The 57,671-nt window shown below is 44.7% G+C and carries 46 protein-coding genes (2 of these 46 running past the window's edge); 20 read left to right on the top strand and 26 right to left on the bottom strand.

Going from position 1 to position 57,671, the window contains the following annotated elements:
* Positions 1-1,028: the 5' portion of an ABC transporter substrate-binding protein gene (locus VEA_RS11235; protein WP_012841936.1), read on the bottom strand. The gene continues 133 nt to the left of window position 1, outside the view; only the first 1,028 of its 1,161 coding nucleotides appear in the window; the start codon lies at positions 1,026-1,028; the stop codon falls past the left edge of the window.
* 466 nt (positions 1,029-1,494) lie between these two features.
* On the bottom strand, positions 1,495-1,941 hold the full coding sequence (locus VEA_RS11230; protein ID WP_005393252.1) for an META domain-containing protein: 447 nt from the start codon (positions 1,939-1,941) through the stop codon (positions 1,495-1,497).
* 210 nt (positions 1,942-2,151) lie between these two features.
* Between VEA_RS11230 and VEA_RS11225 the strand changes: the two genes are divergently transcribed.
* Positions 2,152-2,400: a DUF1289 domain-containing protein gene (locus VEA_RS11225; RefSeq protein WP_012841935.1), complete on the top strand. Its 249-nt coding sequence runs from the start codon at positions 2,152-2,154 to the stop codon at positions 2,398-2,400.
* 98 nt (positions 2,401-2,498) lie between these two features.
* Here VEA_RS11225 and VEA_RS11220 read toward each other — a convergent pair whose 3' ends face one another.
* Together VEA_RS11220 and ushA are read right to left on the bottom strand one after the other, a co-directional pair.
* Positions 2,499-2,720 (bottom strand): hypothetical protein, encoded by a 222-nt coding sequence (locus VEA_RS11220; RefSeq protein WP_005393249.1) that lies wholly within the window; start codon positions 2,718-2,720, stop codon positions 2,499-2,501.
* Positions 2,721-3,133: 413 nt separating this feature from the next.
* Positions 3,134-4,822, bottom strand: a complete 1,689-nt coding sequence (ushA, locus tag VEA_RS11215; protein ID WP_041852973.1) for a bifunctional UDP-sugar hydrolase/5'-nucleotidase UshA — start codon at positions 4,820-4,822, stop codon at positions 3,134-3,136.
* A gap of 748 nt (positions 4,823-5,570) precedes the next feature.
* Between ushA and VEA_RS11210 the strand changes: the two genes are divergently transcribed.
* Positions 5,571-6,086: a GNAT family N-acetyltransferase gene (locus VEA_RS11210; protein WP_041852972.1), complete on the top strand. Its 516-nt coding sequence runs from the start codon at positions 5,571-5,573 to the stop codon at positions 6,084-6,086.
* A gap of 147 nt (positions 6,087-6,233) precedes the next feature.
* Here the strand turns inward: VEA_RS11210 and rplY are convergent, their stop codons facing one another.
* From rplY to radD, 5 genes are all read right to left on the bottom strand, one after another.
* On the bottom strand, positions 6,234-6,512 hold the full coding sequence (rplY, locus tag VEA_RS11205) for a 50S ribosomal protein L25 (protein ID WP_005393245.1): 279 nt from the start codon (positions 6,510-6,512) through the stop codon (positions 6,234-6,236).
* A 284-nt stretch (positions 6,513-6,796) separates the two neighbouring features.
* Entirely contained in the window at positions 6,797-8,146 is a 1,350-nt protein-coding gene (locus VEA_RS11200) for an ATP-binding protein (protein ID WP_041852971.1), read from the bottom strand.
* Positions 8,136-8,795, bottom strand: coding sequence for a response regulator transcription factor (locus VEA_RS11195; RefSeq protein WP_005378073.1), 660 nt, complete (start codon positions 8,793-8,795; stop codon positions 8,136-8,138). Before VEA_RS11195 ends, VEA_RS11200 begins: the two co-directional genes overlap by 11 nt.
* Positions 8,796-8,871: 76 nt before the next feature.
* The gene (locus VEA_RS11190) at positions 8,872-9,297 is read right to left on the bottom strand and encodes a PepSY domain-containing protein (protein WP_012841930.1); all 426 of its coding nucleotides are present in this window, start codon (positions 9,295-9,297) and stop codon (positions 8,872-8,874) included.
* 95 nt (positions 9,298-9,392) lie between these two features.
* On the bottom strand, positions 9,393-11,144 hold the full coding sequence (radD, locus tag VEA_RS11185) for a DNA repair helicase RadD (RefSeq protein WP_012841929.1): 1,752 nt from the start codon (positions 11,142-11,144) through the stop codon (positions 9,393-9,395).
* A gap of 121 nt (positions 11,145-11,265) precedes the next feature.
* Here radD and rsuA point away from each other — a divergent pair, with 121 nt between their 5' ends.
* From rsuA to VEA_RS11170, 3 genes are all read left to right on the top strand, one after another.
* Positions 11,266-11,967, top strand: a complete 702-nt coding sequence (rsuA, locus tag VEA_RS11180; protein ID WP_005393241.1) for a 16S rRNA pseudouridine(516) synthase RsuA — start codon at positions 11,266-11,268, stop codon at positions 11,965-11,967.
* A 426-nt stretch (positions 11,968-12,393) separates the two neighbouring features.
* Positions 12,394-13,596: a Bcr/CflA family multidrug efflux MFS transporter gene (locus tag VEA_RS11175; protein ID WP_005393240.1), complete on the top strand. Its 1,203-nt coding sequence runs from the start codon at positions 12,394-12,396 to the stop codon at positions 13,594-13,596.
* Complete coding sequence (locus VEA_RS11170) at positions 13,596-14,255, top strand: DUF2913 family protein (protein ID WP_006742634.1); 660 nt, start codon at positions 13,596-13,598, stop codon at positions 14,253-14,255. The genes VEA_RS11175 and VEA_RS11170 overlap by 1 nt, the downstream gene beginning before the upstream one ends.
* A gap of 86 nt (positions 14,256-14,341) precedes the next feature.
* Here VEA_RS11170 and VEA_RS11165 read toward each other — a convergent pair whose 3' ends face one another.
* From VEA_RS11165 to VEA_RS11155, 3 genes are read right to left on the bottom strand one after another with little or no spacing between them, the layout of a single operon-like run.
* Positions 14,342-16,324, bottom strand: coding sequence for an MtrB/PioB family decaheme-associated outer membrane protein (locus VEA_RS11165; RefSeq protein WP_006742633.1), 1,983 nt, complete (start codon positions 16,322-16,324; stop codon positions 14,342-14,344).
* Between the two features lie 9 nt (positions 16,325-16,333).
* Positions 16,334-17,314, bottom strand: a complete 981-nt coding sequence (locus tag VEA_RS11160; protein ID WP_006742632.1) for a DmsE family decaheme c-type cytochrome — start codon at positions 17,312-17,314, stop codon at positions 16,334-16,336.
* A gap of 53 nt (positions 17,315-17,367) precedes the next feature.
* Positions 17,368-19,632, bottom strand: a complete 2,265-nt coding sequence (locus VEA_RS11155) for an OmcA/MtrC family decaheme c-type cytochrome (protein WP_006742631.1) — start codon at positions 19,630-19,632, stop codon at positions 17,368-17,370.
* Between the two features lie 452 nt (positions 19,633-20,084).
* On the opposite strand from VEA_RS11155, the gene VEA_RS11150 reads away from it, so the two are divergent.
* Together VEA_RS11150 and VEA_RS11145 are read left to right on the top strand one after the other, a co-directional pair.
* On the top strand, positions 20,085-20,708 hold the full coding sequence (locus tag VEA_RS11150) for a c-type cytochrome (protein ID WP_006742630.1): 624 nt from the start codon (positions 20,085-20,087) through the stop codon (positions 20,706-20,708).
* A gap of 22 nt (positions 20,709-20,730) precedes the next feature.
* Positions 20,731-21,315 (top strand): NapC/NirT family cytochrome c, encoded by a 585-nt coding sequence (locus VEA_RS11145; RefSeq protein WP_012841927.1) that lies wholly within the window; start codon positions 20,731-20,733, stop codon positions 21,313-21,315.
* Here VEA_RS11145 and VEA_RS11140 read toward each other — a convergent pair.
* A complete protein-coding gene (locus tag VEA_RS11140; RefSeq protein WP_012841926.1) occupies positions 21,272-22,750 on the bottom strand; it encodes a DUF2867 domain-containing protein in 1,479 nt (492 codons plus the stop codon). The two genes, VEA_RS11145 and VEA_RS11140, sit on opposite strands and share 44 nt — an antisense overlap.
* 95 nt (positions 22,751-22,845) lie before the next feature.
* On the opposite strand from VEA_RS11140, the gene VEA_RS11135 reads away from it, so the two are divergent.
* From VEA_RS11135 to fabV, 8 genes are all read left to right on the top strand, one after another.
* The gene (locus VEA_RS11135) at positions 22,846-24,222 is read left to right on the top strand and encodes an MATE family efflux transporter (RefSeq protein ID WP_012841925.1); all 1,377 of its coding nucleotides are present in this window, start codon (positions 22,846-22,848) and stop codon (positions 24,220-24,222) included.
* Between the two features lie 187 nt (positions 24,223-24,409).
* Positions 24,410-25,081, top strand: a complete 672-nt coding sequence (locus tag VEA_RS11130; RefSeq protein ID WP_005393230.1) for an ABC transporter ATP-binding protein — start codon at positions 24,410-24,412, stop codon at positions 25,079-25,081.
* On the top strand, positions 25,062-27,515 hold the full coding sequence (locus VEA_RS11125) for an ABC transporter permease (protein WP_005393229.1): 2,454 nt from the start codon (positions 25,062-25,064) through the stop codon (positions 27,513-27,515). The genes VEA_RS11130 and VEA_RS11125 overlap by 20 nt, the downstream gene beginning before the upstream one ends.
* A complete protein-coding gene (locus VEA_RS11120; RefSeq protein ID WP_006742627.1) occupies positions 27,515-28,639 on the top strand; it encodes a lipocalin-like domain-containing protein in 1,125 nt (374 codons plus the stop codon). Before VEA_RS11125 ends, VEA_RS11120 begins: the two co-directional genes overlap by 1 nt.
* 329 nt (positions 28,640-28,968) lie before the next feature.
* Entirely contained in the window at positions 28,969-30,120 is a 1,152-nt protein-coding gene (nhaA, locus tag VEA_RS11115; RefSeq protein WP_006742626.1) for a Na+/H+ antiporter NhaA, read from the top strand.
* Between the two features lie 722 nt (positions 30,121-30,842).
* On the top strand, positions 30,843-31,487 hold the full coding sequence (gene psrA, locus VEA_RS11105; protein WP_005393225.1) for a TetR family transcriptional repressor PsrA: 645 nt from the start codon (positions 30,843-30,845) through the stop codon (positions 31,485-31,487).
* A 62-nt stretch (positions 31,488-31,549) separates the two neighbouring features.
* On the top strand, positions 31,550-33,832 hold the full coding sequence (locus VEA_RS11100) for an acyl-CoA dehydrogenase (protein WP_006742625.1): 2,283 nt from the start codon (positions 31,550-31,552) through the stop codon (positions 33,830-33,832).
* A gap of 174 nt (positions 33,833-34,006) precedes the next feature.
* Entirely contained in the window at positions 34,007-35,209 is a 1,203-nt protein-coding gene (gene fabV / locus VEA_RS11095) for an enoyl-ACP reductase FabV (RefSeq protein ID WP_006742624.1), read from the top strand.
* A 76-nt stretch (positions 35,210-35,285) separates the two neighbouring features.
* Here fabV and VEA_RS11090 read toward each other — a convergent pair whose 3' ends face one another.
* Together VEA_RS11090 and VEA_RS11085 are read right to left on the bottom strand one after the other, a co-directional pair.
* Positions 35,286-36,968, bottom strand: coding sequence for an aspartate:alanine antiporter (locus VEA_RS11090; protein ID WP_006742623.1), 1,683 nt, complete (start codon positions 36,966-36,968; stop codon positions 35,286-35,288).
* 174 nt (positions 36,969-37,142) lie between these two features.
* Positions 37,143-37,409 (bottom strand): GrxA family glutaredoxin, encoded by a 267-nt coding sequence (locus VEA_RS11085; RefSeq protein WP_005378026.1) that lies wholly within the window; start codon positions 37,407-37,409, stop codon positions 37,143-37,145.
* 377 nt (positions 37,410-37,786) lie between these two features.
* On the opposite strand from VEA_RS11085, the gene VEA_RS11080 reads away from it, so the two are divergent.
* Complete coding sequence (locus VEA_RS11080) at positions 37,787-39,031, top strand: iron-containing alcohol dehydrogenase (protein ID WP_012841923.1); 1,245 nt, start codon at positions 37,787-37,789, stop codon at positions 39,029-39,031.
* Positions 39,032-39,108: 77 nt separating this feature from the next.
* Here the strand turns inward: VEA_RS11080 and VEA_RS11075 are convergent, their stop codons facing one another.
* The 5 genes from VEA_RS11075 to VEA_RS11055 form a co-directional block, all read right to left on the bottom strand.
* Entirely contained in the window at positions 39,109-39,963 is an 855-nt protein-coding gene (locus VEA_RS11075; RefSeq protein WP_005378021.1) for a MurR/RpiR family transcriptional regulator, read from the bottom strand.
* 311 nt (positions 39,964-40,274) lie between these two features.
* Positions 40,275-41,921, bottom strand: a complete 1,647-nt coding sequence (gene panP, locus VEA_RS11070) for a pyridoxal-dependent aspartate 1-decarboxylase PanP (protein ID WP_006742621.1) — start codon at positions 41,919-41,921, stop codon at positions 40,275-40,277.
* Positions 41,922-42,121: 200 nt separating this feature from the next.
* Positions 42,122-42,634 (bottom strand): hypothetical protein, encoded by a 513-nt coding sequence (locus VEA_RS11065; RefSeq protein WP_012841922.1) that lies wholly within the window; start codon positions 42,632-42,634, stop codon positions 42,122-42,124.
* Positions 42,635-42,840: 206 nt separating this feature from the next.
* Positions 42,841-43,746 carry a LysO family transporter gene (locus tag VEA_RS11060; protein ID WP_006742620.1) on the bottom strand — a complete coding sequence of 302 codons (906 nt, stop codon included), beginning with the start codon at positions 43,744-43,746 and terminating at the stop codon, positions 42,841-42,843.
* A gap of 152 nt (positions 43,747-43,898) precedes the next feature.
* On the bottom strand, positions 43,899-44,819 hold the full coding sequence (locus tag VEA_RS11055; protein ID WP_005393212.1) for an HDOD domain-containing protein: 921 nt from the start codon (positions 44,817-44,819) through the stop codon (positions 43,899-43,901).
* Positions 44,820-45,188: 369 nt separating this feature from the next.
* Here VEA_RS11055 and VEA_RS11050 point away from each other — a divergent pair, with 369 nt between their 5' ends.
* Positions 45,189-45,776, top strand: coding sequence for a TfoX/Sxy family DNA transformation protein (locus VEA_RS11050; protein WP_005393210.1), 588 nt, complete (start codon positions 45,189-45,191; stop codon positions 45,774-45,776).
* Positions 45,777-45,966: 190 nt separating this feature from the next.
* Here VEA_RS11050 and VEA_RS11045 read toward each other — a convergent pair whose 3' ends face one another.
* The 3 genes from VEA_RS11045 to VEA_RS11035 form a co-directional block, all read right to left on the bottom strand.
* Complete coding sequence (locus VEA_RS11045; protein ID WP_005393208.1) at positions 45,967-46,515, bottom strand: hypothetical protein; 549 nt, start codon at positions 46,513-46,515, stop codon at positions 45,967-45,969.
* A gap of 289 nt (positions 46,516-46,804) precedes the next feature.
* On the bottom strand, positions 46,805-47,302 hold the full coding sequence (locus VEA_RS11040) for a response regulator (protein WP_012841921.1): 498 nt from the start codon (positions 47,300-47,302) through the stop codon (positions 46,805-46,807).
* Complete coding sequence (locus VEA_RS11035; protein WP_006742619.1) at positions 47,299-49,239, bottom strand: ATP-binding protein; 1,941 nt, start codon at positions 49,237-49,239, stop codon at positions 47,299-47,301. Before VEA_RS11035 ends, VEA_RS11040 begins: the two co-directional genes overlap by 4 nt.
* Before the next feature lie 186 nt (positions 49,240-49,425).
* On the opposite strand from VEA_RS11035, the gene VEA_RS11030 reads away from it, so the two are divergent.
* The 3 genes from VEA_RS11030 to VEA_RS11020 all read left to right on the top strand — a co-directional run bounded on the left by VEA_RS11030 (position 49,426) and on the right by VEA_RS11020 (position 53,342).
* Positions 49,426-50,694, top strand: a complete 1,269-nt coding sequence (locus VEA_RS11030) for a DUF945 family protein (protein WP_006742618.1) — start codon at positions 49,426-49,428, stop codon at positions 50,692-50,694.
* A 138-nt stretch (positions 50,695-50,832) separates the two neighbouring features.
* On the top strand, positions 50,833-51,927 hold the full coding sequence (gene serC, locus VEA_RS11025; RefSeq protein ID WP_012841920.1) for a 3-phosphoserine/phosphohydroxythreonine transaminase: 1,095 nt from the start codon (positions 50,833-50,835) through the stop codon (positions 51,925-51,927).
* 83 nt (positions 51,928-52,010) lie between these two features.
* On the top strand, positions 52,011-53,342 hold the full coding sequence (locus tag VEA_RS11020) for a D-serine ammonia-lyase (RefSeq protein WP_012841919.1): 1,332 nt from the start codon (positions 52,011-52,013) through the stop codon (positions 53,340-53,342).
* Positions 53,343-53,438: 96 nt separating this feature from the next.
* Here VEA_RS11020 and cydC read toward each other — a convergent pair whose 3' ends face one another.
* The 3 genes from cydC to trxB all read right to left on the bottom strand — a co-directional run.
* The gene (gene cydC, locus VEA_RS11015; RefSeq protein ID WP_006742615.1) at positions 53,439-55,160 is read right to left on the bottom strand and encodes a heme ABC transporter ATP-binding protein/permease CydC; all 1,722 of its coding nucleotides are present in this window, start codon (positions 55,158-55,160) and stop codon (positions 53,439-53,441) included.
* A complete protein-coding gene (cydD, locus tag VEA_RS11010; protein WP_006742614.1) occupies positions 55,153-56,940 on the bottom strand; it encodes a heme ABC transporter permease/ATP-binding protein CydD in 1,788 nt (595 codons plus the stop codon). Before cydD ends, cydC begins: the two co-directional genes overlap by 8 nt.
* 103 nt (positions 56,941-57,043) lie before the next feature.
* Positions 57,044-57,671, bottom strand: partial view of a thioredoxin-disulfide reductase gene (gene trxB, locus VEA_RS11005; RefSeq protein ID WP_006742613.1) — the 3' portion only. It continues 332 nt past the right edge of the window; only the last 628 of its 960 coding nucleotides appear in the window; its start codon lies off the right edge, out of view; the stop codon is at positions 57,044-57,046.

Raw genomic sequence — 57,671 nt, 5'->3', positions numbered from 1 at the left:
TCGCCCCAGATGTTTAGGTTACCTTTGCGAGACTGTGCTTCAGGGTTCAATAAAAAGTTTATCGCAACTTGCGCACCGGCACTGGCATTTGCGTTCCAAGGAATCGCTAAGAAGTGAATGTTTGAGAGTGCACCTGCGTCCATCGCATACGCTTTGGTGCTGTCTGCAAGATTACCACTTGATTGTGCAGAGAAAACCGCGTTTGGGTTAAAGGTAATCGCAAGATCAATCTGACCATCATCCAGTAATTGAAGCGTTTCAGCCGTCCCTCCTGGGAATTGCTTACCGCCACGCCAAGCAACTTTATGGAACTCATCTAGGTAAGCCCACAGCGGTTGAGTGATTTGCTCAAATGTTTCACCAGTGACTGGTTTTTGCAAAGCGGGATCGTTGTTGGTCAACTCAATCAACAGTGCTTTAATAAAGCTTGTCCCATGAAACTCTGGTGGGCGAGGGTAAGTTAGGCGATTTGGAAACGCTTTTGCGTAACTCAGCATTTCAGCAAAAGATCGAGGAGGGTTATGCAGGGTTTGCTCATCATGAATAAACACTAATTGCCCCACACCCCAAGGTGCTTCCAGACCTTCAGTTGGCTCTGAAAAATCCACATCAATTGGCAATGATTTATCAACGTACTGCCAGCTTGGCAAGCCTTCAACAAAAGGACCAAACAGCAATTGGTTATCCTTCATTGATTTGAAGTTTTCGCCATTGATCCAAACCATATCAACACTGCCACCGCTGTTTTTGCCCGCGGCTTTTTCTGCGATTAGGCGAGTTGTGGTTTCAGAAATATCAGTGACTTTCACGTGATTTAGCGTCACGTTGTAGCGAGATTTAAGCTCTTTGCCTGCCCATTGGATATAGCGGTTGATCTCTTGGCTACCACCCCAAGCATGAAAATAGACGGATTGTCCGTCGGCTTGTTGTTCGATTTTTTGCCATTCACTAGCAACCGATGAGTTGGCAAAAGAAGATGTCGCGAAAGTGGTGGCTAAAATGCCAACGGTACTGAGTAGCTTTTTCATATCTATTCCGTGTTATGTCTTTTTATTCTCGTTTCCGGCGTTATTGACGTCTAAACAAGTCGCTCCGCTTTGTTACAAGGATAGTAATTCATCTCTCTCTATTATCAATGGCAATCCCAAACGGAATCACTCATTGATTCAAAGAATTATTCTCAATGTGAAGCAAAACGAAGAAAGGACAATTCTGGTGTCGTTTTAGGTATACAAGAGCGGACCGCTTGTTTGACGATATTCTTTCAAGTAATTGAAAATTATTGTCCTCAAGCAACTTCGATATGTTGATTTGGAAGACTGAACCCGCGTCGTAGACGTGGCGTTGAGGGCGTAACGAGGGAAAGAGTTTGTCGTTTTAAACGATTTTGCTAACCGAAACGTGCGAAACAGACATCCTGCCTGCTTTGATATGGATTAGGAGGCATAAAAAAAGCAGCCATTTTATGGCTGCTCTTAGAATATGAAATGGGACTTAGTTTACCCAATCACGCAACTGAAACGTTAGTTCGTGATCGTCATTTTTAAGCATTAGCCCTTCTTTGGTTAGCGTTATATCACTCCATTCAGTAAGAGTTTCAGACATCGCTTGCTCAATTTTCATTTGGTCATCCATACACATCTTCATGGTCATTCCCATTTTTTCGATGCGTAGTTGATTGTTTTTTAGTTCAGCTTGACCAAAGAAGTTGTTACACCCCGCGTTACCATTTGCAGTCAGATTTTCTCCGATTTCTAAGCGAGGCGCTTGCTGACGTTCTTTTAATTCGATGTTTTTACCATCAATCTGAACCAGCTCCCAATTATGGTGCTGTAAATCTTGAGCCGTAATTTCTTTCACATTGTCACCGTTGCTAGCACATGCAGTCATAAGAACAGGAAGAGAGATTGCTGTAACTAACGTTTTTAGGCTAAGCTTCATTTTATAGACTCCGTTTTTAGAAAACGTGGTAAGTATAGGTAATAAAACACTGTTTTTGTCAGCATAAGGTAATAGTTTCGTATTACTGTGACAGAGTCCAGTTTATATACTCAAACGGCTTCAAGGTGCAAGATGTATAGCACTGTTGGGAGCGTATCTTGAAGTCGTTATAATATCATTACAGCACAGCGAGCAAAAAACGGTTAGAGCATGGAGCAACTAGAGTTTTTTACCGTCCCAAACCCTTGCGTTGGTATTTGTAGTGTGGACGAGAAAGGGTATTGCAAAGGATGTATGCGTAAAAGAGAAGAGCGATTTAACTGGCTCACTTATACGCCTGCTCAACAGTTGCATGTGATTAAACTATGCCGTCAGCGCTATAGAAGAAAGGTATTGGCAGGGAAGGGAAAGGCAGAAGAGTCTCAAGAAGAATTATCACCACAGCAAGATCTCTTTTAAATTTCGAATTATCCCGGCTCGGCAATAATCAATGATGAGCCGGGACTGTATTAGCTCTTACTATGCGGTGCGTGTAAGGCAAACTCGTTAAATTAGCGCTACTTCATTGACCAACGGTCACTGACCCATCCCCCAGCATGTTCGTCAAAGTGGCTTCCTGAAAATCGATGATTGAATTCAACATCTAATTTACTAGTAGGGCGTTCATCCATCAGTTGATGAATGTATCTTGCCATAGGGTCCGTGCAAGCTTCGCGCTCTCTACGGGTAACCACTTCTTTGATCATTTGAAGTCTGTAGCTATTGCTGGCTCGTTTCATTTTTGACCTCCTGAACTCGATGGCAGCAGTTTGAACATATTGACGTCCAGATCGCTGCTCATTGGTGAACGCTTGGCGGCGAATCACCTTCGTTTTAGGTCAAAAAGACAAATTGTTTGAGAGCAGTGTTTGTAACGCCATTCACATCTTTCCTAGAATCATCCACTAAGCTACGAAACTTCATAGCGAAAAGTTAGTTGATGAATCTGTATTTTCGAAAGACCTTATCAAACATAGAAGCCCAGCACATGGGCGTCAACAACACAAATGAATAATTTTTGAACACTTTATGAAGGGCGATAATTTTCAGCACTTTAACGAAAATAAAAAACCGAAGCGTCACGCTTCGGTTTTTAGGGAGGCTCTGACGGAACAACTTCTAAAAGCGCTTCACGTCAGAGTGTAAGGTGTTTTTAGCTATTAGTTGCTGGGCAACCTTTCACAGCTTGACCGTTACTGAAATACTTGATGTTTTCTAAGTTCTTGTTGTAGCTATCCGCAGAGATCTGTGGGTTATTTACGAAGAACTCACGTAAAACGTATGCATCGGTTAGCTGGGTAGATTGAACATCGATGATTGGATAGTTATCGCCACCAGCAGCACTGAAGCTGATTACAGAGAATGTGTACGTTGCGTCTAGATCGAAGCCTTTATTGTTAATGTCGGTAATGGTTACTGAGCCAGCATCACAATTTACATCTAAAGTGATGTTATCTAGTTGAGCGTAAGCACCAGAGCCTGCAGATTTCGTCGCAACCACATCTAGGTATTCTTTAACTTCTTTACCTGTCATAGTTGCTTTAGTCACGAAGTTACCAAATGGCTGAACGGTTAGTACATCACGGTAAGTGATATCACCATCTTGGATTGAATCACGCACACCGCCAGAGTTCATCACACCAAAGTCAGCACCTACCGTTTTGTAAGTACGGTATGCTTCGCCCAGTAGATGACCTAGGTTAGTTTGTTGAGAGCGAACTACGTTACGATCACCTTCTAACTTACCCGTCGTATTAGAAATCTTCTCATCTAATAACTCTTGACCTTGCTGTTGGTATGGCAGTAGTAACGCTTTTACCGTCGCATCTTGTTGAATGCGTTCACCGATCACTTCATCGTTGTCGTCCAAAAGGTTTACAGGAATCAGTGCGTAGTTCGCTAAGTGAAGCTTGCCGTCGTAATATTCGAAGTCCGCACGACCCACATATTTACCCCACTCATGCGCTTGCATAATCCAAGTGCCTTTTTGTTGGTCTGGCGCGCAATCATCACCAGGTTTGAAATCAGCATACTCATTGGTACCTGGCTCCATACACACTGGGTTTTGTGAGTGACCACCGATGATAGCGTCTAGTTGTCCCTCTTCAAGAGAGCGAGCGAGCTTCACGTCCCCTGGTGCTTCACTACCATTATTACCATCTTGGTAGTGACCCATGTGCGTCGTTGCAAATACTAGGTCTACTTTTTCGTTTTCTTCGATTTCCTTAAGTACTTTTTTGATTTCAACTTGAGGGTCTTCGAAGTGGATGTTTGATACGTTGTCTGGATTAACTAGCTTCGCTGTGTCCTGGGTGGTTAGACCAATAACAGCGATCTTAAGGCCGTTGATAGTAAATACTTTGTAAGGGTCGAAGTAACGCTCATTGGTATCTTTCTTATAGATATTCGCAGCCAGCATAGGGAAGTCAGCTAGCTCAGCTTGCATATCGAGAATATCTAGTGAGTTATCAAACTCGTGGTTACCGACAGCCATTGCATCGTAACCAAGTAGGTTCATCCCTACGAAGTCTGGAACCGCATCTTGCATGTCTGATTCTGGTACGCCGGTATTAATATCACCGCCAGACAGCAGAATGGTTTCACCGCCTTTTGCTTCGACTTCTGCGCGAATAGATTCGATTAAAGTGTGACGCGCAGCCATGCCATATTCGCCGTCGCTGTTATGCCAAAAGCGACCGTGGTTATCGTTAGTGTGGAGAACGGTGAACTTAGTACAAGAATCTGCAGTCTCGCAGGTTACTGGAGAATTATCGCTGTCTGAGCCGCATCCTGCTAGCGCAGCGCCCACTGCCATTACCAAAAGAGATTTGGAAAACTTCATAAGGGATCCTTTCTTTGTGATTTTGTTATTGTTACGGCGTGAAATATACGGAATTAATGTGAAACTTTAGTGATCTATCTCTTATTTATACTTCTATCGGAGAAATGAATTAATAAGCCTGCAAACTACGTCTCCAATTAAACAGAAATAGTTTTTAGTATATTGAAATTAGAGGGAGGGGGTTATTTTGTGAAGTGGCCAATTGAATGAATGTGGTTTGTGTGAATCAATGCGCATTTTGCGAAGTATAGCGCTGATTTTGGTGATTATTTTGCCAAGTTCATGTTTTTCTTAGCAGCTATGACACAAATCGTTATAAATTTTCGCTCTGATGATGAGGGAAATGTTTTGTATATAAAATGATCACTGTAAAACCCAAACTCGTTTGATCTTGGCTTACTCTGTTTAATACAACCAGAAAGGGTATTTCTCTCTGTACTATAATTGCGACCGTTTAGAAATCTTATGCCTTAGATATCGTTTATTTATTCTTATTCGATACCTTACCGTGTTTATCCCGCTTTCGATACCCGGATGTTAAAACAAATAGATTCAATCTAATGAGCGAAAGTGAAACGTAAATAACGAGGCGTTTTCTTCGGATATTACGATGTGCACTATCATTGAATTAATGAAAATGAAATGGAGTAATGTAAAGCGTTGCATCTGTGGCTGCTCGCTTTGAGCTTCGATTTAAAGAGTAGGGTTGAAAGAATTTGTAAGTGGTGAATTTTAAGAAAGGATAGTAATGAGATACACAGTAAGGAACGCAGTCAGAGAGGAAGCAACTCAAATCGCCAAGATACATGTTGATTCGTGGCAGGTAGCATACAAAGGGTTAATGCCACAGAGCTACATCGATCAGTTTACGATTGAGCGCCGAGAAAGGATGTGGACGCGAGTCATGACTGAGCAACTGGCCCAATTGATCGTCGTTGAGAGACAAGGGGAAATCGTCGGCTTTTTAAGTTACGAACTACCTAACCACACCTGTGAAGATAAAACGGCGTGGGTAACATGTTGCTATGTCTCTCCTTTGCATTATGGGCAAGGGGCAGGGAGTGCATTGTTAGATGAACTAGAAACGCGTCTACTCTCTACGCCCGTTATGCAGATAAGCCTGAAAGCACTGGATACCAATAAACAGGGGCTTAACTTCTACAAGAAGTGTGGTTTTGTACGTACTGGAGAGGAAGAGACGGAAATCATAGACCGTATGACGCTGACGGATCTCACTTTAGTGAAGTACGTTGCCCGTTCATAAATCAATTGTTATATGCCACATATAGTAAAACCCCGGAGGTGGTAAGACTCCGGGGTTTTGAAATTTTTTAGATGTCTCGGTTGGTAAGTCCGATTATCTTTAATGCAAAAGGTTTGGATTTAATCCGATTAATTCCTTGGTAGGGAATTAGATACGGATGAAGTCCATGTGTTCAACTTTTGGCTTGAACGCGTGACGTTGAACGTCTTGTGGCTTAACTTTAACTTCTTTGCCATCGATAACTAGAACTAGGCCTTCGTAGAATTCAGGCTTGTCCATTTGGTTTACGATGTCGTCGTGGTTAAGAACGATAGCTACTGCTGCTTCTTCACCGCCGTATACAACTGCAGGGAATTTGCCAGCGTGACGTAGGCGGCGGCTCGCACCTTTACCTAGTTCAGTACGTACTACTGCTTCGAATTTCATAGTATTTACTCTCAAATTAGTAAAAATCAAATGTTCACAATCAACAATGCGACCTTGTTGTTCGTGGTAAAGCTTGAAACAGGAACTGTTCAAGCGAGCGCGGATACTATCATTCCACTTATAAATGGGCAACCCAAATCGTATCCAAATCAACAAAAAGGTATGATTTAGCTGGGTGGAAGGCTATCCCTTTTAACGCTTTGCTTGGATTTTGTTCACATCGGCTTCATTTTCATCGGTTTACTAATCATGGTCCGAAGAACAAAGTTTATGCGTTATATGCTTTATGTTCGGCTGAGGTGTAAGACTAAAGATGCTTTTAAGCCACCTAAAGCGCTCGCTTCCAGTGTTAATTGACCTCGGTAACTGTGTGCCATTTCACTGACTATATTTAGACCAAGACCTGACCCAGGGGTTGCTTCATCCAATCTAACGCCTCTCTTGATTACTTGACTCAGTTTCTCTTTAGGGATGCCTGGTCCGTCATCTTCAATGATGATGTGTATATTGTCTTTATCCTGAGAGGAGTGCACACGAATCATGTTGTTGGCCCACTTATAGGCATTTTCAAGCAAGTTACCCAGCATTTCGTCGAGATCGGTCTGCTCTACCGCTACATTCAGCTCTGAATCAAGTTCATTAATTAAGGAGATATCTCGGCTCGCATACACTTTATCAAACGCCATTGATATAGCATCTACACGCTCTGCTGGGTTCGATTTCACTGATAAAATATTCATAGACCCCGCCATGCGAGCACGGCCCAGATGGTAATCGATATGATCTTGTATTTGATTGATCGGAGTACGCAGACGGGATTGCGTATCAGGTTCTAACGTCTGTACTTCATTTTTTAGGACAGAAAGTGGGGTTTTTAGCGCATGTGAGAGATTGCCTGCATGATTCCTAGCTCGTTCTAACAACTCCTGGTAATGGAAAAGCAGAGCGTTGAGGTCGAAGATAAGAGGAGAAATCTCTTTCGGATAGGTTTCTTCTAGACTCTTTTTGTTACCAGACTTCAGCTCGGCCAACTCTTTTTGTAACTTCGTAAGCGGACTCAATGACCATGCAATTTGCAGCAAAATGACGGCAAGAACCCCTGCGAATAATAAGCCTAAAATAAGCCAGAGTTGCCCGATTAGCGTTTGCAGGGTGCTTTTGATAGGCTCTTCGTCAATACCAATAATGATATGGATAGGCCCATCGTAATCTGGTAAGTACAGAGCTTTTTCTATGGTAATCAGCTTTTCGCCTCTCGCGCCGTAAGCATCGTTATCCAGACCTTTGTATTCGATTTTTTTGTCCCACAAAGAACGAGAACGCTCGAGACTCGTCTCAGTAGAGGCACTCCAATATAAACCACTGTAAGGTCGGTTAAATCGAGGATCTGAGAGCAGAGCAGCGAGTGAGAGGTGCCCAGTCTCATCGACTTCTAACTGAGCGGCGATTTCATCCATAAAAATGCTCAGCTGTGAGCGAGTGTCGTCAACCATATAGTTGTACACTTGGGTCGGTATCGTCACACCAGCTGCGAGGATCATTGCCGTCAACCAAACGATCGCCGCTAAAACGAGGCGACTTTTGATACTCAGTCGTTTTATTGCGTTCAACGGTAGCCTGTTCTTATTCGGCATTTAATTGGTATCCCAACCCTCGGACAGTTTTGATGATCTTTGGCGCGATTTTTTTGCGAATTCGGCCGATAAAAACTTCGATTGTGTTGGAGTCACGATCAAAGTCTTGTTTGTAAATGTGCTCGACGAGTTCGGTGCGAGAAATTACTTTTTCTGGGTTATGCATAAAGTAAGCGACCACTTTATACTCCAGTGCCGTTAAGCTTACTGCTTGCCCTTGCCACATGACTTTAGAAGTGCGCGTATCCAAGCTCAAGTCGCCAATTTGCATCACAGGAGAGGCGTTACCTGATGCTCTTCGCAGTTGTGCGCGAATACGAGCGATAAGCTCAACCATTTCAAACGGCTTAGTTAGGTAATCGTCTGCACCTGCGTTTAGACCTTCAACTCTCTGCGTTAGGGTATCGCGAGCACTCAGGATAACGACAGGGGTATTGATGTTTTCATCACGAATGCCTTTTAGCACGGTGAGGCCATCCAATTTCGGCAGTCCTAGATCAAGAACAATAGCGTCCCATTCTTCCGATGTCGCGCGATACAGAGCGTCTATGCCATCTTGAGATAATTCTGGTACCCAGCCGGTACTTTCTAATGTTTCGATGATTTGCTCGCCTAAACGAGGGTCATCTTCAACGACAAGTATTTTCATATTGGTGATTCTTATTATGTTTGGAGTGTTATCGACGTAAGCTACGCATTGAGTCGGGATTACGCATTAGACCAGTTTAGTTGTTTTGTGGCTTTAACGCTTTGTTAAAGCTGCGACCTTTGATCTCAAGCATTTCCAGCGTGGCGGCGTCATACTCAACTTTCAGGACGCTATTGTTGTACAGGATTTTCAATTCATACACCCAAGCATCATCATCTTCTTCAAGCTCGACCTTGATGATGCGGCCGTATAGGTCGTTTTCTACTGCGGCGTAAAGGTCCGAAAATGGTCGTATATATCCTTGTTGAACCGCGCGATAGACCTCATCTTGATCTTCATCGAATTCAATACGTGTTCCAGGCTTTTCGACATCTTGCACGATGGCGTGACCATTTTGTGATGCATAGTAGTCGTCATGCTTGGCGAAACTTGGTGCACACATCAATGTCGTGATAAGGCCGAAAAGTAACGCAGAATGTTGAGAAGTCGTTGCTTTATACATAGTCAAACCTTTTCTAGAACGTTAGCCGCAGTATATCGGATATAGATGAACAGAGAGTGAATCATCGAGTTCAGTTTTACTATATGTTGCAGACGTTATTTCAACTCGTCTTCAAAAATTTTGTCTCGCAATTTCCAAAAGCGACCGGATTTCCTTGCAATAACAAACTGAGGTAAACGGAAACGATGTTGATTGGCAACAACACGTGTCGGTGAAGCCTCTTCAAAAGGGCGATGCTTGTCTGCCAAGTGAGGGCGCACAAATTGGTCTTTAAACGTTTGTTTTTGTTTTTTGGTACTCAATGACCAAAACTCATGAACTAACGCATTGCCTTCGCCTTGGTATGGTTCGCCAGAATATGTCACCTTGAGTTGAGATTTACCATCACTGGACTTGAATACTGACAGGTCCATTTCTGTGCATTCAAAGATTAATGCATCCTTCAGATTAAGGGCTTCTTTTAATTTTTTATCTGGATCAACAAGCGTTGCGTCACACTCATGACAAATGCGCGCAGCAATATCGTTGTCGGCACCACATTCACCACAGTATTTGGCACGAAAACGGTAGCCACAGTGTTCACGCTCGCCTGTGTCTTCATCTTCAAAGTAACCCTGGCAACGTCTGCCAAAGTGTTCAACCAAGAAACCGTTACTATCCAACTTACCCCAGAAGTTGTTATTGAATCCGCAAGCCGGGCAGGGAATCGTGATAATTTCACTATCAGAGTCTGGTTTGGGATCACCGACTTCAGGTTGGTATAAATCGTAGCTGTTGCCTGCGTAATCAAGCACTAAACATTCTGATTTTCCGTCTGATAAGCGTAATCCTCGCCCTACAATCTGCTGGTATAGACTGACTGACTCTGTTGGTCGCAAAATCGCGATTAAATCGACATGCGGCGCATCAAACCCGGTAGTCAGTACCGAAACATTGACCAAATATTTTATTTGACGATTCTTGAACGCTTGGATGATCGCGTCACGTTCCGGCGTAGGTGTATCACCAATGACGATTTCAGTTTCGCCTTCTGGCAGTAAACTGTGGATCTCTTGTGCGTGTCGGACAGTCGCGGCGAAGATCATGACACCTTGACGTTCTCTCGCATATTGCATGATTTGCTCAACAATTTGCGGAGTGGCGCGCTTGGCTTTATCGATCACCATGTCCATTTCTGCTTCTTTGTAGCGTCCGGTGTTTGCGGGTTTCAGTTGCGAGAAGTCGTAAGACAAAACAGGCGCGTCCATCATTCGTGCCGGAGTGAGGAAGTTTTCGTCGAGCAAGTAACGGATCGGCAGTTCGAAAATACAATCGCGGAAGAATCGCGGCTCTTCGGTGCGTACTTGACCTCGGGTATGGTACTGATAAATCCAGCCCATTCCTAAACGATAGGGCGTTGCAGTTAGTCCCAGCACCTTAATGCCTGGGTTCAGTTCTCGTAAGTGAGTAATAACTTTTTGGTAGCTGCTGTTTTTGTCATCCGGCACACGATGGCACTCATCAATAACGAGCAGAGAAAACTGGTTTTTGAACGAATCTAAGTTACGTACGACCGATTGAACCGAAGCAAACACGACTTGCTGATCAGTTTCTTTTCGTCCTAATCCCGCTGAGAAGATAGAACCTTTTAAACCATAACCTTCATACTTCGCGTGGTTTTGCTCGACCAGCTCTTTAACGTGAGCGAGAACTAACACTCTCCCTTTCGCAAGGCGAGCAAGCTCTGCGATCACCAAGCTTTTTCCGGCACCAGTAGGCAGTACGATCACTGCTGGTGTCGAGTGTTTACGAAAGTAATGAATGACTGCTTTAACCGAGTCGGCTTGATAAGGGCGAAGTGTGTACATGAAAATATGTGAAATTGCTCAACTATTCGAACGAGGAACGCTATAATACCTGACTTTTATACCCAAGTGACCTTTAAACCGAGATTTGGAGGTTACTTGGGTATAATTCAATGAGGTATTCATGCGTTTAGATAAATATTTGTGTGACGCTCTGGGTGCAACGCGCAAACAGGCAACAAAGATCATCAAAAGTGGTGACATCACCGTTGACGGTGAGGTTCAAAAAAGTGGTGCATTTAAAGTACCTGAAGGTGTGGAAGTAATGTGGGAAGACCGTGTTATTGGTGCTCCTGGCCCTCGTTACATTATGTTGTACAAGCCTGCTGACTTTGTTTGTTCACATGAAGATGGCTACAACCAAACTGCATTCGCATTGCTCGATGAGCCTAAAATTGAAAACCTTCACTTTGCGGGCCGATTAGACGTCGACACAACCGGTTTGGTGTTGATTACGGATGATGGTAAGTGGTCTCACCGCATTACCTCACCGAAGCATAAGTGTGAGAAAACGTACCGTGTTTGGCTTGTCGATGCGATTCAGCCTGATTACGCGGAAAAGCTCGAACAAGGCATCATTTTGCGCAATGAATCAGAAGCAACATTGCCTGCTCGTTTGGAGATCGTGAACGAGGCAGAGAATGAAGTATTGTTAACTATTGTGGAAGGTAAGTATCACCAAGTGAAACGCATGTTTGCGGCGTTAGGAAATAAAGTTGAGTACTTACATCGTGAGCGTATTGGTTCGATTGAACTCGATGAGGCACTAGAACCTGGTGATTATCGCTACCTCACGCAGGAAGAAATTGATTCTATTTGGAATTAATTATCGGCATGGGAAATTCTTTAGTTCCCAATTGGAACTAGTTTTTTGGTAGGAATTGGCTCAAAATTAATTTTCCTACCAAAATTAGTGCCTAGACAATTCCGGTGTGTTTACTCATCTGAGTGATATGCCTTTGCATTTAGCTGAGCCATGCATACTCTTATTGCAAAGCCTTCGGCTGTGGTGAGTAAATGGTGGAATCAATTCCATTGCATTGTGTCTATTTCTCATAAACACACTTCGCTTTCACACGCTTTTCTATGTCGAGTTCGTCAAGGTCACACCTTGGTACATATTTGCCCTTATGATTCTCGAACGTTGATAGAGCAGGCCTTTGGCTTCTAGATTCAACGATATGAGAACCGTCCGTTACGTTCACTTTGCTCTGAAAGTATTGACGAAAGGGCTCCAACAAGAGGTAAAAGAATGACAGAAAAAGCTCAAAGCGCTCCGCAATCCCAAATCAGTTTTCTATTGTTTCTTGTATTAGGAGCGATTGGTGCTTTGACGCCTTTGGCGATCGACATGTATTTGCCTGCAATGCCAACCATCGCGAAAGATTTGGGTGTTGCGCCTGGTGCGGTTCAGATTACGTTGACGGCTTATACGGCAGGTTTTGCGATTGGCCAGTTAATTCACGGGCCGCTTGCCGATAGTTTTGGCCGTAGACCTGTACTGATTTTGGGTGTGCTTTTCTTTGGATTAGCGGCGGTAGTGAGTGCGACCACAAACGGCATTGATGCATTGACTTATGTGCGAACAGCACAAGGTTTTGCTGGCGCGGCAGCGGCGGTCATTATCCAAGCCGTCGTGCGTGACATGTTTGACCGTGAAGACTTTGCCCGTGCAATGTCCTTCGTCACTTTAGTTATCACAATGGCACCCTTGGTCGCGCCTATGATAGGTGGTCACCTAGCGATCTGGTTTGGTTGGCGTTCGATCTTTTGGGTGTTAGCCATTTTCGCTGTGGTGGTAATTCTACTGGTACTTTGGAAAATTCCAGAGACGCTGAAACCAGAAAATCGTCAGCCGCTTCGTTTTCGCACTACGATGAGAAACTACGCCAGATTATGCTCCAACCCTGAAGCGATAGGTTTGATGCTTTCTGGAGCGTTTTCATTTTCCGGAATGTTTGCATTTCTGACCGCGGGTTCGTTTGTTTATATTGATTTATATGGTGTTCGACCAGACCACTTTGGTTATTTATTTGGTTTGAACATTGTTGCGATGATCATCATGACCAGTATTAATGGTCGCTTGGTGAAGAAAGTTGGCTCTCATGCCATGCTTCGTTTTGGGTTGTTCGTGCAACTTTTGGCGGGGATTGGTTTATTCGTAAGTTGGTTAATGGACTTCGGATTATGGGGTATCGTACCTTTTGTTGTGCTTTTTATCGGTACATTGTCGACGATAGGTAGTAACGCGATGGCGCTGCTTTTAAGTGGCTACCCATCAATGGCGGGTACAGCTTCGTCTCTGGCGGGGACGTTAAGATTCGGTATCGGCTCATTGGTTGGCGCGCTGGTGGCATCACTACCAGGTAATGTGGCGTGGCCGATGATCATTGTGATGTTTGCTTGTTCTGTGCTTTCAGCACTGTTTTATTGGACTTTAGGAAGAAAGGCGTAATGTCGAATTACACCAAAGAAATTCAAAACTTAGTTAACTCAGCACTTGAAGAGTTAGATCAAGAGCATCGCTCAGGTAAGTTAGCCAATGCCCCTGTTGCGAATAACCATTATTTAGTGCGCTGGGTTACCAAAGCACTTAAATCTCAGCGTTTCAGTCGAGCCGTAGGCGATGACTTAACACGTTGGCAAAAAGCGGGTCGTTCAAAGGGTAATGACGCTGGTTTGTTGTTTATCTTCAAGCGTATTTCCGCTTTTTACGCTCAGTTTTTTCCTGAAGATGAAGATTCAAAAGTGATCAAAGACTCTGACGTCGAAGCATTTTTAGATGTGATGGAGCAAGCAGGTTGGGAAGTTTCTACCTCTGAACAATTGGTTGGTTGTGGCAAAATCCAAATCTTCACGGAAGGTCAAAACTCTTTGGCGCTATGTGCAGATCAATGCGAAAGCTGCTTCGACGGCGAGCTGCTCGTCAAACCAATGAGCTGGTTTGTACGTGGCAACCATGCTGAGTTTGTTGAGAAAGCAGCGCAAGCGGGCTTTATGGTGCATAAAGTGACGGACTACAAATCGATGGTGAAATACCACGGCGAGTACCTTATCTTTCCTGCAAACGAAGGTAACCAATTGGCTGAGATTCCGTTGAGCTTCCAAGCTTAATCAACTTCTCACAGCAGTAGAATTGAAATACGAAAGCATCAGGCGTTTGAAACGTCTGATGCTTTTTTTGTCACGTCACTCTGTATTTAAAAGCGATATTTCCAATAGACGCCACCATATAAACCTTCATAGCTTTGCAAAACGTCGCCCATCGTTTCGGTTTCGTTATTAAACAAGTAATCCTCTTCTGAGTAGTCTTCATAACGGAGGTTAAGCTGCACGTTTTGATTTTCAGATACTTCATAGTCAGCGATGACTTCAAATCGGTACGAGTTCGCCTCGTTATCAGGATATTGGTAGCCACCAGATGTGGTTGAAGATTTTCCATCAGCTTGGCTGTAGCTGTAATCAAACGAGATAGAAAGTTTGTCGTCTAGTAGCTGCTCTTTACTCACACCAAAGCCAATGGTTGTGATGTCATCTTTGAGTTTGGTGGTGTAGCGATTCCAACCGACAACGTCAGAGTTTGCTTGTTGTTGCTCGGAGCGGATGATCTGTTGATTGTAAAAAACATGCCCGCTTAGTCCGTCGAGTAAATTGAAGTTAAGGCTGAGGTCGTAACCGTAATCTTCCCCTTCACTCAAACCAATATCGGGTTTTGCATAGTCATCGTTGCCGTACCAAAGCTCTGCAAGCAATTGGACATCGTCGGTCATGTCATAACTGCCGTGGCCACGGAGCTCAATCCTCTCTTTGTCGGCTAAATAGTATTGGCGCAAATTAGGCGAGTCGCTGCTGTCGTCCTGCCAATCAGAGCCATCGCGAAAAGAGTAGGAGACTTTACCGCCTAATTGCCACGGTCTATTTGGTCTGTACTGGGCCCCAACAAAAACGCGTTGTTCATCGGTACGTTTCCTATCAGCATAACTTCGCTCATCTTGTCTAAAATGGTAACCCGTATTCACTTTTACATCAGAAGTAACACGATACTTGAGTGTTGCTTCCAGTTTGGTTTTGGTGTGGTCGTATTTTTCTCTCGTCGATCCGATGATGGTGTTTCTATCGGAGTTATCGTCTTTATCTGAATAGTCCGCAGAAATGGCGAAAGCAGTGTCTCGCGAAAGTTTGTTGTGGTAATCCGCGCTCATTTGCCAAGTGTTGGTTTCGCCATGGAATGTATTGGAGTTAACGGGGGACTGTGGAAACGGATTTAACCCGCCTTCAGAAGACGTCTGTGACCAAAGTAAGCGGCCACTGAACGTTTGTTGATTCAACCGATAATTCCCCGTGACAGCAAACTGGTGAAAGTCGTTGTCAGGCTCATACGCGAGGTGGTTAGCGTAAGGATTGGTAGTGCTGCCGTAATAAAGTGCGGACTTGTCATTTCTAAAAAACGAGCCGCGATACGCAATATCCACCAGCCACAAATCTTCCATGTAGCTTACTCCTACTTGAGTATTTAAGGTTTCATGTTCGACGGCTTTGGGTATGAATCCCGGCGCGTTGGCGTAACCCGGAATAGTCGATGAATAAAGCGAAGTTGTGCCTTCTTTACGTTCGTGCTTCATGGATGCATATGGCTTCCATGGCGTATGTGGTGTGTACTTGAGTTCTAACTTAAACGTCTCTCGCGTCACTGAGTTTTCATATTTCGATAGGTCACCACTGACGAGTGCATCCTCTCTTGGATGATACGCACTGAGTGAGGACTGATTCCAGAAATACGGCGTTTCACTATAACTGCCGAGGACACGTAATCCGTCGTACTGGCCCATTTCCCACTGCAGTAAGAAGCGTTGCAAACCAAGATCTTCGACGACGATTCGATTGTAGAACGCATCGTCTTCATATTGTTCGATATCGGCGTTTAGGCTCGCGTTAAAGTGTTTATTGTCAGAGTTTGTACCGTAAACGGGTGGATTCCAATTATAGAATCGCGAGGAACCATCGTTGTTAAGGTAACCGACGCCAGCGCTGACTTCTCCACTCCACGTGCCATCGCTGCTGCATTCACTGCACTGCCAGCGGCTAGTGTCGGCTGGTTGAGAACGTTGTAACGAATAATCGTTGGCGTGCGCTTGCACAGCAAAAGCAAGGGAAATAGCGATGCACAGTTGAGATAGTTTCATGCCTCCCTCCTAATAACTTAATGTTTGACCACGTGGGTGGTTAGAGCCATGCACTTGATTGTGGCAGTTCAAACAACTTCCGCCGCGCACTCTCAAGTCGTTTTCAGGAATGGCTACGTTTGCATGTGGCACACGGTGACATTCCTGACATAGCATTGGCAGCCGTTTATTGAGCAGGGCTTTGTTCACTGAACCATGAGGTGTGTGGCAGGATGTACAATCTTCAGTTACAGGCTCATGCTCCCATAAGAATGGGCCGCGTTTTTCTGCATGACACTCGTAACAAGCGTTATTGACGGTTGACCAGTTCAGGCTCGCTTCATTTAATGCCTGATGTGGATTGTGGCAGCTAGAACAAGTCATGACGCCGTCAATGATAGGATGACGACTGCGTTTGTGGATATCCGATTTGGTGCGGGAGTGGCAATCGGTGCATTTGTCTGCTTGCATTTCGGCAACCATCATCGGATCGTTTTTTTGATGCAGTTGGTGACAGCTTGCACAAGACAGACCTTCAAAAGCGTGCTCACTGCTATGCCAAGTCGAGCGTTTCGCATCTTGGTGGCAAGATAAACACACGCTGTTTTGCTTTTCGGCCGGAACAGGGGAGTTTGGCCCAAAGGTGATCATCGGCTCACGAACTTGTCCTTTTCGCGGATTGCGCGCGTGATTGTTTGCTGGGCCATGGCATGCTTCACATTGTTTATCATTCATTGGACCATGCAAGTTCGCTGACTTGCCGTGGATGTTGTCGAAAATACCGGTTGCAGGTTTGTCTGAGGTATCGTCATGGCAACGAAGGCAGCCATCTGGCCCACGGCGTGAATATTTCCCCTCGGAAAACTTGGTGTCTAATATGGTTTCAATTTCTTCTTGAGTTAACGTCGCCGCTTTGGGTTCTGGCTCGGCGATATCTTCCGAACTGACGGTGAAGATGACGCCTAACCCAAGTATCCCAGTTACCAACCACCGCAGAAACATTGCTTTCATAGCTCTTCCTTTTCTTGTCCTTAATTGTCAAAGCATTGTGTTCAATGACGAATTCAACGGTAGTCGTATACCTTGTGAACCTTATCTACCCCTTGTGACTGACCAATGGCATGGCAAGTTGCACATTGCTCGGAGCCCATGGCTTGTGCTGCTGTGTCTGCTCCAAATACGGCGCCGTGATTCAGCATATGGTTCAGAGTCGCATCTCCTGCCACACTATCCGGGTCAGCATTAGCTAAAGATGACTCTAAGTGACACGCGCCACAGGCGACTAATGCAGGACTAAAGTACTTACCACTCGCAAGAGAAGGGCGCGTATTTTGTTGGCTAGGTAAGTTGTATTGAGCATTGGTATGGCAGGCCTCACAGTTGTTGACTGCGCCAGGGAAAGGCGCTTCACCGCTATGAGCGGAGCCAAAGGCGTGGAATGAGTGTACGTGGTACTTTAGATCAGCTGCCATTCCAGGATAAAACGCAGAACGTTCAGAGTTATGGCAATTTTTACATTGTTGGAAGTCGGTGGCGGCATGCGGATGCTCACCAAGCTTATGGATAGTCAGCTCTTTGTGACAATCGTTACACGATGAAATGTCCGCGCCCACTGGCAGTTTGTGTTGCTTGTTGATACCAGACACATCAAACGAGCCGGATGCGTTATTGGCGGCAATGACGAAAGGCGATTTGATAAGATCGATGCCTTCAAACGTGACGCATTCGGCGAGCTCGCCATCTCTACGGTTGGCGCAAAGTGGCATGTCGGCGATGTTAACCGTCAACGTAGAGTTGGAGATTGGCTTAATCGCAGCGTCAGTGAAGTCTTTATGACACAAGAATAGGCCTTCTCCTTGAGCCTCACAGCCGTCACCAAGTGCGCCATCATCGGCGACGTTGAGACTGTTGTTTGCGACCATCGGGCCTTGGCCGTTATCCCAGTTCAGCAACAAATTGAGGTGGCCATGTTCATTGATGAAAGGTGTCAGTTCGTCGATGGATCCAATACCTGTGCCCGCTTTCGACACTCTTAGTTCAACCTCAAACTGGTCATCAATAAATCGCGCGCTTTCAACGTTGATTTCAAGCGAATCACGTGCCTTTGCAAGATTCTCTAAACGCATTACGTGAACCGTTTTAGCACTTCGGCTTGCGTCTTGGCCGATGATTGGAGCGCCATTGTCGTCTCGGTCATAAGGTCGGTGACAGCCAGAGCAGGAGTTTTGTGGTTCGCCGTTTCTTACCCAACCCGTACCGATTTGGTTATCATGCGCTCCTCTGTCTCGGTACAAGTGACAGGTCTCACAGGCAACTTGACTTGGGTGTTCAAACCAATTGTTGGCGTCTGATGCTTTCGCGACATCGGTTGAATGGCAGGTTGTACAGTTGCGGGCATCTTGCGGGAAAGGGTTGCCTTCAATGACTAAACCATTGATGTCGGTAACGAGCACGTCATTCTCGTCGACAGGCTGTTTGTAAGTGTCGGTATTATTTCTGTCGCTACCTAATTTGAAAACATTACCGTGGTATTGATGAACAACGGCAGCGAGAGGGCGTCTGGCTGGCGCAGCGCCAGGGTTACTGTCATTGTGGCAAGCGGTACAAACGGCAATGTTGTTATCAATTGAGCGATAGCCCGGTCCATGATGAAGCGGTTCGCCCATATGGCAGTTTTCGCAGGTGCCTTTTTCTATTACATTGCGAGAGACAGCCGTATCTGAACTTTCTTGCGGCACCCATTCAAACACGTAGGTAAAACCGTTGCCTTGCTCGCCATATGCCATGACGATTCGGTGGAGTTTATCCGCATCCCAAGCGATAAAACCATTGTTGCTAGAAGAGTCGGCAGTATAAGGATCGGACACTTTCAAAACGTCAGGAATGGCAAACGTGTAGCGATACCCCTCGTCTGTTTTTACTAGTGTTCCATCCCAAACACTCTCCATGCTGGCACGGTTATTTGCGGTATTACTTGAGTGATGGAAACTCTTCCAATAAGTGTTGCCATGGCGCCCATTGAAGGCAAAGGCTGGATCGCTCGAGTTTTGTGTATCGACACGAGAGGGCATTGCTTTGAGAAGTGCGATGCGAAAATCTCTCGTTTCGTCTAGCTCATGAGGTCTGCCACTGCCGTCTTTGACGGTAAAATTGACCACCAGTTTGGTTTCCCCGGCTTCTTGAGTGACCAATGATGGCTCGGAAACACTGATCTCGAAATCACCAAGTGCAGGTGGTGGTGTATTCTGATCGTTTTTGCTGTCTGGACCACATCCGGTGAGCAGTAAAATAAAAAATATTAATGTAGCGATCGACTTTAAACCGTTCATAGTCCCTCTCGATTCGTCCTAAAGTAAGTGGGAATGCATGGGAATGGTTGAATATTTCAATAAACGATTGATTGAAATATTAATTTCATATTCAAGGCAAAAGAAAAAATATCCATATTTACATCGCTTGAATAAATCGAAACACATGGCTTGTAAGAGTATAGACGCAATATGAAATATTATTAAAATAAACCACTATTTTTGTATGTGAATTTTGGGGTTGAATTTATTGTCATTTTAAATCAATTATTTGGGTTGGATTTTCTGCGATTGAAGAGGTCAGCGCAGAAAAAGTAAGGGTATTGAACTACGATACTTTAAATAGTTGACGGCTTAATATTTTTATCTTGGATATCGTTGGTTTTAAGTCGCATTTATAAATTGATTTTCTTATCGTTTATTCGTTGTCTGGTTTTGATTAATAAAGATAATTACTACGGAGTCAGTCTAATATGCACCAACTAATTAAATTCTCTCTAAAATTTTCCTCGGTGTTAGTCATTAGCTCAGTTTTGGCCTCCCACAGTTTAGCGTCACCAAGTGAGCTAATTTCACAATACGAATGTGAAGCTTGTCATGGGCCAAACGGTGTTAGCTCAGACACGAATATTCCTACCATCGCAGGGATTCCCGAGTTCAACTTTTTTGACCAGATGTTGCGTTACCTTGAAGGCAGACCCTCAGCTTCGGTTAATCACGTATACGGAGACACGAGCCAAAAAGGCGACATGGTGTCGATAGTTAAATCTTTATCTGAGGCGCAGATTGAAGAGTTAGCAAAGCATTATGCTGGGCTTGAGTTTGTGCCAGCTAAGCAGTCTTTTGATCAAGCGTTAGCGATGAAAGGTAAGGCTATCCACGCGAAAAGTTGCGAGAACTGTCATTCGGATGGTGGCAGTAACGCTCTGGATGAAGCTTCGATTTTAGCTGGTCAGCAGAAGGGCTATCTCGCCACGACATTGAAACAGTTTAAGCAAGGCAAACGCTCCGTTGATAAAAAAATGGATGAGGCGTTCAAAGGGCTTAGTGCCGATGATTTAAACGCGCTCGTAGAATACTATGCGAGTTATCGCTAGCGCTACTTTGGGATGAACACCAATGAGTTTATGGCGTAAACCAAACAGAAAATGGATGCTCGGCATACCAATTGGTGGCTTATTGGCGTTTATCCTTGGTGGGGCGGCCCTCAGTGTTTTCCACTTTGGAATGGATTACACCAATCGCAACGAGTTTTGTTACAGTTGCCATATTGGGATGGATACGATAGTTGAGGAGTACCAAGCATCTCCACACTTCAAAAATGCTCAGGGTGTGGTTGCCGCTACGTGCAGTGATTGCCATGTCCCTAGGGAGTTTTTTGCTAAAATCGCATTGAAAATCGGCGCTACAGCCGACATCTATCACAAACTGACTGGAGAAATTACGTTAGAGAACTTCGAGGCGGAGCATCGTCCGAGGTTGGCTGCTGAAGTCACACAGCAGTTTATCGAGAATAAATCAAAACAGTGTCGATATTGCCATTCCGTTGACAAGATGGATTTCGAAGCGCAAGGACGAACCGTTGCGCGTCGACATCAAATGATGGAAAGTCGAGAGCAATCGTGCATTGATTGCCATGCGGGGATTGCTCATCACCTGCCTATTTCTCTAGATTCTCCAGAGACTGTCCCACCTGAGGAGTAATACTGATACTTTCGGCTTCTTTCGCGATGGCTTTGACCATGCCTTTGAATATGAATAGATGGGCTGGCATCATGGCAAACCAGTAAAGCAGCCCGAGAAACCCCTGCGGGTGCCACCAAGCGGTGATATCCAGTTCTCGTTCATCACCATGGTCTTTGATGGTAATTTCTAAACGTCCAAGCCCCGGGCCTTTCATCCCAAAAAACAGTGAGAGGAACTGATCTTCCTCGCAGCGAATCACTTTCCAAGAGTCAATATAATCGCCGACTTTGAGCTCCGGCCCCGGAGGAGAAACGCGAATCGGTTTCCCGCCACCAAAAAAGATGTCGAGCCATTCACGTGTGCGCCACAAAATGTTGGCAAAGTAATAGCCTTTTTCACGACTCCCGATTTTTTGAGCCACTTTCCATAATGCCGCAGGGGAGGCTTGAGTTTTTATGCTCGCACCGGCTTGTTTAGGGTAGTAGCCATACCCCGGTTGCCATCGACGAAGTGCCGCTGGCTCAAAGCCCCAAACATTACTGCGCACAAACGTGCCTTCATCTTGAATGGTATCGGATACCGCTTGCTCGTAGTTGATCAGCGTTTGCGGAAATCGTGCTTCAATCGCTTTGGAATCGGCAATGTAGTCATGCTCTAACCCCGCGAGTAATGCTTTGCCGATGTTTGCTGGTACAGAGGTGACCAAGCCGAGCCAGTACGATGCCATTTTGGGGGTAAGCAACGGTGTCGACCACAGCCGATAAGGCTTGTTGGTGATTCGGCAAATGACTTTAAACTGCTCGCGGTAGCTGAGTGTATCTGGCCCACCAACTTCATAAATTTGGTTTTCTTCTGGGGGTGATGCTTCGGCCAGCTGCAATAAATAGTGATTGAGGTTGGGTAGGGCAATAGGGTTGGCTTTTGAGTCGACCCATTTAGGCGCAATCAAAATAGGTAAGTTGTAGACAAAATCTCGCATGATCTCGAAAGCCGCGGAGCCGGGGCCAATGATGACGCCTGCACGCAATTCAGTTACTGGAACGCCAGACTGTCGGATAATTTTGCCCGTTGCTTTGCGTGCGGCTAAATGGCGCGAGTTTCCGGTTTGCGGTTGGATGGCACTTAAATAAATGACATGTTTGACACGGCTTTGCTCCAATGCGTATTTAAAGTTCAAAGCAAGGTTTAGCTCGTACTCAACAAAGTCATCGCCTTGTGCCATTCCGTGTACTAGGAAAAATACCAAGTCAAAATCGTTCACCACAGCGAGCGTGGCTTCTGCGTCGGCTAGGTCCAGATACCGCAACGTTAAATTAGGATGGGGTCGAGTCCTTGACTCCAAATAATCGATATGTCGCGCTGCGGCCGTGACGGCGTAACCTTTATCTAAGAGTAACGGAAGAAGTTGAGAACCAATGTAACCCGAGGCGCCTAGCACCAACACCTTTTTCATTATCTGTCCTTTTAATCGTTGGTGGAATAAACACCACAGAGTATAATCATGAGACACTTTCCCCATTCTATCAATAAGTTGTCGTTGGAGCGCTTGTGACTTTTCTCTCTCAACTCTCAATACATGCAGATAAAGCATTCTTACGTCGCTTATTCGCGATCGCGCTACCAATTACACTGCAAAGCATGATGTTTTCTAGCCGAAGCCTCGTCGATGTGCTTATGCTCGGCCAACTTGGTGAAGCTGAAATAGCCGCTGTTGGGGTAGCGGCGCGCGCGACGTTTGTTACTACCATCATGTTAGTTGGGGTGACGACGGGTGGTGCATTACTGACCGCACAATATTGGGGGGCAGGCGATAAAGTCGGGGTACGTCGCAGTACCGCTTTAACATGGATGATAGCCATGGTGTTTGCCGCCATTGCCGTTGCTTTGTTTGTTATTTTCCCACAGCCAGTCATGAAACTGACTACAGACTCACAAGAAGTGATTGAGTTAGGGGCCAGCTATCTAATTATTTCATCCGTTAGCATGTTTGCTGTTGCGTGTGTCGCTAGTATGTCGGTGGGGTTGAGAGCGATGCACCAACCGGGGCTGAGCACATTTTTTAGTGGTATAGGCATTCTGTCTAATGTTTTCCTCAACTGGGTGTTAATTTTTGGTCACTTAGGTTTTCCTGCTTTAGGGATTACAGGGGCAGCCATTGCAACGGTTAGCAGTGGCGCTATCGAAGTCGGTTGTCTATTTGGCTATTTATGGCTGAAGAAACACATAATTGCATTTGGTTGGGATGATATACGCGCAGGTTTGGTTTTAGACAAAATAACGCGTTTCTTGAGCCTTTCCTTACCGACCACATTTAACTTTTTGGCATGGGCTGGTGGATTGTTCGCTTACCATGCCATCATGGGGCAAGCGGGTGTGCAAGGTTTGGCAGCGTTGTCGGTGATGACGCCCGTTGAGTCAATCGCTCTCGCTATGATGATTGGCCTATCGAATGCAGCTGCGGTTTTAGTGGGTAACCAACTCGGCGCGAAAAACTTTGAACCTGTGTATTACCAAGCTTGGGCTACGGTCATTTTGAATGTGTTTATCGCATTTGTGGTCGCTGTTGTATTGATAGTGTCCAATCAATGGATCCTTAATGCGTTTAGTGCACTGACAGCGGATACTCGCCAGTTAGCTGAACAGTTTTTGGTGATTCTTGCTTTAGGTGTCGTACTACGCTCGGTGCCGATGATGGTCATTGTTGGGATATTACGTGCAGGTGGTGACGTTAAGTTTTGTTTGTATCAAGACATTCTTGCGCAGTGGGTGATCGGGATTCCACTCGCGGCATTTGCAGCGATTCAGCTCGGTTGGGACCCACAATGGGTTTACTTACTCTTTTTGACCGAGGAAGTTGTGAAGTGGACGATTTGTCTGCCAAGAATGGTGAGCCGAAAATGGATGAAAAACCTTATCGGTCAATAGAGGTAAACAGAGCTTTCTGCAGCTGCAAAAATCTGCTCAATACGTCAACAAAATTAGCAACAGAAAGTGAATCGAGTTGCATTTGTACTCTCATAGTGTGATCAAGCATTCAAAATACTTTCTACTAACAGGATTTTAGTGTAGATTCTGATCCCAATTTTTAAATACCATCCGAGCGGCATAATCAATGTTAAAACTGTCAGACCTATGTAAAGGCTATGTAGACGGGGGAGAATTTCACCCTGTATTACAAGGGGCAGAATTAACATTACAGCAAGGTGACCAAGTCGCTCTGATGGGAGAAAGTGGTTCGGGTAAAAGTACTTTGCTGAACTTAATTGCCGGACTGGATACTGCAGACTCTGGTGAAGTTCAGTTTCCAAATTTTGCCATGCATGATGCGCCAGAGCATTTGAGAACCCTTTATCGCCGCAACAATATTGGTAATATCTTCCAACAGTTCAACCTGCTTCCTACGCTCAATATTGCCGACAATATTCGTTTTTGTCGTCAGTTAAAAGGTTTGCCAGAAGATAAAGAGTTGTGGCGTCAAATTCTTTCTGCTCTGGATTTAATGCCTCTGCTAGGGCGCTACCCGGAAGAAGCATCTGGTGGTCAGCAACAACGTGCTGCTATTGCTCGTGCACTCTATATGGAACCTAAAATCCTACTCGCTGATGAGCCAACTGGTAGCCTAGACGAGCGAAACGCAGAAGCGGTAATGCGCTTATTGACGAGTCTCGCTCGCCAGCTGGAGTGTACTTTGCTGTTAGTGACGCACAGTGAAAAAGTGGCGGCCCATATGGAAGGTAAGATTCGACTTCAAGGAGGGCAACTGCATGTTATGGCCCGTAGTTAAGGCACTACTCGGTCATTACCGTCGTTACCCACTACAAATTATTCTTGTCTGGCTAGGGTTAACCTTAGGCGTGTCCCTTCTTGTTGGTGTTACTTCTATCAATCAGCATGCAAAACAAAGTTATGCGACAGGAGAAAAGCTTTTCTCCAATCCTTTGCCATACCGAATCCGAACTAAACACTCTGCCAATAAAATTCCTCAAGGTTTCTATATCCAGTTGCGCCGAGCTGGGTTTAACCAATGTGCGCCGTTTGACGTGCTGCATCTAGATGCTAAAACCGACATGAGCTTGATGCTGGTGGGGATTGATCCTGTCGCGATGATTCCATTGCAGCAAGGCAAATCTTTGGGTGAGATGCCCGTTCTATCATTAATGAAACCTCCTTATCCCATTCTAGTCAGTCAAGATTTGGCCGCTTACATGAGTTGGCAGGATGGGGACTTTATTGAGATGAATGACGGAAGTCGTCTCGGACCGATTCAAGTCGATAAAAACAAAATGCTCTCTGGGACTCGGCTGGTTACCGACATCTCATTACTGCGTATGCTCAAGCGGAGCTCAGGTTTGTCTGCGATTTCTTGTGGTGAAATGCCAGAGGAAAAACTAATAGCACTGAAAAACATGCTTCCCAATGGCATGACGCTCGTTAGGAATACGCGTACGGAGCTTGAGTCGTTAACTAATGCATTCCACATGAATCTCACTGCGATGGGGATGCTGTCATTTTTGGTCGGGTTGTTTATTTTTTATCAAGCGATGTCTTTGTCATTTATTCAGCGACAACGTTTGGTGGGTATTTTGAGACAGACGGGGGTCAACGGAACGCAGTTGGCTCAAGCATTGTTGTTAGAGTTGTCGTTGCTCGTCTTTATTGCGTGGGCGTGTGGTAACTTTTTTGGTTTGATCTTGGCAAATGAACTGATCCCTGCAGTCTCATCGAGCCTGAGCGATTTGTACGATGCCAACGTAGGTTTAACAATAGGATGGTCTTGGCAGTCCAGCTTATATAGTCTGATCATGGCAGCGATGGGCGCATTAATATCGTGTTTGTGGCCATTGATTCGTTTGTTGAAGTCACAGCCAATTCGTCTATCTTCTCGACTGTCATTAATGCGATTTGCAGGGCGTGAGTTCTCTTGGCAGGCTCTTGCTGCGTGTGCGTTTTGTGTCGCGGCAATCGCAGTGTATCAAGCACCGAAAACACAAGAAACTGGCTTTGCCATTATTGCGCTGATGTTGGTTAGTGTGGCCTTGTTCATGCCATTTATTATGTGGCATATGTTCCAGAGCTTTTCTTACACCATGCGTTGGGTACGTGTACGTTGGTTTTTTGCCGATGCGGCTGCGAGCATGAGTTATCGCGGTGTGGCAACAATGGCGTTTATGTTGGCACTGGCAGCAAACATCGGCGTAGAAACGATGGTAGGCAGCTTTAGGGATACGACCGATAAATGGCTGAGCCAGCGATTAGCAGCGGATATTTATATCTATCCGACAAATAACTCAGCAGCTCGGATGAGTGCGTGGCTGCAAAACCAACCAGAAGTCAACTCGGTTTGGTGGCGTTGGGAAAAAGATATGCCAACCGAACATGGTGCCTTGCAAGTGGTGAGTACAGGCTCTTCTGAAGGTGAGCTAGATGCACTGACGGTAAAGCTAGGTGTCCCGAATTACTGGTATCAACTGCACGCGACCAAGAGCTTGATGGTGAGTGAATCGATGGCCTTGAAGTTGGATATTCGCCCAGGAGACTTCATTAACTTACAGGAGCCACTGGGTGGAGACTGGCAAGTCGTCGGTGTTTATTACGATTATGGAAACCCGTATAACCAGGTGATGATGTCGCACCGGAATTGGCTGTATGCATTTGCAGGGACGGGCAATGTTGGCCTTGGCGTGGTGTTAAAAGATAGTGTCAATGGGGAGGGGCTGAAAAATCGCTTAGAAAATGTATTCCGCCTCCCGCAAGACCGTGTGTTTGATAATGGTAATATTTATAGTCAGGCAATGAGGGTATTTGATCATACCTTCGCTATTGCAGGAACCTTGGGCAACATCACGCTGATTATTGCTGTGTTTGGCTTATTCTTCGCGACATTGGCGGGCGAGTTGTCGCGGCAGCGGCACTTCTCTTTGCTGAGATGTATGGGGGTATCCGGAAAGGAACTTGTCGCATTAGGTGGTTTGCAGTTGTTTGTCTTCGGGGCCATTTCCGCAATTATTGCGGTGCCACTTGGTCTGGCACTTGCACACTTGATCGTTGATATTATCATTAAGCAATCATTCGGCTGGTCTCTGGAGCTTCAAACGATCCCTTGGGAATACGCTCAAACTATTGCTTGGGCGATGCTTGCCATCATGATTGCTGGCGCATTGCCAGTTATTAGAATGATTAAGAGTACGCCAATGAAGTCATTAAGGGATGCGTTGTAATGAAAAAAGTGGGCTCTAAAAAACGCTTGTTAGTTTCAACGATGATTGTTATTACGTTTGCCTTTTTGACCGGGGCTGCTTTTTACTCAACTTTTTGGTTGGAAGCGACAGCGACACAAGAAAGCGAGCTTAATTCTATTCTAACGCGTGAAAATCAAACGATTTTCGAACCTGTATTACCTGACGAGCATGTCTCTTTACCGTCAGACTTTCGCTTTCATCCCGAGTACCAACATGAATGGTGGCACTACTTTGCGAAACTGAAAGATGAACAAGGGAAAATATACAACGTTCAATGGAGCTACTTCAGGGTCGCGACGGATGAGCGAGAAACCAGCGGATGGCAAAACCCTCAACTGTATATTTCACATGTTGTCGTTAGCCATGGTTCGCACGTCTGGAAAGAGCAACGTGTAGCGAGAGGCGGGATAGGCCAAGCTGGCATGACTAATCGTCCTTTCAGGTTATGGATTGATAATTGGACGTGGCGTTCACTTGGTGCAACGCCTTTCCCTGGTAACTTGAATGTGACTACCGATGCGTTTGGTTTAGATCTCAATACTATGACAAATGGCCCCTTTGTCGTGAATGGAGACAAAGGTTTTCAGGTTAAACATGCGTTGCAATCTGTTGCCTCTTTCAGTTTTAGTGCGCCATTTTTAAAGGTGAAAGGGAGTTTGAACATTAATGGCAAACGCTTCTCTGTTGCTGGCTCTGCTTGGGCTCAGAAAGAGTGGGGCAGTGGCTTAATTGGTGAAGGGCAACAGGGTTGGGATTGGTTTGTATTCAATTTAGATGATGGTCGAGCACTGACAGTCAGCCGCTATCGCCACCATGGACAAACACCGCATGTATTTGGCACCTTGTCCACACGCTCAGGTAAAGTCATTTATCTCTCAGATGATGATATCAGTATTAAACCAATGCAAGTGACCAGTTTATCAAATGGAAGAAGGCTGCCTTTGCAGTGGATTATTAATATTCCAAAGCATCAAATTAACTTGACCACTCGTATTATCAAATCAGATATGTGGCTTCCGTTTGTTATACCGTATTGGGAAGGTCCTACCTTAGCTTCTGGCTCCAACGAGGCTTGGGGCTTTATGCAGCTCACTGGTTATTAAATTCTGATAAAAACCACCCTAATGGGTGGTTTTTTAGTGGATGAAACTTCCTGAGTTTTTCTCAAAAGTATGGGGTTATCATGACAGTACATGCCATGTTATGCTGATTTTCTCATAATCTTGATAAACATTTGGCGCGATAACAACAAGTACGCGCTGTGATCAAAATTGAGTGTTATGTTGGAAAATACGATGTATAGTAAACTTCATATCGGAAAAATCGAAGTTTATACTCTGAAGAAGCGATTATTCTAAAGTTTTCGACCGCTATACACTCTTATCATTCTTTGTTAATCGTTTATTAAGATAATAAATATAAGGACGAAACCATGAACGATGTCATTCGTGACTTTTTCAAAATGGAATCAGCTGGTGGTATTCTTCTCGTGATTGCCGCGGCAATTGCGATGACCATTGCTAACTCACCGCTGGGCGAAACTTATCAATCTGTACTGCATACTTATGTATTTGGTATGTCAGTTTCTCACTGGATTAATGACGGCCTAATGGCTGTTTTCTTCTTACTCATTGGCCTTGAAGTTAAGCGAGAGCTACTTGAAGGTGCGTTAAAATCAAAAGAAACCGCAATTTTCCCTGCGATTGCAGCGGTTGGCGGTATGTTAGCTCCTGCTCTTATTTACGTAGCCTTTAATGCCAACGATCCTGAGGCGATTTCTGGTTGGGCAATTCCAGCGGCGACAGATATCGCTTTTGCTTTAGGTATCATGGCGTTATTAGGTAAGCGTGTACCAGTAAGCCTAAAAGTGTTCTTGCTAGCGCTTGCTATCATCGATGATTTGGGTGTGGTTGTTATTATCGCGCTATTTTACACCGGTGACCTGTCGACCATGGCGTTGCTTGTTGGCTTCATCATGACTGGTGTCCTATTCATGTTGAATGCGAAGGAAGTAACAAAACTTACGCCATACATGATCGTCGGTGCGATCTTATGGTTCGCGGTGCTTAAATCTGGTGTTCACGCAACATTGGCAGGTGTAGTGATTGGTTTTGCTATCCCACTAAAGGGAAAGCAGGGCGAACATTCTCCACTTAAACATATGGAGCACGCGCTTCACCCATACGTGGCATTTGGTATTCTGCCTCTATTCGCATTTGCCAATGCGGGGATTTCGTTAGAAGGCGTATCGATGTCAGGTCTGACTTCAATGCTGCCACTCGGTATTGCTTTGGGTCTACTGGTTGGTAAGCCTCTAGGTATCTTTACCTTTAGCTGGGCAGCGGTAAAAATGGGCGTTGCTAAGTTACCTGAAGGGGTTAACTTCAAGCATATCTTTGCGGTATCTGTGTTGTGTGGTATTGGCTTTACAATGTCTATCTTCATTTCCTCTTTAGCGTTCGGAAATGTAAGTCCTGAATTTGATACCTATGCTCGACTAGGCATCTTAATGGGTTCGACGACAGCAGCATTACTTGGCTATGCCTTACTGCACTTTTCTTTGCCTAAGAAAGCGCAAGCGTAAGATAAAAATGCGCTATTTTGTAAAGCCTCCCAATCGGGAGGCTTTTTTATACCCATAGTTCAGTACATCAGCGACTTAATAGCGACACTTTCGTATTGAGCGGATGTCTAGACCATGGAGATGAACGGAATCATCGAAAAGTTAGGTTGTAGATCTGCGGGCGAAAAAAAGCCCAGCCGAAAATTTGACTGGGCGGATACAAACATAGGAGTTAATAAGAAAAAAGCAGCAACGTAACAATTAGATGGAAACAAGTTTGACGGCCAGTGAAACTTAAAATGCCCTAGTTGTTACATTTATTCAGACCGAGCCTTTTCCAAACAGTTCCATTTTTTTTCAAAAAAATTCGATTTAATTCTTTCTGCCCGCTTGTATCGTAAAGAAGTAAGAGAAGAGGCGAACAGCGTAACCAACTTAATGGCGGTTTGAAACTCGATAGCCCTCTTTTCTATAGTAGCTATAAACTTAAATTGCATTTCAAACCCGCACCTCCTACTCCGACCGCCTAACGACATTGCTAGCGTTTCAAATACGATGGTTTGCGAAACTTGGTCATTTTCTTCAGGCGAGCATCATTTGCTTATTAGACTTAAATTCAAAAGATTAGATCACACCTTCTAAGTTCTGGTCAGACCAATTGGTGAAAGTGTGATGTTAATCATTTGTTAATCTAAAGTTTCGGGAGTATATTTTCAAACAGTTGTTTAATACGAGTGATTAAAATGGCCCCGAGAACATCAACAAAAGAAAAAATACTCGATGTCGCAGAAGGACTCTTTGCTGAACATGGTTTTAATGATACTTCGCTAAGAACGATAACAGGTAAAGCGAACGTCAACTTAGCATCGGTAAATTATCACTTTGGCGATAAAAAAACGCTAGTTAGAGCGGTTTTAGATAGATACCTAGAAGCGCTCATGCCGAGCATTAAAACCTCACTAATTGAGTTAAATACGCGTGATAGCTACGACATGGACGACGTCTTTGAGTCATTGCGTTTACCTTTGCGTACATTAAATGATGTACGCCCAAATGGTACTGCGCTGTTTATGTTGTTAATTGGCCGCGGTTATACAGACGTTCAAGGTCATCTACGCTGGTTCATTACCACCAGATACGAAGAGGTACTGAACCTTTTCACTTTCTCGATAATGAAGGCAAACCCGGAACTATGTGAGGAGCAGCTGTTTTGGCGACTGCACTTCACGCTAGGTACCTGCGTATTTACGATGGCTTCAAGCCAGGCTCTTTCGGAGCTTGCTGAAAGTAAATTTGAAAAGGAAGTCGATGTGAAATCTGTCGTCGATTTGCTGATTCCTTATTTGTCAGCAGGAATGTCAGCGAAGCAGTTGGCACAAGACAAATAAGAAAGTTAAACCAATAATAAAATTATGCCCAGAGCGGTTACGTGAACAAAAGGATCTGAACTATGAGCTCTCTACGAAGAAAATGGATTAGTGACCCAGCTTTTAAAGTGTTCAAAAAAGTATTGCCACCTCTCTCTAGCACCGAGAAAGAGGCGATGGAAGCGGGTAGTGTGTGGTGGGATGCCGAACTATTTTCAGGCAAGCCTAACTTCACTACATTGCACCATTATCCAACGCCGACACTGACAGCAGAAGAGCAGTCATTTATGGATAATGAGCTTGAAACCCTTCTAGAAATGCTTGATGACCAGAAGATTGTCAAAGAAGACAGGGATTTACCGCCTGAAGTATGGGAGTACTTACGTAAAGAGCGATTTTTCTCACTGATCATTTCAAAAGCGTATGGTGGTCGTGAATTTTCCGCTTTAGCGAACTCAACCATTGTTTCTCGTATTGCGACTCGAAGTATCAGTACCGCGGTATCGGTAATGGTACCGAACTCTCTTGGTCCAGGTGAGCTTTTATCGCACTATGGCACGCAAGAGCAAAAAGATTACTGGTTGCCTCGTCTTGCTGATGGTACCGACATTCCTTGTTTTGCATTAACAGGGCCCGAAGCGGGATCTGACGCCGGTGGTATACCAGATCAAGGCGTAGTTTGTTATGGCACTCACGAAGGCAAAGAAGTGCTTGGCGTGCGAGTTAGCTGGAATAAACGCTACATCACACTTGCGCCAGTGGCGACAGTGCTCGGATTAGCATTTAAGCTACAGGATCCAGAAGGGCTACTTGGTGATAAGAAAGAGGTTGGAATCACATGTGCGCTGATCCCCGCTGACCATGAAGGTGTCGAGATAGGCGAGCGCCATGATCCTCTGGGTTCTGCATTCATGAATGGTCCGACTCGTGGTGAAGATGTCTTCATCCCTATGGACTGGTTGATCGGTGGCGCTGATTACGCAGGTAAAGGTTGGCGTATGCTGGTTGAGTGTCTTTCTGCTGGTCGTGGTATCTCTCTCCCAGCGCTTGGCACAGCGATTGGCCACCTTACTACACGTACAACCGGTGCTTATGCTTACGTACGTAAACAGTTTGGTATGTCGATCGGTAAGTTTGAGGGTGTCGCAGAAGCTATGGGGCGTATTGGTGGCCTTACTTATCTACTAGAAGCAACACGTACGCTGACGACGACTTCTCTCGATATGAAAGAAAAACCTGGGATTGTAACCGCGATTGCCAAGTACCACATGACGGAAATTGCGCGTACTATTCTAAATGATTCGTTTGATATTCATGCAGGTCGTGCGATTCAAGATGGCCCAATGAACTATCTTGCTAAACACTATCTCGGTATCCCAGTTGCGATCACTGTTGAAGGCGCGAATATTCTGACTCGTAACCTGATGATATTTGGTCAAGGTGCGACTCGTTGTCACCCATATGTACTGAAAGAAATGGAAGCCGCGGCGAATCCAGATTCTGAACAAGGGGCGAAAGAATTTGACAACTTGCTCTTTAAACACATCAAACATGCGGTAGGCAATACATTTGGTGCATTTGGCGCGGCGCTAACTGGTTCTCGGTTTGTAAAAGCGCACATGAGTGGCCCAACACAGCAGTACTATAAAGAAATCACAAGATTAAGCCGAGCGCTTGCCGTTAGTGCTGACTTCGCGATGTTAACACTAGGCGGTGATTTGAAGCGTAAAGAAATGATTTCCGCACGTCTGGGTGATGGCTTAAGTTATCTATATATGGCGTCTGCCGCACTGAAAAAGTATGAAGATGAAGGACGTCAACAAGGCGATCTAGATTTTGTCCACTACGCCGTGCAACATTGTTTGTATAACGCATCTAAGTCATTAAATGAGGCTTATACCAACTTCCCTGTGAAATACGTTGGCGGTGTGCTGAAAGGGTTATTGTTCCCACTTGGTAATCATTTTAATAAGCCAAGCGATGAACTGTGTGTGAATCTGGCGGAAGCGATGATGACGCCAGGAGCACAACGTGATCGACTCACGCATCTTTGCTACATCGGAAAATCCGACGACGACAGCGTAGGCTTAATGGAGAATGCCTTCCTCGCAATGTACGAAATCAAACCATTAGAGCGTAAGCTTATGAAGGCGGCGAAGGATGGGAAAGTGGCTCGTAAAGGTCTTTTACACGACCGTTTGCAGCAAGCATTTGAAGCTGGCGTGTTAACTGAGCAAGAAATTGACCAAATAATGGCGGCAGACAAATTGCGTTACAAGGCGATTCAAGTTGACCACTTTAGTCATGACTTTTCTGAAGTACGAACCGATTGCCCAAAAAAGTCGCATTTGAACCCGGCGGCATAGTAAACCGTTAATACTAAGAAAAGCACCTCAATGAGGTGCTTTTTTGTGTTCTTGCAGAGTGGATGTTGGGATAGTGCTCCAACCACTTGCCTTTTCAGAGCATTTTTACAGAAATTAGATGCGAAATCCCGACGAAACTTTTATCCTAACATGGTTTTTTAAAGGAAGTTGAATATGATCATCAAACCTAGAATTCGTGGATTTATCTGTACTACAACGCACCCTGTTGGTTGTGAAGCTAACGTAAAAGAACAAATTGCGTACACTAAAGCGCAAGGCCCAATCAAAAACGCACCTAAGCGCGTTCTTGTTGTCGGTGCATCAAGTGGCTACGGTCTATCTTCTCGTATCGCTGCGGCATTTGGTGGCGGTGCATCAACTATCGGTGTTTTCTTCGAAAAAGAAGGCACTGAGAAGAAACCAGGTACGGCAGGCTTCTACAATGCAGCTGCTTTTGAAAAGCTAGCGCGTGAAGAAGGCCTGTACGCAAAAAGCCTAAACGGCGACGCTTTCTCAAATGAAGCGAAACAGAAAACTATCGAACTGATCAAAGAAGATTTAGGTCAGATCGATATGGTGGTTTACTCACTGGCTTCCCCAGTACGTAAAATGCCAGAAACTGGCGAGCTAGTTCGTTCAGCGCTTAAGCCTATCGGTGAAACTTACACATCAACTGCTGTTGATACCAACAAAGATGTGATCATCGAAGCAAGTGTCGAGCCTGCAACAGAAGAAGAAATCAAAGACACAGTAACCGTTATGGGCGGTGAAGACTGGGAGCTTTGGATCAATGCACTGTCTGATGCTGGTGTTCTTGCTGAAGGCTGTAAGACAGTCGCGTACAGCTACATTGGTACTGAGCTAACTTGGCCAATCTACTGGGATGGCGCACTAGGTAAAGCGAAAATGGACCTAGATCGTGCAGCGAAAGCGCTAAACGACAAGTTAGCAGCGACAGGCGGCAGTGCAAATGTTGCTGTACTTAAATCTGTTGTAACTCAGGCAAGTTCCGCAATTCCTGTTATGCCACTGTACATTGCAATGGTATTCAAGAAAATGCGCGAAGAAGGCGTACACGAAGGCTGTATGGAACAAATCTACCGTATGTTCAGCCAACGTCTGTACAAAGAAGATGGTAGCGCAGCAGAAGTGGATGAGATGAATCGTCTACGTCTGGATGACTGGGAACTTCGTGACGACATTCAGCAGCACTGTCGTGAGCTATGGCCTCAAATTACGACTGAGAACCTAAAAGAACTGACTGACTACGTAGAGTACAAAGAAGAGTTCTTGAAACTATTTGGTTTCGGTGTTGAAGGCGTAGATTACGAAGCGGATGTAAATCCAGCGGTTGAAGCTGATTTTATCCAAATCTAATCGAATGACTGATTAGACAACCGATATACAAAAGGCGCTCATTGAGCGCCTTTTTTGCTTTCATCAGTCAAAGTTATTAACTTAATATTATCAGGATTGTACCTGCCAACGTCATCAGAATATTGGCAATCGCATAGGTACCCGCATAGCCAAGAGCTGGGATGGTGGATTTAGCGTAGTCGTTGACGACATCCATAGCTGGGGCACAAGTTCGGGCACCAATAATGGCACCGAAGAGCAGGGCACGGTTCATCTTGAGTATGTGTGCGCCCACTAAATAGGCCAATACCACAGGCACAACACTAACAATGAATGCTAAACCAATCACTTTTGGACCAACTTGAGTCAAGTGCTCGAACATCTTTCCGCCTGCACTTAGACCTATTCCCACCATAAAGAACATCAAACCCAAATCTTTGACCATATTCAGCGCCCCCTGCGGGACATAGCCGAAAGTAGGGTGATTTGCTCGTAAGAAACCAAGTGTAATACCAGATAACAAAAGACCTACCGCGTTACCCAAGCTGAACGAAACCTGGCCGAATGTCATCGTGATGAGGCCAAACAGAATACCCAAAATAAAGAAGCTGCAAAAAGCGAGTAAATCGGCCATTTGACTGTGGATCGAGATGAAACCGATTTTTTCCGCGAGTCCATGTACTCGGCTTTTCTCGCCGCTCACCTGAAGGACGTCACCTTTAGCGAGCACAATGTCTAAGTCCATCGGCATTTCTATTTGCGCACGTACCACGCGGTTTAAGAAACAGCCAAACTCAGATAAGTTTAAATCAGATAAACGCTTGCCTGCGATAGCGTCACTTTTTACGACAATTTCTTCTTCAACGATGCGCAAATCAAGCAAGTTACGATCAAATACTTCTTTTCCGTTGCGGAAGCTAGGATCCAAGCGAGCATGGCTATCAGGGAAGCCAACCAGTGCAATTTCATCACCCTCTTGCAAAATGGCATCACCATCTGGATGGGCGAGAATACCATTGCGGCGGATTCGTTCAATGTAACAGCCAGTTTGACGATAAATACCCAGTTCACGCAAGTTCTTGCCGTCAGTCCAGTCAATCAATTCTGGGCCGACTCGGTAAGCACGAATAATCGGTAAGTACACTTTTCTTTGGCTTGAATTTCCAAGGCCACGTTCTTGAGCAATTTGCTGCGCAGAATCAGACAGGTTCTGCTTCTGCAGTTTTGGCAACAGCTTCGCGAACATGATCATGCTAATTAAGCCCACCAGATAAGCCATCGCGTAACCTACAGATAGATTTTCTAATACCAAAGAAAAATCCATATTGCGCGGTATAGTAGCAAGGCCGGAGTTTAGAGCGTCTTGTGCACCAACCAGTACTGGTGTTGCTGTCAACGCGCCAGCCATCATACCGGCTGACAAGCCAAAGTCGAGGCCGAAATAGTGGCTCAAGCCATACGTTAAGCTGACTGCGGACACGAGAACGGTCATACTTAAAATAAAGTAATGCTTACCATCTCTGAAGAATATGCCAAAAAAGTTTGGTCCAGCTTCAATGCCAACGCAATAGATAAACAGCATAAAGCCAATGGTTAATGCTTCTGCATTGAATGAGAAGCCAAGGTGACCCATTACCAACGAGGTAATTAGAACGCCTATGGAGTTGCCTAGTTGTAATTTGCCAAATCGGATTTTTCCGATGGCAAGGCCAATGGCTAATACGACGAAGATTAGAAGGATAGGGTTTTGCTCAAGAAGGTATACGACGTCTATGTTCACTGTGTGGCTCGGTAAAGTGTGTGCCAAAAAGATTAAGAATTGCGAATTGTAACTAAATATAGCAAAAAGATAAGTGAATTTTTTTAGGTTTTACCATTAGTTGACGTAAGGTAATAACCAACTGAAAAATAATAAAAAAGCCGCATGAAGCGGCTTTCTTAAAAACTGTCTTTATTATTCGTCAAATAGACCTAGGTGCTCTTTCGCGTATGCTTCGAACTCGTCGCAGCCACCGATGTGCTCTTGGTCGATAAAGATTTGAGGAACAGTTTCAACTGGTTTACCAACTGTTTTCTCAAGATCTGCTTTAGAAATACCTTCAGCATGGATATCAACGTAACGGTAGTTGAAGTCGTCACGCTTCGCTTTTAGCGTTTCTGCGTGTTCTTTTGCACGAACACAGAAAGGACATGCAGGGCGACCAAAGATAACAACGAACATAATCTTATTTCTCCTAAATCTATTCTTTTTTGAAAGCGTACAAAACATAGCGGCTGAGTGCGCTCTCTTTTGTTGCAGTAACTATGCCCGATCCAGATACGGAAATAAAGCAGCAATTACCTCTTGGTTCTATAGGTGAAATCTATCGAATAAAAACTAAACGCGCTCCCTTATTCTATGGCTCTAAAGTATGTGAAGTGACGCATAAAAAACATACATTTTAAGGGGTTAATGATGGCAAGGTGGAATTGGTCAATTTTTTTTATTCAAAAACATAGCAATCTAATCTGGCTATACGCAAATGACTTCAACTCTTACATAAGTGTTAAATCAGAGGGCAAGAGGTTATTTGGGTATATTATTTTGGGAGGATGTGTATGTTTCAGTTTATGACTGCAACAAGGATTATATTTGGTGAAGGTGCACTTCAGTCTTCATTATCCGTTATCAACCAATTTGGTTACAGTGTTTTGCTGGTAACCGGGAAGGAAACCCAACGAGCCACGCCCATCATTAACTACCTTAAAGCTCAAAATATGCGTTACCAACACGTAGCAATCAATGGCGAACCTTATATCACAATGGTAGAAGAGACCGCGGTACTCGGTAGAAAATTCCAGCCTGATATGGTGATTGCTATTGGCGGTGGCAGTGTCATCGATATGGGTAAAGCTCTAGCCGCTATTATTCCTAATCAAGGCAATGTTTACGATTACGTCGAAGTGGTAGGAAGAAACGTACCATTGAAGGCAAAACCTCTTCATTTTATTGCAATTCCTACGACAGCAAGCACGGGTTCAGAGGTGACTCGAAATGCGGTGTTGAAGTCTGGACAAGATAAAGTGAAAGTGAGTCTTCGAAGCCCAGATATGCTGGCAGACGTTGCCATTGTGGATCCGACGCTCACTTATGGAACCGATCAATACACATCCGGGCGTGGCGCGATGGATGCGTTCACTCATTTGATGGAAGCGTATGTGTGTGGTGAGCCAAACCCTCTTACAGATATGGTGTGCGAAGAGGGACTTCGTCGTTTAAGCCGTTCAGTGATTGCTGCTTGTAAGCAAGATAATCATAAGGCTCGCTCGGATTTATCATTCGCTGCGTTGCTTGGTGGCATGGCCATTACTAATGCCAAATTAGGTGCTGCGCATGGGCTTGCGTCGGCGTTAGGAGGTAAGCTAGATGCTCCCCACAGCGTGATCACGGCGCGTCTTGCACCGCACGTGATGCAGGAAAATATTAACGCCGCGAAGCTCGCTGGCAGGAATGATGTGATAAATCGTTATCGTAAACTTGCCCAACTGGTTACCGATCGTGCGAACGCGAATGAGCACGATGGGGTTCTTTGGGTAAATATGGTGTTAGATAAGTTAGCGTTGCCGTTACTTGGCCAATTCGGAGTATGCCAAACTTCTTTTGAACAAGTGGCGAACGATGCTCTTAAGTCGATGGCGATCAAAGGCAACCCGCTACCCCTTAATCAGGAACGTTTGATATACATATTGCAGCAAGTCTGTGATTGCAGTGGAGAGTGTGTGGCAGAGAGCACACAACACGTGAGCTCTGTAGAAGTGCTTGAATCAAGAACGGACTTATCGAGTGTGAACGACTTGGGTTGATGTATTGATCTAAAGCGCATTGAAAAAAGGGGAGCGTTGAGCTCCCCTTTATTAAATCTTTCACTAAACAGCAGGACTTAGTACTGACTTAGCTTGTCATAGCGACTGTCTTTCAACGCATCTTTTACGCGTTTTAGGTTCTCACGGAAACCTGTACCACGGCGGAGTGTGAAGCCAGTTGCCAGTACATCAATCACCGTCATCTGTACAACTCGACTCGCCATTGGCATATAAACGTCGGTATCTTCAGGAATATCAAGCGTAATAGCGAGTGAACTTGCCTTTTCTAGCGGTGAGTCCTTTGCTGTAATCGCAATGACCGTCGCGCCGTTTTCACGAGCAAGGTTTGCTATTTCGACCTGACTCTTCGTTCGACCTGTGTGAGAAATAAGAACCACAACATCATTATCACTGCAGTTAATACAACTCATGCGCTGCATGACAATGTCTTCAAAACAAGTAATTGGAATGTTAAAGCGAATAAACTTGTTTTGTGCGTCTCGGGCTACAGAAGATGATGCACCAAGGCCAAAGAATGAAATGCGCTTCGCTTGCGTTAGCAAATCGACCGCACGGTTCACTTGCATTGGATCTAGGCTGTTTTTCGCGACATCTAAACACGCCATGGTCGATTCGAAAATCTTATGGGTGTACGCGTCTGGGCCATCGTCTTCTTCCACGTTACGGTTAACGTAAGGGGTACCGTTGGCTAGGCTCTGTGCCAAGTGAAGCTTAAAATCTGGAAAGCCCTTGGTGTCCAGACGACGACAGAAGCGGTTTACAGTGGGCTCACTAACGTCAGCCATTTTAGCCAACGTTGCAATGCTTGAATGAATTGCAGTTTGTGGAGACGCCATAATTACTTCCGCAACTTTGCGCTCTGACTTACTGAAATTCTCCAGGTTTTTTTGAATTTTTTCTAATGTATTCATAGTGTTCACGAGGGTATAGAGAACAACTCGCTGGCTCTGTTAACGAAAGGAAACACGAAGATTCCAGAGTAGAGTGGGGCGTTAACGAAAACAACCAGCGCCATAGAATCAGTATAAACCTGATCTTCAACCAGTCTAAACCAATAACGGATACTATTTAGTGAGAATTTGACAGGCCTCAAACAAAATGTTGTAAAAACTACAGAATTGGATGTGTAATCGATATTTTGTTGCGCCAGTCGCACGAGAATGATGTTTGAGTTACATCAAAACGAAAAAAAATTTCAAATTGATGTAACTCTTTCGGGCCATTAAGACGATTGGATATCAGTGACCACCTGCTGAATTCTTTCCATCAAATTTGGTGCTTGCTTGGCGATTTCACGCTGTTCATCAAGCACCGAACTCAAAATTTCTTTGGTCGTCAGCGGATTCGCCAAAACCACTCGGAACACAATCGTGTTCATGCGCTGCCATTGGTCTGGGTTCAGTCTTGTACGTGAAACAAACGATTTGCCCGTTTCACGCTGACGCTTTTGAATAAACTGTGTTAATTCATTAATCAGTTCATTCAGTTGTTCTTTTTGTGAACCTTCCGCTTTTGCTAATGCCTCACGGATGAATGGCGGCAAGTAGCGGTATGTGAGCAGACAAAGCTCTGGTTCAGAAACCAATTCGAAATCATCTTGTTGCTTGATTAAATCCGCAAAGTAGCGAGCTTTTTCAATGCTTTGGTCTATCAGCAGCTCATAGCCAGGGCGGCTGATGATGTGCATTGCGGCATAGACTAACATTGCCATGCCCGAACGAGAGCCTTCTAATGTATGGCTGCCTAGGTCTTTTGAGCCTTTACGCAAGATATATTGAGCGTGATGCTCTATGGATTTCATTGCGTCAGGGTCTTTGAACAGAACCATACCAGCGCCCATCGGGATGTAGAGTTGCTTGTGCGCATCAATGGTTACTGAGTCTGCCATTTCCACACCGTTAAGAAGGTGACGGTGGTGATTAGACATAAGTGTTGCGCCACCCCATGCGGCATCCACATGGAAATGACAACCGTGAGCTTGGCAGACTTCTGCGATTTCAGGTAGCGGGTCGACATTACCTGTCTCTGTTGTACCAGCTACACCAATAACAGCAATAGGCTTGATGTTTTGTTTCTCTAGTTCAACAATTTTCGCTTTAAGGTCGTCGACAATAATACGGTTGTTGGCATCCGTTTTAACCGCAACCAAGCCTTCTTGACCTAGACCTAGTACATCGGCTGCTTTCTTAAGGGAGTAGTGACCACGCTCAGACACCAATACCGCTAAGCCATCGTAGCCATAATGCTTCATGGCTTTAAATAGGCCTTCTTTCTCAACGCCTTTAAATGAACCATTGGCTCTTAACGCCTTGTTACGTGCTACCCAAAGTGCAGTGATATTGGCAATGGTACCGCCGGAGCAAAATGCGCCCAATGAGTGGTTTGCGCTATGCATCCACTGATCGTAAAACGTATCGCTCTGACCATAGATCAAGCGATGTAGCATGCCCAAAACTTGACGTTCAAGCGGGGTAAAGGCTTTAGAAGTCTCTATCTTTACCAGGTTTTGGTTTAAGGCGATCATGATCTTTGACAGTGGCATCAAGAAATAAGGCAGCGCCGATGTCATATGACCAATGAAGCTTGGTGAAGAAGTGTGAACGGAGTGCGACACCAAAGTGTCGAGTAAGTGTTCTGTATGATCTGACACGAACTCTGGCTGCTCAGGAATCTGAGCAGAAGAAAAGTCTTTTTCGATTTCGCGTAAAGGCTTTTCTTCTGCCACGATGTGTTCACGAAGAAATTGATTTAGATTTCGCGAGAGGCTCTCGTCAATTTTGGTTAACGTTGAGTCAGGACCTTCTGGGACAGTGAAGATCTTTAGCAAGCTCTCAAAGCTAACGTCAGCGGTTTTTTGTTCCTTAACCATAGCAAAGAATCTTTGTAGTTATTGTGGTAATGCGAGCGGCACAATCTAAACTAAAACGGGCGCAAAGTCCCGTTTTAATTGTTGAAACCCATGTTGCTGAAATGAAAATTTTAGGTGAGGGCTACAATCTTCGCATTAAAAAATCGTTGATTTTAATGTGTTAAAAACACTCGGCGTTTTCGAGCATCCTCAACGATTAATTAATCACACTTCTGCTTTTCAATCTTCTCTATTGACTGATTGTACTTATTAAGCGCGGTATCAATTTGTTGTGGATGGCTAAGCAGGTCGGCGAATGCTGAACGAAGCTCGTAGTTTTTGGGGTGGTTAGTCGATTGACGGTCACTAAACGTTTGTTTTGCAACTTCACCTAACTTATCACTTCGGCTTGCTAGCTGCTTAACGTCGTGTTGTTCCAATTTTAGCCATGCTTCGATTGGCTGTTCTGTTGCAACACGGCTAGGATCGTTCTCTAGAAAATAGTGAACTGCTTCACGGTTTAATTCAAAGTGATGTTTACGGCCGTCCAAGAACCACTGGCTAACTTCTTTTAGATCTGGATACTGTGTAACCGTCAAATCAACAAGATCTTGATACCACTGTAGTGAGGCATCAACATAGCCGTCGTATTTGCTGGCAAGACATTGTTGATCTGCGGCAAACGTAAAAGTTGAGCTTGTAGCGAGGAGCGCTGCAACGACAAAGCGTTTCATTCTTCTTCCTTCTGGTTGTTATCCCTTTATTAACGCAAGGCACATAAGTTGATGTTTCACCCTTCTTTCTCTTTAGTCGTGATAAATCATTGGGCTAATTGACAAAAAGAAAGCGGATTATTGCCAAAATCTTGATCACTTTGACGTTAACTAGGTATTTGAATTTTTGCCGTATTGTAATGGATGTTAAAGCGAAAACCTGAGATCTAGCTAGCAAGTGATACAAAGAAAAGCATCATAACTGGTACCAGTAAACTCAAAATAAACCCACTAACGATGGCGACTGGGACACAACGCACACCACCTGTAGTCTGAATAACAGGTAGGGTAAAGTCCATTGCTGTTGCACCTGCATAACCAATTGCTGTGCACGGATAGCTGCGAATAAAGAGAGGAATGGCTACCAGCGCGACCAGCTCTCTCATCAATTCGATCAGGAAAGATGCTCCCCCAAACACGGGGCCAAAAGCGTCTCCCATCAAAATTCCTGCGAGTGAATACCAGCCAAAGCCTGAAGCCATCGCGAGGGCTTGATAGAGAGGAAGGTCCAAAAGTATCGCTGCAATAACGCCACCAAGCATACATGTTGCGATCACAACTGCCGCAATGGCCATACCCTGTTTATTTAATAAAATTTGGCGGAGAGTAAGACCACTATTGCGAAGCTGAATACCAATAAAAAATAGGAGCAGGAAGAGTATCCATTCGCTCGCTGTATCCACCCAACTTAAATCGATGGGTAACAGCAGACCAACTACTAGCCCGCCACCAACGACAACAATCAGCTTTACTGATTCTAAAGCCATCGAGGATAGTGGCAGCTTCTTTTGATTCTGATTGGTCTGGAGAGGAATAATCCTATCGATAATAGGCAGCGCTAACAGGTTACAGGTACTTAAACATAAAAAGAAAGTACTCGCATAGAGGAGAATACTCTGTAAGTTGCTACTTAAGTTATCGAGCGCTGCTAGGCTAAGTCCCATCAACGACAAAATGACGTAAATAAGGTAGGACGTTGATTGATTGATCTTCTCCAGTAACGAGGCTCGAGATATAGGAATTAGATACCCCACAACAAGTGGAGCGAAAATAAATAGCATCCCTGAGAACATAAAGCTCTATGATTCCTTTTTTGAGATAATACCAACACACATAAATCAAATTATTTATCGGTTGAAATTAGAGAGATATTTCACCAAATACCAAACGCTGCTCAGCCTTGAGCGAATCGTTTATCGCGAATTAGGTGTGAGAAAACGATAAATTACAAGCCGCTAGCACTTAGCACTGCACGTATTTGGTCATTGAAGTCAGTATCACTCATATTGCTGAGTTCATACAAGACCTCTGCACCTGTTAAGTTGAATTCAACTTCGTGTTCATCAATGCGCTCATCATGATTGCGGAACATCAATAAGTGATGCGCGATTCTTGCAATGTCTAAATAACTTACTTCCGGTCGCGTTTGCTCGTACTTCTCGTTTGAGGAGACCTCTCTAAAGTCATTGTCAAATCCCCAGCGCTCTAGCACCAGTTTGCTTGTTGCTGAACAACGAGTTTGGAAGATTTGCAACGCAATTTCAGGATCTAGGTAATTGCCTCTATCTAAGTACAGGTGGTACTCGTTAATTAGACAAAACAAACCGATATCGGCTAGCAGACCAACCAGCAATGCTTTTTCTTGCTCCAAGTGCCCATAAGTACCTGGCTCGTGTTTACGAAACGCTTGAACTAATATCACCATGACGGCACCGAGTTCTCGGGATACCGCTGCACTTTTCACCAAGATAGCATTACATTCTTTGGTTAAATTTACTGAATGTTTAAGTTGTTCAATCGCTTGTGCGGTAACAATATCACGCACGCGCAGTATACCAAGGCGAGATACCGCGGTGGTTAAGTCATTGCAGGTAATGTTTCTGCGATTGAAAATTACAGAGTTTGCTACTCGCAGAACGACCGCCGCCAAGCCGGGGTCTTCTAACAAACAGTTAGCAACATCTGAAATAGTGGTGTGTTCTTCGACACATAACTGCTGAATTTTAAGCACGACATCAGGAATAGGGGGTAATGAAATCTTACCCGTTGAGATGGACTGTTCTACCAGCTGAGCAAACTCGGATTCCAGTGCGTTTATAAGCTTATCTTTATTATTTGGCAGCCAAAAAAATGATAAATGTTCCATTGTGACGCTGTACTTGAGATCTTTCGTACAGTGTACCCTTACAGCGTATTCTTTATCAATTAAATGCGTATCACGTGCTCGTAATTGCCAGCGAGATCATAATGATGGCGTGTTTTGGGCATGCCGTGCGTCAAAAAAATATCACCACATGAATAATAAGTGTGAAACTAATCACGTATGCCGAATATATACTTTTTTATATGTGACCTATGTCCTAACTTATTTTTCAACGTTAAGTATGATTAAGCAAGTTGGTGAGCACAACTCACAAAAATATCGCCAACAAATCGACATTTATAATTCGCTATAAGCTGCTGTTTATCTGGTGACATCGCTAATCGGGGTAATTTATTCAGATTAAAGAGGTCAATGGACATGACAGACCAAGCTTTTTTTAAATATGTACGCAACTTTAGTGAGTATCAAAAACGTTCTATGTTCGGTGGTATCGGTTTATTCACCGATGATGCTATGTTTGCGCTTGTCAGCAATGATTGCTGCTACTTACGTGGTGGTAATGGATTGGACGAAGTGTTTACTCAGCTGAATTGCGAAAAATATAAGCACGTCAAAAAACAGACGACGGCAACCGTAAATTATTATGATGTAACAGATTTGTTTGAATCCGGATATGCAGGACTCGATGAACTGGTACAAAAATCAATTGAATACTCAATTAAGGAACGAAAATATCAAAAGTCTTCTGCCAGTAGACGTTTGAGAGATCTGCCAAATATGCAGTTAACTCTTGAGCGAATGGTCAAGAAAGCAGGTGTTGATGACGTAGAAACCTTTTTAGAACTTGGACCTGTAAAAGTCTTCAACAAAGTTAAAGTGGCTTATGGCAATGACGTTGATGTTAAGTTGCTTTGGAAATTCGCTGGTGCCACTGACGGTGTTCATTGGAAACTGATTCAAGAGCCGCGTAAAAAGCAGTTACTGGCGCTGTGTGAGTAAGCAAGCTGAACGCACGATGATTGACTCGTTTTGATGGAGTTAGCGGGTCGTAAAGGCAAGTGTTGAAAGCGGAAAAAGGACATTGAAGTTTTTGACCACTTCATTGAGTTAGTCATTAGATTAGACAAAAAACCGAGGCATGGGCCTCGGTTTTTGTTTTTTAATTTGCTCTTTTCTTAAAGCACAAATCTTAAAACTTAAAACGCGTGGTGAACATTACCTGATCACCATAAAAGTCGTTGATACGCGCTTCAGCACCTAGAGAGAAAAGCTCAGTTGAGTGGAAACGAGCGTATGCTGCACCGGTCCAGTCGTCATCGTTATCAATAGAAACGTAGCCGACTTTGCCGCCTACTTCTAATTGAGGACCTAACCATTGACGAACACCTAAGTTCAGTTCCATACCTACGTCAGTGCTGCTATCGCTTGAAGGTTGTACAACGCGCATTAGCATTTCACCTGTAAGGTCAGCCCAGTTGTTTAGTGGCGAATGAAAGCCAAAACCAGCGGCTGAGTCAAAATCACTTTCAAACTCAGAGTCGATACGAGCAATAACATGTGCGTTAGGGTGAATTGATTTGCTGAATCCAGCACCAAATGTCACAGGACTTGCGCCAATACGTGCTTCGAAATAGTCGTAGCTAAAGTTGCTCATAGTTGCTGGCGCATTGCGGTCGTTTGCGGCTAGGGCATGGCTTGATGCCACTAGTAAGGCAGCGGCTAATAGTGTTTTACGCATAACTAACGATAAACCTTGTTCATTATTTCCATGGATTCAAGCAACCACTTGAACCGTAATCTGATTTGTCCGACATCATAATAAAAAGGAAGGTCCACGACCAACAAAAATGTGTCGATGTTTTGTCAATTAACTTAATAGTTAGTGGGTTTAAGCAAAAACTACGCCATATACATAACGTCTAAGAGCATCAATCGGATAAATAGTGATGCTTTTCCATACTCGCGCTATTGCGCGAAATAACGTGGATCAGCTGGCTTTGGTGACATTCAAGCTAGAGCCACGCATATTACTCGCCGAAGCTTGCTCTGCGTTCAGCCATGGCATTGAGGATCGCCTCAGAATCAAGGACTTGAGTCCAAGATAGTAAGTTATCATCATTTGCAATCATAAAAGCAGTAAGCTGAGACACGATTGCTTTTCTCAACTCTTCACCTCTCCATGGTTTGGCTATGTAATAGTCCAGACTTGCGTTATTGACGGCCTCAACGGTGTCTTCTAAGCCGGCTTGTCCTGTAAGTAAGACTTTGCGGGCTGCTTTTGTGTCACCATTTTGACTGAGTTCGATTAAGAAGCTAATCCCAGTTTGCTCCGGCATAATGTGGTCGCATAAAATGAGCGCAAGCTGAACTTCCTCTTCCGCCATCTCCTCGATCACTTGCCTTGCTTCAGTGACTGATTCCGCTCCCTCGACAATAAAATGTTCCTCAAAGGGAGCGAGATCCTGGAGCACGCTATCCAAGACTTCTCGTTCGTCATCGACACATAAAATTAAATACTTGGTCATATTTCATCTCCTTTTTCGATGACTGGTAACCAGACTGTCATTCGTGTGAACTTGTCGAGCTCTGATTCGACGTCAATCCATCCTTTATGTGCTGTCACGATTTGCTGGCAGATGGACAGTCCAATGCCTAAACCAAAGTTGCCTTCTTTTTTCGTCGTGAAGTTGAGCTCGAAAATGGCTTCTCTTTGCGAATCAGGAATGCCACACCCATTATCTTCAAACGAGATAACGGCATAATGTGTATGATCTTTTTCTGCAAGACGTGTTTGTATTTTTAAAACGCCTTTTTCCGGAAATGCATCAATGGCGTTAGAGACCAAATTCGTCCATACCTGTTGGAGCGCGATTGGTTGACAAAGGATAGGAGGTAAATCCGCGTAATTAGTGGAAACCTGATGCATTTTTAGTTTGTTTTCGAAGATCACCAAGGTGTCTTCAATACCTTCATGAATATCAGCATAGTGCTGGGTCTCATCATCTGAGCGTGCGTAACCTTTAAGGCTTTTCACCATATCTGCAATTCGCGCAGCACAGACGTTAATTGAGCGAAGAGTAGAACCTGCTTTGTGGTATTGCTCAAGAGTATCGAGAACATGAGAAGATATTTGCTGTTTTTTCGTTAGTTGAGTGAGTAACTCGTGATCTGACTCTAGCCCAAGGTTCACCACTTTCTTTGCCAGTGTTCGGTCTGGAAGGGCATGATTAAGTGCTTTAACGCGTGATCTGAGCTCAGCGGTTGAAGCGGGTTTTGCGGTTTGAGCTTTGCTCAACAACTCAATGCCTTTGGTTTGTATATCGGAACTGGGTATTTCGTTAAGTAATCGTTCTAGCGTATGAGTTAAATTTTCTACGCCCCTCAATATCGCTGCTATCGGATTATTTAGTTCATGCGCCACGCCCGCAACCAACTGGCCGAGCATTGCCATTTTTTCTCTTTCAATGAGTTGCTGGTGGGCAGACTCCAGCGATTCGAGCGTTTTTTGAAGTTGCAGCTTAGTGTTGATGCTTCTTTGTAACCGGCGGTTGAAGTGGCGTAAGAGCAAGTTTGTAAAAAGAGGCAGTAAGTTTGAGTCGCTTTGCATCACTTTATTGAATACGTTGCGATCGAGTTTGATGACCTCTGTCTTTGTCAGCGTTAGGGCTGTCGAGAAAGAACATTCTCCAGTAACAAACGACATGCCTCCGACAATATTACCTTTGTTATGGCGTACAACCTCTCGCTGCATGCCTTGCTCATCGCGCTTGTACAGAGCCACTTCACCATCGGTGATAAACCACAAGAAGCTATTTGGCTCGCCTTCTACGGTTAATAAGTGTTCAGTTGAATAGGTGCGGCAGGCTCTTGTTTCGTCATTGTCTTTAAAGAACTGTTGGAGAGCTGAGATCACTTGCTCGGCTAACTCAGCATCAGACATCGAGTGGTAGTCGTGTAAAAAGCCCGCTTGATAATGGCTCATCTGATTATTGATGTGCGCTCGCAACAAGCTGTGATGATCCAATATCTGACTGTAACTTAGCAGGTCTTCTTTACCGTTTCGCAATATAAATTGGGTCAGCTCTTTTTGCACTGTGTTAAATAAGACGTGATCTGGCAAAGGTTTAGTGAGGCAGTGGTCGAGCCTGCCCTCATTAACGGCAGTGAGAATTGCGTCGATATCAGACGAGCAGCTAATAAGAACTTTTCTTGCTTGCTCGGTATGCGGCATCCGGTCTAAACCAATAAGAAAATCCACGCCATTAAAATGAGCGTGATGGCTCGCTATAACTAAAGCAACAGTCTGCTCTCTTTCCTCTAGATACTCTAAAGCGCTTTGAGCCTCTTCTATCGATTCGACAGAAAAAATATCAAACTTACTTGAGAAGGCAGACAGCTCCAATCGAAACTGTTCAGCACTGATTGGGTTGTTGTCGAGACACAACACAGCATAACGATTCACAGATGTTTTAGCTCCGGTTAAAACTTCGCCACGCAAACTTTAACAATAAAAGGATATGATGAGTGGGAGCCAAGTATGATTCCTGATTAATGGACTAGAATAAGCATCAATAGTCTGATTTGTCTCAATGTTTTCTCCGCAGAAGGTTTGGGGTAGACTGACCGAAAATACCTAATAAGTGACGTTATGCAAAATCTTAAAAAAATCGGCGCCATTGGTGGTGCTATCTCATTAGCGCTGTGTTGGCCATTGGCTGTCGGACAAATTGGTCAGTCCATCATTGAAGATGGTATTACCAATATGAATGATGAAATGATTAAAGGCGAAGTGGTCGAGTATCAGCGTGGCTATTTGTCTTCAGTCGTGCTGACTCGTTATTCAGTTGTTGATCCTGAGCTTAAAACGCAGCTAGAGCGTGATGGTATGCCAACGACGTTTGACGTAACCAGTGATGTTAGCCACGGTCTAACAAGCCTAACAGCAGATTCAAAATTGGTGGACAATGACTTTTTGCCTCTCACGATGCATAGTCAGACTCAACTAAATGGCAATACGGCATTCACCCTTGACCTAGACAGTTGGCATTATCGTAACGAAGCGCAAGGTGTTTCTGTTTCTACAAGCCCTGCAAAAGTGACAGGAGATGTGACGGTATTGGGTGATCTCAATTACCAAGTTTCTGTTCCTTCTGTTCAAGTGGATTTTGAAAACGGTGAAGAGCTTCATCTGAATGCATTGACAGGTCAGGGTAAAGGTAAGCAAGCAAAAGGCTATTGGCTGGGTGAGCAATCTTTTTCTCTAGAGAAGCTGGATGTGGTTGATTCGAACTTAACGCCTGTCTTTTTGATTGAGAATGCAAGTTACCGCGGCAACACTACGATGAATGAGTCTGGTGATAAGCTGAACAGTCAGCTGAACCTAGATGCTAAGAAACTGCGTTTAACTGATGGTACGGATGTCGATAACTTTAAGTTGGATTTCTCAATTGCAGATGTGGATAGCCAGTCATTTGACCAAATTATGTCTATCTATCAAAGCTCTCCAATGTTAGACGAGCAGGAAATTGCGAGCTTATTGCCGCATGTTGACACGCTGTTTAGCAAAGGTTTTGATTTATCCGTGAATGAGCTTTCACTTGCATTTGGTGACGGTAAATTCCATAACGAGTGGCAATTATCCATTCCTGAAGGTACTGACCACATTACTCAAGACCCAATGAAGTTGATGACGGCGACTACTGGTGAGCTCAGTACTTACTTCTCTGACGAATTAGTGACGCACTACCCATTTATTCAAGAAGGAATCGATGAGCTGCTCATCATGGAGTTGATCGAGAAAGTCGAGGGCGGTTATCAACTCAAAGCAGAAATCGGTGACGGTAAATTGAAGTTCGAAAATGGACATGAGTTCCCATTAGTGGCGCTACTTATGCCCGCCTTGATGCAACAACAGTAGCCAAGTATTGTTGCGGAATTAATCCAATTTAACGCTTAGTCTTTAAAAAGAGGTCGTAAGACCTCTTTTCTTGTTTTTATCGCTGCGAAAACGTGATATTAATTTCGTAATATTTACATAGCAGGAGCAATGAGCATCATGGAACAAAATACGGACAACGTATTTAACTTCAGTGCAGGGCCAGCAGGTCTGCCTAAAGCAGTTATGCAGCAAGCACAACAGGAACTAATCGATTGGCAAGGCCTTGGTACTTCGGTCATGGAAATCAGCCATCGAAGCAAAGAGTTCATCAAAGTTGCAGAAGAAGCCGAGCAGGATTTACGTGATCTTCTGAATATTCCGGACAACTATAAAGTGCTGTTCTGCCAAGGTGGTGCTCGTGCTCAGTTTGCTGCTGTTCCTCTAAACTTACTTGGTGATGCCGAGACGGCAACTTACATCGACGGCGGTTATTGGGCTGAAAGTGCGGTAGCTGAAGCGAAGAAATACTGCGAGCCAGACGTATTTGATGCAAAAACAGAAATCGACGGAAAAGTAGCCGTTCTACCTGCAAACGAATGGAAAATTGCTCCAGAAGCGGCTTACGTGCATTTCTGTCCAAATGAAACCATTGACGGTATCGAGATTAACGATCTTCCTGTCACTGACAAGCCAATCGTCGCTGACATGTCTTCGACGATTCTTTCTCGTGAGATTGATGTATTGAAATACGGTGTGATTTATGCGGGCGCTCAGAAAAACATTGGTCCTTCAGGCATTGCTATCGCTATCGTGCGCGACGACTTGTTAGGTATGGCGAAGCAGGTACTGCCAAGTATCTTGGATTACACTGTTCTGGCTGAGAAAGAATCAATGTTCAACACGCCACCAACCTTTGCATGGTACCTGTCTGGCCTAGTTTTCAAATGGTTGAAGGCGCAGGGTGGGGTAAAAGCGATCGAGCAAGTGAACCGCGCTAAAGCCGCACTACTGTATGATTACATCGATCAGTCTGATTTCTACCGTAATGGCGTGCACTCAGCAAACCGTTCTTTGATGAATGTGCCATTCCAACTTGCGAAACCTGAACTGGATGCGACGTTCCTTGAACTAGCAGATGCCAAAGGGCTGAAATCACTGAAAGGGCACCGAGCCGTTGGTGGTATGCGAGCTTCCATTTATAACGCCATGCCGCTAGAAGGTGTACAAGCGTTAGTCGATTTTATGCAAGAGTTTGAGAAAAACTACGCATAAAATCAAATTCACTGTTATTCATGAAAGCGTCGCAATTGCGGCGCTTTTGTTTATCTCAACTCACATCACTCCAGGAAGGTAAAATGACCAAGGCGAATATTGAAGCGCTGATCAAGCAGTTCCCACTCTTGGCGCCACTTATCGATCTTAAGGAGGTTTGCTGGTTTAACCCAAACATAACCTCTTTAGCAGAAGGTTTGCCCTATGTGGGGCTAGATGAGAAAGATATTCAAGCTGCGAGTGAACGGCTAGCACGATTTGCGCCTTATTTGATGAAAGCGTTTCCCGAAACGGAAGCTTCGCATGGCATCATTGAGTCTTCTGTGGTGGATGTTCCCAAGATGAAAGTGCGTTTGGAGCACCAATACGACACGCCAATATTGGGTCGTTTAATGCTCAAAAAAGACAGTCATCTGCCAATTTCTGGTTCTATCAAAGCGAGAGGTGGCATTTATGAAGTGCTCACCCATGCCGAAAAGTTGGCGTTTGAAGCTGGCTTACTCTGCGAAACCGATGATTACAGCAAATTGTTCAGCAATGAGTTTCGGCAGTTTTTTAAGCAGTACAGTATTGCTGTTGGGTCAACGGGTAACCTCGGTATGTCCATTGGCATCATGAGTGCAAAGCTTGGTTTTTCAGTCTCGGTTCACATGTCTTCTGATGCGCGGGAGTGGAAGAAAAATAAGCTCCGATCACATGGCGTCAAAGTGGTGGAGTACCAGCAAGACTATGGTGTTGCCGTTGAGCAAGGTCGTAAAGAAGCAGAGCAAGATCCTAACTGCTTCTTTATTGATGATGAAAACTCGCAGACGTTGTTTCTAGGTTACTCTGTTGCGGGTGAGCGTCTTAAGCAGCAGTTTGATGACTTGGGAATCGTGGTTGATGAGCATCATCCGCTCTTTGTTTATCTACCCTGTGGTGTTGGCGGTGGGCCTGGTGGCGTGGCATTTGGTTTGAAAGTCGCGTTTGGTGATCATGTTCATTGTATTTTCGCAGAGCCAACGCACTCTCCGTGCATGTTGTTGGGCGTGCATACCGGCTTGCATGACGAGATTGCGGTACAAGATTTGGGTATCGACAACATGACCGCTGCTGATGGATTAGCAGTAGGGCGTGCGTCGGGATTTGTCGGTAGAGCGATGGAAAGGCTAATTGATGGTTTTTACACCATTGATGATGCTCATATGTATCACCACTTGGGTGAGTTAAGTGAACTAGAAGGCATTAACCTAGAGCCTTCTGCATTAGCCGGTATGGTTGGGGTAGTGCACGTCTCGAATAATCATGCTTATCAGTCTCGAATGCAATTTGACGAAGAAAAACTCAGAAACGCAACGCATCTTGTTTGGGCAACAGGTGGAGGGATGGTTCCGGAAGATGAAATGGCGGCTTATCTCAAAAAATCAGGTCGGTAAATCAGCCCTGTATACGTACTTAACTAGGCAATTAACAATACAGGAATAACAAAGGGCTCATCGTTTGATGAGCCCTTCTCGTCACTGAATATCGAATTATAGAGACTGTAATAGCTGGTAGTAACGACCTTTCTGAGCGAGTAGCGTTGGATGGTCGCCTTGTTCGATGATCTCACCTTGTTCCATCAAACAGATGCTATCCATGCTTTCTAATTCTATTAGTCGGTGTGTAATGAATATCACTGTCTTATTAGCAAAGTGCTCATTGAAAAGCGCCATCACTTTCTGTTCCGTACGCTTATCGAGACCTTCAGTTGGTTCATCCAAGAGTAGGATTGGCGCATCACGTAGCAATGCGCGAGCGATACCGATTCGGCGTTTCTCTCCACCAGATAACTGACGACCACCGTCGCCTAACCAAGCGTCTAACCCTGGAGCCTCAAGAAGGCCACCAAGTTCGACTTTTTGAAGAATCTCAGACAGTCGCTCATCACTTGCTTCTGGAGCGGCCATAAGTAAGTTGTCACGCAGTGTTCCATTCAGTACATCAACGCGTTGACTTACCACTGTCATTGCTTCTCGCAGGTCAGACTCGCTCCAATCTTGCAGCTTTGTACCACCGATTCGAACTTCACCTTGGTTTACATCCCAGTAGCGACAAAGAAGCTGAATGAGTGTTGATTTACCTGAACCTGTTTGACCTACAATGGCTGTTTTAGTGCCCAACGGTAGTGAGAGTGACAAGTCTTTCAGCACCTTTTGCTGACCGTCAGGGTAAGTGAAGTCAATGTTGTCGAATTCAATGTCTAACGTTGTGCCTTTATGTTTCGATTGCTCAGGGAAGACAACGTCCGGTTCAGCCAAAATTACTTCATTTAAACGACGAGCAGAAGTCAACGTTTGCCCCAGGTACTGGAACGCGCCCGCAATAGGCATCAAAATTTCAAAACTTGCCATCGTTGCAAATGCAAACAACGCAATCCAAGGATCAGGAGCACGACCTCCTACGCCGTCTGCAGCAAACCAAAGCATCACAACCAGTGTAAGACCGTTCACAAGCATAAGCAGGCCTGAAGCCATGCCCGTTAAATTCGCGTTCACAAACTGATTAGACAAAAGCTGCTTTTGCTTCTCTAGAATGAGATTGCGATAACGCTCTTCTGCTCCAAAGATACTCAGTTCGCTGTAGCCTTGAAGCCAGTCCAGAGTCGCCACTCGCAATTGCGCTTTATGATGAGTGAGATTCTCGCCATTGTTTTTACCCAGTTTATAGAACAGCACCGGCCATACAAACAACATGACGGTAAGAATCGAACCAAGCAGCAGGGCGAGATGCCAGTCAAAAAATGCCAGGACAGCCGTTAAACTTAGTATCCCAAAAATACCAATCACGACAGGGCTGATAAGTCGAAGATAAACGTGATCCATCGCATCTACGTCCGCCACTAGGCGGTTGAGCAGATCAGCATCACGCATCGTAGAGACACGACCCGGAATCAGTGGTGCAAGTTTCTTAAAGAAGAAGATACGTAGATCGGTAAGCAGTTTGAACGTTGCATTGTGGCTAACGACACGTTCTCCCCATCGACCTGCGGTTCGAGCCATTGCAGCGCCGCGTACCCCAGCACCTGGTAACATGTAGTTGAAGGTCTCACGAGCTACCGTCAAGCCTGCCACCGCAGCGGCTGAAATAAACCAACCCGATAGCGTTAATAAGCCAATAGATGCAGCTAAGGTCAGAAATGCCAATAGCATACCTAGAGAAAGACCAAACCAATGTTTCTTATAGAGTTTTAGATAAGGGAGTAAATCACGCATCTAAGTTCCCCTTGTCTGTTTCACGTTGTGCGAGGTTCGCTTCCAACATGTCTTTAAATAAGCCATCTTCTGTCGACAGTGTGTCGTAATCACCACATTGAACAATCTGGCCGTCCTGCATAACAAGAATTTGCGATACGCTTTGTAAAGGTGCCAACTGGTGAGTAATTATCAAATTCGTTGTGGCATGTGCGTACTTGTTAATGCCTTCCATGACGAGTTTTTCACTACGAGCATCTAAGCTTGCGGTCGGTTCATCTAATAACCAAAAACGACCATTTTGTAGCATAGCGCGAGCCAACGCTAAACGCTGGGCTTGACCGACAGATAAACCACCAGAGCGGTCAGATATCGGGTAATCCAACCCATGCATTTCAACAAATTCAGCAGCATGAGAGTCATTCAAAACAGAATGAACGTCTGCATCTTGAATGTTGTGTTTGCCTAACGTGACGTTATCTCGAATGCTGCCATGTAATAGCATTGGGTTTTGACCAATCCAGCTTACGGCCTCTCGCCATGTGGCTAGATCCAGTTGTGACAATTCACAACCATTAATCTTCAAGCTACCTTGATAAGGCATGAAACCGAGGATGGTGTTTACCAAGCTTGTTTTACCTGCACCACTTGGTCCAACTAAAGCCGTACTTTTGTTGGCTTCAAGAGAGAAGGATAGGGGACCTGCGAGCTGCTTACCTTCCGGACTAAAAATGGTTAACTCGTCTGCTTCAATATGGATAGGGCTGTTTTTATCTAACGCTTGGGTTCCATCTTTGATTTGATCGACTTCCAAATCTAGAAACTCGACAATACTTTCTGCTGCGCCAACCGCTTGCTGTTTCGCATGGTAGAACGTGCCCAAATCACGTAATGGCTGATAAAACTCTGGCGCAAGAATCAGAATGAACAAGCCAGCAAACAGCGTAACACCTGTGCCGTAGTAGCCGAAATCGAGCTCTCCGATATAACTAAAGCCAAAGTAGACGGCGGTAATTGCGATAGAAATGGAAGTGAAAAACTCTAAAACCGCAGAAGATAGAAACGCGATTTTCAGAACGTCCATGGTACGAGTACGAAAGACTTCCGAAGCACCCTTCAGAGTTTCAGTTTCAGATTTTGTTCTATCGAATAAGCGAATGGTCGTCATTGCTTGCAAGCGGTCATAAAAGTGACCGGACAAACGCTGCATCGCTTTAAAGTTTTTGCGGTTTGCTTCTGCGGCTTTCATCCCAACCAGTGCCATGAAAATAGGCACCAGTGGTGCAGTGACTAGGAAGATCAAGCCTGCCGCCCAGTTTACTGGGAATACGACAACCAAAATAATGAAAGGCACTAGTACCGATAATGACATCTGAGGCAAGTAGCGAGAGAAGAAATCTTGCATATCTTCTACCTGCTCTAAGATGAGCGTCGCCCAGCTGCCGGCAGGTTTGCCTTTGATGTAAGCTGGCCCAAGTTTATGAACTTTATCTAAAATGAGTTGGCGAATATAAACTCGAATTTGCTCACCGCAACGGTAACCGGCAAGCTCTCGACCCCAGGTACAAGTAGCTCGACCGATAACCGTGCCACCAAGCCCAACAAAATGCCAAATGAGGTCGGCTTTGTCTACTTGGTCAATGATTAACTGGTGCAGAATGGAGGCGAGCAGGGCTGCTTGAGCCAATAAAAACACGCTTGAAAGTACGCCTAGGCCTATCGCAATCATAAGCCAGCGCTTGGCTAACTTACTTTGTTGCTTCAGCCACTTATTCAAGCTGCTTTGCTTTTTCTTATCCATCGTGAAGGCTTAATGATAATTGTTTTAATGAGGCGGTAGTATACAAAAGAAAACCCAGCGGGAATACCGCTGGGCTTTAAGGATATGACACAAATGTGAAAAGTTATTTGTCACCAAGTGAGTCTAAGAAACGCTCAGCATCTAATGCCGCCATACAACCTGTACCTGCAGATGTGATAGCTTGACGGTAGTTATGGTCCATAACGTCGCCTGCTGCAAATACACCTTCAATGCTAGTTTGTGTCGCGTTGCCTTCTAGGCCAGACTTAACGATGATGTAGCCATCTTTCATGTCTACTTGGCCTTCAAAGATTTGTGTGTTTGGCTGGTGGCCGATCGCAATAAACGCACCCATCACTTCAAGGTCTTCAGTCGCACCTGTGTTGACGTCTTTAATACGAACGCCAGTTACGCCCATGTCGTCGCCAAGTACTTCATCGAGAGTTCGATCGGTATGAAGAACGATATTACCGCTTTCAACTTTATCCATCAGACGTTTCACAAGGATCTTCTCTGCACGGAATGAATCGCGGCGGTGGATCAGGTGAACTTCTGACGCAATGTTAGATAGGTAAAGTGCTTCCTCAACAGCAGTGTTACCACCGCCCACAACTGCAACTTTCTGATTACGGTAGAAGAAACCGTCACAGGTTGCACAAGCAGAAACGCCGCGACCTTTAAATGCTTCTTCAGACTCAAGGCCAAGGTATTTTGCTGATGCACCTGTAGAA

The organism is Vibrio antiquarius (genome assembly GCF_000024825.1).
Taxonomy (GTDB): Bacteria; Pseudomonadota; Gammaproteobacteria; order Enterobacterales; family Vibrionaceae; genus Vibrio; species Vibrio diabolicus.
The sequence above is the reverse complement of the archived record's forward strand: the minus strand, read 5'-3'. Positions and strand labels throughout refer to the sequence as shown.

Coding starts and splice junctions, on each gene's coding strand:
- VEA_RS11230 (WP_005393252.1), bottom strand. CDS start 1,941: ATGAAGCTTAGCCTAAAAACGTTAGTTACAGCAATCTCTCTTCCTGTT.
- VEA_RS11225 (WP_012841935.1), top strand. CDS start 2,152: ATGGAGCAACTAGAGTTTTTTACCGTCCCAAACCCTTGCGTTGGTATT.
- VEA_RS11220 (WP_005393249.1), bottom strand. CDS start 2,720: ATGAAACGAGCCAGCAATAGCTACAGACTTCAAATGATCAAAGAAGTG.
- ushA (WP_041852973.1), bottom strand. CDS start 4,822: ATGAAGTTTTCCAAATCTCTTTTGGTAATGGCAGTGGGCGCTGCGCTA.
- VEA_RS11210 (WP_041852972.1), top strand. CDS start 5,571: ATGAGATACACAGTAAGGAACGCAGTCAGAGAGGAAGCAACTCAAATC.
- rplY (WP_005393245.1), bottom strand. CDS start 6,512: ATGAAATTCGAAGCAGTAGTACGTACTGAACTAGGTAAAGGTGCGAGC.
- VEA_RS11200 (WP_041852971.1), bottom strand. CDS start 8,146: ATGCCGAATAAGAACAGGCTACCGTTGAACGCAATAAAACGACTGAGT.
- VEA_RS11195 (WP_005378073.1), bottom strand. CDS start 8,795: ATGAAAATACTTGTCGTTGAAGATGACCCTCGTTTAGGCGAGCAAATC.
- VEA_RS11190 (WP_012841930.1), bottom strand. CDS start 9,297: ATGTATAAAGCAACGACTTCTCAACATTCTGCGTTACTTTTCGGCCTT.
- radD (WP_012841929.1), bottom strand. CDS start 11,144: ATGTACACACTTCGCCCTTATCAAGCCGACTCGGTTAAAGCAGTCATT.
- rsuA (WP_005393241.1), top strand. CDS start 11,266: ATGCGTTTAGATAAATATTTGTGTGACGCTCTGGGTGCAACGCGCAAA.
- VEA_RS11175 (WP_005393240.1), top strand. CDS start 12,394: ATGACAGAAAAAGCTCAAAGCGCTCCGCAATCCCAAATCAGTTTTCTA.
- VEA_RS11170 (WP_006742634.1), top strand. CDS start 13,596: ATGTCGAATTACACCAAAGAAATTCAAAACTTAGTTAACTCAGCACTT.
- VEA_RS11165 (WP_006742633.1), bottom strand. CDS start 16,324: ATGAAACTATCTCAACTGTGCATCGCTATTTCCCTTGCTTTTGCTGTG.
- VEA_RS11160 (WP_006742632.1), bottom strand. CDS start 17,314: ATGAAAGCAATGTTTCTGCGGTGGTTGGTAACTGGGATACTTGGGTTA.
- VEA_RS11155 (WP_006742631.1), bottom strand. CDS start 19,632: ATGAACGGTTTAAAGTCGATCGCTACATTAATATTTTTTATTTTACTG.
- VEA_RS11150 (WP_006742630.1), top strand. CDS start 20,085: ATGCACCAACTAATTAAATTCTCTCTAAAATTTTCCTCGGTGTTAGTC.
- VEA_RS11145 (WP_012841927.1), top strand. CDS start 20,731: ATGAGTTTATGGCGTAAACCAAACAGAAAATGGATGCTCGGCATACCA.
- VEA_RS11140 (WP_012841926.1), bottom strand. CDS start 22,750: ATGAAAAAGGTGTTGGTGCTAGGCGCCTCGGGTTACATTGGTTCTCAA.
- VEA_RS11130 (WP_005393230.1), top strand. CDS start 24,410: ATGTTAAAACTGTCAGACCTATGTAAAGGCTATGTAGACGGGGGAGAA.
- VEA_RS11125 (WP_005393229.1), top strand. CDS start 25,062: ATGTTATGGCCCGTAGTTAAGGCACTACTCGGTCATTACCGTCGTTAC.
- VEA_RS11120 (WP_006742627.1), top strand. CDS start 27,515: ATGAAAAAAGTGGGCTCTAAAAAACGCTTGTTAGTTTCAACGATGATT.
- nhaA (WP_006742626.1), top strand. CDS start 28,969: ATGAACGATGTCATTCGTGACTTTTTCAAAATGGAATCAGCTGGTGGT.
- psrA (WP_005393225.1), top strand. CDS start 30,843: ATGGCCCCGAGAACATCAACAAAAGAAAAAATACTCGATGTCGCAGAA.
- VEA_RS11100 (WP_006742625.1), top strand. CDS start 31,550: ATGAGCTCTCTACGAAGAAAATGGATTAGTGACCCAGCTTTTAAAGTG.
- fabV (WP_006742624.1), top strand. CDS start 34,007: ATGATCATCAAACCTAGAATTCGTGGATTTATCTGTACTACAACGCAC.
- VEA_RS11085 (WP_005378026.1), bottom strand. CDS start 37,409: ATGTTCGTTGTTATCTTTGGTCGCCCTGCATGTCCTTTCTGTGTTCGT.
- VEA_RS11080 (WP_012841923.1), top strand. CDS start 37,787: ATGTTTCAGTTTATGACTGCAACAAGGATTATATTTGGTGAAGGTGCA.
- VEA_RS11075 (WP_005378021.1), bottom strand. CDS start 39,963: ATGAATACATTAGAAAAAATTCAAAAAAACCTGGAGAATTTCAGTAAG.
- panP (WP_006742621.1), bottom strand. CDS start 41,921: ATGGTTAAGGAACAAAAAACCGCTGACGTTAGCTTTGAGAGCTTGCTA.
- VEA_RS11065 (WP_012841922.1), bottom strand. CDS start 42,634: ATGAAACGCTTTGTCGTTGCAGCGCTCCTCGCTACAAGCTCAACTTTT.
- VEA_RS11060 (WP_006742620.1), bottom strand. CDS start 43,746: ATGTTCTCAGGGATGCTATTTATTTTCGCTCCACTTGTTGTGGGGTAT.
- VEA_RS11055 (WP_005393212.1), bottom strand. CDS start 44,819: ATGGAACATTTATCATTTTTTTGGCTGCCAAATAATAAAGATAAGCTT.
- VEA_RS11050 (WP_005393210.1), top strand. CDS start 45,189: ATGGACATGACAGACCAAGCTTTTTTTAAATATGTACGCAACTTTAGT.
- VEA_RS11045 (WP_005393208.1), bottom strand. CDS start 46,515: ATGCGTAAAACACTATTAGCCGCTGCCTTACTAGTGGCATCAAGCCAT.
- VEA_RS11040 (WP_012841921.1), bottom strand. CDS start 47,302: ATGACCAAGTATTTAATTTTATGTGTCGATGACGAACGAGAAGTCTTG.
- VEA_RS11030 (WP_006742618.1), top strand. CDS start 49,426: ATGCAAAATCTTAAAAAAATCGGCGCCATTGGTGGTGCTATCTCATTA.
- serC (WP_012841920.1), top strand. CDS start 50,833: ATGGAACAAAATACGGACAACGTATTTAACTTCAGTGCAGGGCCAGCA.
- VEA_RS11020 (WP_012841919.1), top strand. CDS start 52,011: ATGACCAAGGCGAATATTGAAGCGCTGATCAAGCAGTTCCCACTCTTG.
- cydC (WP_006742615.1), bottom strand. CDS start 55,160: ATGCGTGATTTACTCCCTTATCTAAAACTCTATAAGAAACATTGGTTT.
- cydD (WP_006742614.1), bottom strand. CDS start 56,940: ATGGATAAGAAAAAGCAAAGCAGCTTGAATAAGTGGCTGAAGCAACAA.